This is a genomic window from Photobacterium sp. HL06 (assembly GCF_059552575.1).
Map to the genome: position 1 here is coordinate 3,687,631 of NZ_CM183914.1, position 57,671 is coordinate 3,745,301.

Here is a 57,671-nt window from a genome sequence, read left to right on the forward strand (position 1 = left end):
CAGTTGCCGCACTGCTCCTGTTACTGCTCAGCCTGGGATTATTTACCCTGGTTGAAAAAATATTGATCCGGACGCCATGATGCTGACCTTGAAACAATTAACTCACCGCTACGTTCAACCAGCCTATTCGCGGCAGGCTGAGAGTACCCAGCTGACCTTTGATCTCGAAGTCGAAACCGGTGAAATCGTTGCGCTGATCGGCCCGAGCGGTGCAGGCAAGAGCACCCTGCTTGCCATGGTGGCGGGGTTTCTCGCCCCCGACAGCGGTGAACTCACCATTGCCGGGCAGCCTATCGACCGCCAGCTTCCGTCCGAGAGACCACTCTCACTACTGTTTCAGGATCACAACCTGTTTCCCCACCTGACCGTATTTGAAAACATCGGTCTGGGCCTTCATCCCGGGCTCAAGCTCAGCCGGGAAGACAAGGAGAGTATCGTGGTAGCCGCATCACGGGTCGGGATCCAAAAATACCTCGATCGCCTGCCGGAACAGTTATCCGGTGGCCAGAAACAACGGGTTGCGCTGGCACGTTGCCTGATCAGGAAAAGGCCGCTGCTATTGCTCGACGAGCCGTTTTCAGCCTTGGATCCGGCCCTGCGCAAAGAAATGCTGGAGCTGGTGAAAAGTCTGGCCAAGGAACACCGGACCACCGTACTGATGGTCACCCACAGCCCGGAAGATGCCCTGAAAATAGCCGGTAGGTGTGCCTTCATCTGTGACGGTGAGGTAAAAGTATTTGGTGAAACCAGGCAAATGCTCACCCAGCCAGAAGACGATGCACTGAAGAGATATTTAGGCCGCTAGAAGCGGGAAGCGGAGCGCCCCTGAAGCGGAGCGCCCTCGCTGCTATTAATTAAAGATTCTCTTCCGCAAATTCGGCTAAACGGCTGCGGACCACGCCATTGAGATAAATATTGGCACTACCCTCGAAATTCTTAAAACGCTCAACGATATACGTCAAGCCCGAGGTCACTGGAGATAAATAGCTGGAGTCAATCTGGGCCAGGTTACCGGAACAGACAATCTTGGTGCCCTCCCCGCAACGGGTGATAATGGTCTTGATTTGGGAGGCGGTTAAGTTCTGGCACTCATCCAGTAAAACGAAGGCATTCTGGATTGAGCGGCCGCGCATAAAGTTAATCGATTTGAATTGAATATTGGCTTTGTCGTAGATGTACTTCATCGAGCCATCAGTACACACATCATGTTTATGTAGCGCTTCCATGGTATCGGTTACGGCCGCTAGCCATGGCATCATTTTTTCTTCTTCGGTACCCGGCAGATAACCAATCGACTCGGCAATTTCCGGGGTATTACGGGTAACCAGGATCTTGTCATACATCCCTTTTTCAATCACCTGCTCAAGTGCTGCAGCCATCGCCAGGATCGTTTTACCGCACCCGGCAGGGCCAGTCAGGATCACCAGATCAATGTTTGGATCCATCATTGCATCCAACGCCATGCCCTGATAAACATTTTTGGGGTGGATCCCCCAGGCCTGCCGGTGCATCAGGCGTTCCTGGCCGATATCCTTCAGGGTCACAGTCTCACCGTCAATAGCCTGCACCCGGGCAGCAAAGTCCGTCCCTTCATCAAGCAGGTATTGATTGATGAACGGTGTATCAAATAGTTCTGTCGGTAGTGTATGCAAGGTCGAACGACCATTGCTCTCTGATTGGCATTCGCCAACCCGTTCCCAAAAATCACCAGAGAACTTGTAAAAGCCCTTGGTCAGCAACTTCACATCATCAATTAATTGGTCGGAGCGGTAGTCATCAACAAAATAAACGCCGGCGCCTTTCGCCCGTAACCGCATGTTAATGTCTTTGGTGACCAACACCACTTCCCTTGGCGCGTACTCTGCCTGCAAAAAAAGCACACCGTTAAGGATCCGGTTGTCACCCGCCTTATCGGCGAATGCATGTACGGTCTCGGTGACTTCATAATCGGCAAAAATAGCAATGGTTCCTTGGTTTTCTCCTTGAGTGGAAAATGGGATCCCAGCAGAAATCTGCTCGGGTGTCGCATCATGGAAGATATCTTCCAGGGCGCGAATCGCAATCCGGGCATCCCGCGATACATCACGCTTGCTGTCCTTGATGCGATCCAGCTCTTCAAGCACAGTCATCGGGATAACAACATCGTGCTCTTTAAAGGAATAAATGGCGAGGGGTTCGTGAAGCAGAATATTTGTATCCAGTACAAAAATTTTCCGTTCAACTTCGTCCATAGGTACCTCCTTGGTAACAATCAGACAGCAATAACATTGCTGTCATTCTTTAAGCGTATGCCAAATTAGTGCAGTTACTATTAAAGACCGGAGATAATTAAAGAATTGTGACAATCATGCCTAAAAATACTTTGCCGGATTCAGGTCACTTTCGCCGTGACCTTACTCACAGCATGCAGTAACATTACTCCCTTTTTTTACCGATGCGGATTCTGGCTTACACTTAATCTCAGTGTAGTTCAAAAATGTTAGAGCATCGGATTAACATTCTCCTTAATATCAAATAATTAGAAGGTTTTAACCACTATGCCATTTGCTTTGGGTCAACGTTGGATCAGCGATACTGAAAGTGATCTGGGTTTGGGAACAGTCGTTGCGGCTGACGCCCGTACTGTCACCTTGATGTTCTCAGCCTGTGAAGAGAACCGCCTGTACGCACGAAGTGATGCCCCCGTTACCCGCGTAATGTTTAATGTCGGCGATGTGGTTGAAAGCCATGAAGGCTGGTCACTGAAGGTCGAGCAGGTCGAGGAAACCGGCGGCGTGTTCACTTATGTGGGAACACGTACAGATACCGAAGAAGAAGATGTTCAGCTACGTGAAATTTTCCTCTGCAACCAAATCCGATTCAATAAGCCACAGGATAAATTGTTTGCCGGCCAAATCGACCGGATGGATCGCTTCGCCCTGCGTTACCGTGCGCTTAAAAACCAATACGAGCAGCACAAGAGCCCATTGCGTGGTCTGTGTGGTATGCGTGCCGGACTGATCCCGCACCAGTTATACATCGCCCACGAAGTCGGTCGCCGTTATGCGCCGCGCGTATTGCTGGCCGATGAAGTTGGCCTGGGCAAGACTATCGAAGCCGGTATGATCATCCACCAACAGGTGCTTTCAGGCCGTGCAGAACGCATTCTGATCCTGGTGCCGGAAACACTCCAACACCAGTGGCTGGTAGAAATGATGCGCCGCTTCAACCTGCACTTCTCTATTTTTGACGAGGAGCGCTGTGTCGAAGCCTATGCCGATTCTGCCAACCCGTTTGATACTGCGCAATATGTCCTGTGTTCGTTGGACTTCCTGCGCAAGAGCCGCCGCCGTTTTGAACAGGCCCTCGATGCAGACTGGGATCTGCTGGTTGTCGATGAAGCGCACCACCTAGAGTGGAGCGAGGACAAACCAAGCCGCCAGTACCAGGTGGTTGAAGCCCTGGCAGAGAAAAGTCCTGGCGTGCTGCTGCTAACCGCAACCCCTGAGCAGCTGGGCCACGAGAGCCACTTTGCCCGCCTGCGCTTGCTTGACCCAGACCGTTTCTACGACTACGAAGCCTTTGTTGAAGAAGAACGCCAATATGCACCGGTCGCGGATGCTGTCTCTCGTCTGCTATCAGGCGAGAAACTCGATGAGAGCGCCCAAAACAGCCTGACAGAGCTGCTGCCAGAGCAAGATATCGAGCCAATGCTGCGGATCATTGAGTCTCAGGATATCGATGGCGAACAACAAGAAACGGTACGTCATGAGCTTATCGACAACCTGATGGATCGCCATGGTACCGGCCGAGTGCTGTTCCGTAATACCCGGACTGCAATCAAGGGCTTCCCGCAGCGCCACCTGAATATGTACCCACTACCACTGCCGACCCAGTATCAGACGGCAATGCGCGTAGCCGGGATGATGGGTGGCAAAATGTCAGAAGAGCAGAAAACCATCAAGCTGCTGTATCCGGAAGATATCTACCAAGAATTTGAAGGTGATTCAGCAACTTGGTGGAACTTTGACCCACGGGTAACCTGGTTGCTGGATATGCTAATGGCAAACCGCAATGAGAAGGTACTGGTCATTTGCTCCCGTGCGCAAACCGCACTGACACTGGAGCAGGCGCTGCGCGAGCGTGAAGGGATCCGTGCGACCGTCTTCCATGAAGGCATGTCGATCATTGAACGCGATAAAGCCGCCGCCTACTTTGCCCAGGAAGAAGGTGGCGCTCAAGTATTGTTATGTTCGGAAATTGGCTCTGAAGGCCGCAACTTCCAGTTTGCCAACCAGCTGGTGATGTTTGACCTGCCGAATAACCCGGATCTGCTGGAACAGCGTATCGGCCGCCTGGACCGAATTGGCCAGAAGCGTGATATTGAAATCCATGTACCGCACCTACAAGGTACTTCACAGGCACTGCTGGCCCACTGGTACAACGAAGGCCTGAACGCCTTTGAGGAAACCTGCCCGACAGGTCGCGCCATATACGATGCCTTCAGCAGCGAGCTCATTACCCTGCTGGCCAGTGATAAGCATGATGGTGAAGCACTAGAGCAGCTGATTGAACGCAGTGCCGCTATGCACCGTGAACTGAAAGGCAAGCTGGAACAAGGCCGTGACCGCCTGCTGGAAATCCACTCCAACGGGGGGGATAAGGCACGCGCGCTCGTTGAACAGATTTCCGCAAAAGACGGAGACACCAACCTTGTGACGTTTGCCCTCGGCCTATTCGATACCATCGGCTTGAACCAGGACGACAAGGGTGAAAATGCCATTGTGGTGACGCCATCGGAGCACATGATGGTTGCCAGCTATCCGGGTCTGCCTTATGACGGCTGCACCATCACGTTTGAGCGCGATACGGCACTGTCACGGGAAGATCTGCACTTTATCAGCTGGGAGCACCCAATGATCCAGGGCGGTATCGATCTGCTGCTGTCAGAAGGTGTGGGGACAACGGCGGTATCTCTGCTGAAAAACAAGGCCCTTCCTGCGGGTACCCTGCTGCTTGAGCTGGTGTATGTCGTTGATGCACAGGCACCGAAACAGTCCGGTATTGGCCGCTTCCTGCCACAGACGCCTATTCGTATCTTGCTTGATGCCAAAGGCAACAACCTGTCGGCCAATGTTGAGTTTGAAGGCTTCAACCGCCAGCTTAGCCCAGTAAACCGCCACCTTGCCAGCAAACTGGTCAACTCGGTGCAGAAAGATATCCATGTTCTGATTGAACATGCTGAACAGGCTGTCGGCAAAGAGCTGGAGACTGTTCGCGATGCCGCTCAGGCTGACATGGAAACGACCCTACGTGCTGAGCTGGATCGTCTCCAGGCACTCAAAGCGGTCAACCCGAATATCCGTGATGATGAACTGGAATTGATTGAAAACCAAATCCAAGACCTAACAGGTTATATCGCCAAAGCTCAGGTTCAGCTGGACTCGTTGCGTCTGATTGTTGTCAGCCACGGCTAACTCGCCGGTACCTAGCGACGACTCACGTACATTGTTCCTGCCAAAACACCTGACAGCCACTTGCTGTCAGGTGTTTTTTTATTCACCCAGCCATTCGATGAATGGCCCCTACAGCGAATGTGTTATTCTTGCCCGCTTCAAAATCCTGTCAGCCTGAGTAAATCATGAAACCACTGCCTTTGCTGGACTATAACCCGCCCACCGATCCGTGGTTGGATATTTTACATCTCGACAACGATATTATTGCGCTCAACAAACCATCAGGTTTGCTGTCCAACCCGGGCCGTGATCCAATCCACCATGACAGCGTATACAGCCGGGTACTTAAAGAGCATCCCGAAGCCCACCTTGTCCACCGTTTGGATATGGCCACATCAGGGTTGATCCTGCTTGCTACCAATAAAGACTCTGAGCGCCACCTGCAAAAACAATTTCGGGAGCGCCAGACGGAGAAGGTTTACTATGCCAGGGTATGGGGCCAACTGGAACAAGACAGCGGCACGGTTGATTTGCCGCTAATCTGTGACTGGCCGAACCGCCCGATGCAAAAAGTCTGCTTCGAAGACGGCAAACCCTCTGTCACCCACTATCAGGTGATTGCCCGCGAAGACAACAGTACCCTGGTACGCCTGCGCCCTGTCACTGGCCGGTCTCATCAGCTCAGGGTCCATATGCTGGCACTCGGCCACCCAATACTGGGCGACCGCTTTTATGCCCATGACGAGGCCCGGGAAATCGCACCAAGGCTGCAGCTCCATGCGGCCGAGCTGACCTTTACCCAGCCAACGACAGAGCAACCCATGCATCTGTTCGCCCCATGCGATTTCTACCCCGATGCGCCGAGCAAAACGCTCCCGGATCAAGAAAATTAACCCTCTTGGTTGAGGTCTGCCCCAAAGTTAGTGTTAACTGAATGAACACTAACTTTGGAGCCTCTCTCAAGCATATGGAAACCATCGTCTTTCTCGACCGGGATACCATTCCCGCCCATATCCAACTGCCCCAGCCAAGTTTTGCCCACCAGTGGGACGAATATCCGGCAACCGCTCCTGAGCAGATCATCACCCGCTTGCAACATGCCACCATCGCCATCAGTAACAAGGTTGTTCTCGATGCCAAGGTGCTAAGCCAGCTCCCCCAGCTAAAAATGATCGCGATTGCGGCGACGGGGACCAACAATGTCGATCTCGATTATTGCCACCAGCACGGGATAACCATCAGTAATATTCGCGGCTACGCAACAGATTCCGTTCCTGAGCATGCCGTGGCAATGATGTTTGCCCTGCGGCGCAACCTGATGGGATACCACCGGGATATTGAGGCCGGTGTCTGGCAGCAAAAAAAACAGTTTTGCTTTTTTACCCATCCGATTAGAGATATTAAAGGCTCGACGCTAGGGATCATCGGTAGCGGCAGCTTGGGCCAGGCAGTAGCGAAACTGGCACAAGCATTGGGGATGAGGGTGTTACTTGCCGAGCGCAAAAGCCAACAGCATTGCCGAGACGGCTACACCCCTTTTTCTGAAGTGCTGGCACAGGCGGATATCCTCACCCTGCACAGCCCTTTGACAGCGCAGACAACTAACCTGATAGGCCAGGAAGAGCTGGCAAGCATGAAGCCATCTAGCCTGTTGATCAATACCGGTAGGGGCGGCCTAGTTGACGAACAGGCGCTGGTTGATGCGCTAAAGCACGGTGAGATAGGGGGAGCAGGCGTTGATGTCTTTACCGATGAGCCAGCAGATAACAGCAACCCTCTGATTGCCAATGCCCATCTGCCAAACCTATTGCTAACCCCCCACGTAGCCTGGGGATCCGATTCAGCCATTCAGGCACTTGCCAACCAGCTAATCGACAATATCAATGCATTTGTGGCCGGGACGCCAAGGAATATAGTTTAAGAAGCGGGAAGCGGGAAATTTTCGACATCACCAATTGGTTATCAATGAAAACCCCCGCCTCACGAAGCGCAGCGCCCTCGCTTCTTACACGAAGTGTAAATGCGCTTCCTAGGCGTAGCCTACTTAACCCCCTGTTCCTTACGGATCAGATCATAAGCCGCCTGCAGCTCCTGGGTTTTCTGCTTGGCCAGCTCCATCATTTCGGGCGGCAAGCCCTTGGCAGCCAGCTTATCCGGATGATGCTCATTCATCTGCTTGCGGTATGCTCTTTTCAGCTCCTGTGCCGATGCCGACTCTTGCACCCCCAATAATTCGTAGGCATCTGCCAGCTGATCTTTGGTCGGCGTCTGTCGGAACGCCCCTTGCTGCTGGTATTCTCCCTGCTGGAAACGAAATGCCGCTTCCTGCATATGCAGGCGCTGCTCCAGCTGTCGCTCCGAGAAGCCAAGGCTACGGGCAATCACATACAGAAGCTGACGCTCGCTCGGGTGCAGGCTACCATCGGCAAATGCGGCCTGAATTTGCAGTTCAAGAAAAAACTGCAGCAAATCAGCACGACCGGCACTGCTCATCCGCACTTTCGTCAATGTTTCATCCAGCGGGAAATCTTCTTCTTTACCCTCCCGGAATGCATTTTGTGCCTGGCGGCGGGACTCGCCATGCAAGTTCATGCGATCCATAATTGCGCTGGCCACCCGAATTTCTTCTGCCGTTACCCGTCCTTTAGACTTGGCCATATGACCCATAACTGCAAAGCCAGCATAGAAAAATTCCGCCTGACGTTCGGCACTACTAGCTCGACCAGCACCAAAATTGCCAAACCCGCCACGGTAATAAATATTTGTTCTGGCCTTGTCGAACTTATGCCCCAAAAAGAGGCCTAATAACAAACCGAACGGACCTCCAAGAAGGAAACCAAAAAATGCGCCTAAAATCTTACCCCAAACCTGCATTCTCTACTCTCTGGTAATTTGCTAAATTTAGAAATATTTATACTGGAATTAACCCGACACAATAACGCGAAAAGATGCCGTCGGATAGAATTTGCATTATGATAGCTGTCATTTATCGGGAATGCTTGTAAAAAGCGCCACCAATCTGTTCCTAAAAAGCGCAAAATTGAAAACAGGAAAGTTTAACTAGATGTCATTAACCTCCCGCAGCTTACTGGCCACCATGATAAGCCTTGCGCTTTATGGTCCCGCGATGGCTTATGAGAACCCTACTCCGAGCGAAGATGTCAACGATGAGTCTGCGGCTGTCAATGACACTAATAGCGAGCTTGAGTTGGTTCGGGGTGTCTGTATCGCACCTCAGGATATGCCAGAAGATGCCAACCGCGAACCGATTAAGGTAACCGCCGATCAGGCAGAAGCAAAGACCAACCAAAAAGTGACTTACTCGGGCGATGTCATACTGCAGCAAGGAAACCGCACGGTTGCTGCCGACACTGCAACCTTGCATCAGCCCGAAAATATCGTTACGGCGGAAGGCAACGTCTACTTCCATGACGGGACTCTTGAGGTCTACTCCGATCGTATTCAAAGTAACTTGGACACCGAAGACTCCGAGATGGATAACGCGGTGTATAACATGACCTGCGAAGCCGGTCGTGGGGAAGCAGAGCGGATCACCAAAAATGGTCTCTCCTACTACCGCCTGAAAAATGGTACCTACACCACCTGCCCTCCTGGTGACAAGAGCTGGCTGTTTTCGGCCACCAGTATCGAGCGTGAAAACGACTCGCCTTTTGCTGATTTGTATAATGCCCGTTTTGAAGTGGCAGAAGTGCCGGTGTTTTATATGCCGTACCTGCGTGTTCCTGTCGGCAAAGAGCGCCTGACCGGTTTCTTATACCCATCCGTGAGCTATGGCTCCCGCGATGGTTTCGAACTGGAAACCCCGTTTTACTGGAACATCGCGCCAAATTACGACATGACCATTACCCCGAAATACATGAGTAACCGGGGCCTGCAGCTCAACACCGAGTTTCGCTACCTGACCGAAGCGGGCCGTGGTCACTTGCAGGGCGAGTACCTGGGCGATGATAAAAATGCCTCAGATCAGGGTGCGCGCTGGGGCTTTAACTGGTCTCATAGCGGTACTTATAACAGCCACTGGCTGTTTGATGTCGACTACAGCAAGGTCAGTGATGTGACCTACTTCGAGGATATCGACTCCAGCATCGGCGAACGTGAAGACAACAACCTGCTGCAAACCGGGGAGGTTTCCTACCGTGAACGCTTCTGGGACTCGACCCTGCGTGTACGTGACTTCCAGCCTCTGACCAGCGGGGTGTCTTCCAACTATCGCCTGATGCCACAGCTGGAATTTAACTATTATCGGCCAGACATGGCGTATGGCTTGGATTTCAACCTGAACAGCCATATCAGCCGCTTCGAAAACGATGCTGCAGACAAGCCTTCAGCGGATCGTATTCACCTAGAGCCAACACTAACTCTGCCATATTCAACACCTTGGTGGTCCATCACCTCCGAGGCCAAGCTGATGTATACCTATTACGACCAGGAGTTTGACTCCAGCACCGTCGGACTGGAAAGCTTGGAGGAAACTGCCTCTCGTACAGTCCCGAGCGTGCGTATACACAGTGGCTTATACCTGGAGCGTGATACTTTGCTATGGGGGGAAGACTACACCCAAAGCCTCGAGCCTCAGCTACAGTACCTGTATGTCAAAGATGTCGAACAACAGGATATCTTCAGCAGCTATGATACAACGCTGCTGCAGACGGACTACTACGGCCTGTTCCGCGACAAGCGCTATTCCAGCGTTGACCGGATTGCCGCCGCCAACCAGTTCACCGTCGGGGCAAGCACCCGTTTCTTCGACAGTGATTTTGTCGAGCGCTTCAACCTGTCGTTCGGCCAGATTTTCTATATTAATGACGCTGGCCGTAACCTGGATGAAGACGGCGAATCGAACCCGAACTATTCGGCATCGGCATTTGAATCCGATTTTAATTACGACAATTGGCTATTCTTCCATGGCGGGCTTCAGTATGACGCCAGTGAAAATGAGATGCAGTTTGCCAATGCTGCAATGGAATACCGAGAAGATAACCTGTTTAGCCAACTAAACTACCGTTATGTGTCGAAAAGTTATATCGAGCAGAGCCTGCCTGATAATGATCAGATTGATAACTACACGGAAGAAGGGATCTCACAGCTTGGTTTCTCAACTGGCTTCCCAGTCTACGGTGGCCTGAGCCTACGGGGTGACTACTACCACGATTTGACTGAAAACCAAATGCTGGAAGGCCAAATCACCCTGAACTACCGCTCGGCCTGCTGGATGATCAGCCTTGGCTACAACGAATACCTGAAATCCCGTGGCAACGTCAACACTGACCCGGCAGAGTATGAACAGAACTTCAGTATTTCGTTCAGCCTGCTAGGGCTGACTGGAGGGGCCTCCCCGATTGGTACCGTGTCCGATGGCGGCAATGCGATTGCTTATGGCCGCCCGTTCTACCTCAATAACTAACCCGATACCGTGGCAATTAGCCACGGCGTCATCCGATTTAACGCGCTACGGCGCATGATGGAAAGATGTATGAAAAAGTGGAAGTCTTCTCTTTTAGGCCTGACATTATGGAGCCTGGTTGCAGGCAGCATTGCTGCCCCGCAAGAACTCGATAAGGTCGTCACTATCGTCAATGACAGCGTGATCCTGCAAAGTGATGTCGATGCCATGCTGAAAACAGTACGGATGAATGCGGCCAGTCAAAACCAGCCGCTACCGTCAAACGATATCCTGTCAGAGCAGGTCATGGAAAAGCTGATCATCGAAACCCTTCAGCTCCAACAGGCTGAACAATTCGGGATCCGGATTGATGATACCCGCCTGGATCAGGCTATTAACCAGATCGCTGCCGAGCGCCAGATGTCCGTCGCCCAGCTACAACAGCTCCTGGCAGACAACGGCATCAGCTTTACCATGTTCCGTGAGCAGATGCGTCGCGATATTACCGCTAGTGAAGCGAGAACAATCCAGGTCCGTCGACGTATTAACATCCTGCCCCAGGAAGTCGACACCCTGGCCCAGCAGCTGAATAAGCAAAACCAGCAAGGTGTCAGTTTTAACATCAGCCACATCCAGTTACGGGTCAATGAAAATGCCAGCCCTGTACAGCGCGACGAGGCCATGGCACAAGCGCAACAATTGGTTAATGAGCTAAAAAAAGGGGCTGATTTTGCTAACTTAGCCTACAGCTATTCCAAGGGGCCGAAAGCCCTGCAGGGGGGAGAATGGGGCTGGATGCGCCAGGAAGAAATGCCAACCATCTTTGCCGACCAGATCAAATCCAGTGGCAAAGGCGCGATTATCGGCCCATTCCGTAGTGGAGTCGGTTACCACATCCTGAAAATTAATGATGTGCAGGGGCTGGAAACCATTTCTGTCACCGAAATCAATGCTCGCCATATCCTGGTGAAAACCTCTGTGATCATGAGCGATGACGGCGCCCAACGCCAATTGGATAAAGCACGTAGAGCAATCCTTGCCGGAGAGCAGAGTTTTGCTGATGCGGCGCAGGCTCTTAGTGCGGATCCGGGTTCGGCTGCAAATGGAGGCGAACTAGGCTGGCAGACACCTGATATTTATGTCCCAGAATTTAAGGACAAAGTGGAAACGCTGCCAACCGGAATGATCAGCGAACCGTTCAAAACCGTACACGGCTGGCACATCGTTGAAGTCATTGAACGCCGAGACGTAGATCGTACCGATGCTGCCGTCAAGAATCGCGCTTACCGCATTCTATTCAGCCGTAAGTTTAACGAAGAAGCCCAGGCATGGTTGCAGGAACTGCGTGCTGGTGCCTATATCGAACAGCCGGAAGACGCTAATGACCAAGGTTAAACGTATTGCAATTACTCCCGGTGAGCCAGCAGGGATAGGCCCTGATTTAGTGCTTGCCCTCGCCCAGCATGACTGGCCACACGAACTGGTTGTTTGTGCTAACACCCAGCTTATGGTAGAACGTGCAACCCAGCTAGGATTACCACTGGAAGTCACCGACTATGATCCGGCCCAGCCAGCCCAGCCTCACAAGGCCGGGACCCTGGTTATCGCCAATCATGAGTTAAAGGCACCAGCCAAAGCTGGCGAACTGAATGAGCTTAACGGCCATTATGTGCTCGAGACATTGGCCCGGGCAGCAGATGGCTGTCTAAGCGGCGAGTTTTCAGCGGTGGTAACAGGCCCTGTACATAAAGGGGTCATCAACCGTGCCGGGGTATCATTCAGTGGCCATACCGAATTTTTTGCCCAGAGATCCAATACTGCCCAGGTAGTGATGATGCTGGCAACAGAAGGGTTGCGAGTGGCGCTAGTGACCACTCACATCCCGCTGGCCTATGTTTCCAAGGCGGTCACAGAAGAGCGGCTGCAGCAGGTGATACGGATCCTGCACGCCGATCTGGTCAGTAAATTTGGTATTGAACAACCCAAAATTTATGTTTGCGGGCTCAACCCGCACGCTGGTGAAGATGGCTGTTTGGGTAAGGAGGAGATTGAAGTGATCTCTCCTGCTCTCGAGCAACTTCGCCAGCAGGAAGGTATGAATCTGATTGGCCCGTTGCCGGCAGATACGATTTTCCAGGAAAAATACCTGGCGGATGCAGATACTGTATTGGCCATGTATCACGATCAGGGGCTGCCAGTGCTTAAATTCAAAGGCTTTGGCAAATCAGTCAACATTACGTTAGGCCTGCCCTTTATCAGAACTTCAGTAGATCATGGTACCGCACTGGAACTTGCTGGTACCGGACAGGCGGATACCGGTAGCCTTTGGACAGCGCTATCACACGCCCTTGAATTGGTAGAAAAACAAACATGAGCAGCGATCAGGTCCACCTAGGCCACCGCGCACGTAAGCGCTTTGGTCAGAACTTTTTGAAAGACCCATACATCATTGACGGCATTGTATCGTCAATCAATCCGCTACCAGGTCAAAACTTGGTAGAGATTGGCCCTGGTCTTGGTGCGATCACCGAGCCTGTAGGTAAATTAGTGGATAAATTCTCAGTTATCGAACTCGATAGAGATCTTGCTGAGCGTTTACGCAACCACCCGGATCTAGGCAGTAAGCTGACCATTCATGAAGGCGATGCCATGCGTTTCGACTTCACTCAGCTGATTAAACCAAATAACAAGCTACGTATTTTTGGTAACTTGCCATATAACATTTCAACACCACTGATGTTCCACCTTTTCTCGTTCCATGAACATATTCAAGATATGCACTTCATGTTACAAAAAGAAGTGGTTAACCGCCTGGCTGCAGGTCCGGGTAGTAAAGCTTATGGTCGATTAACCGTAATGGCGCAGTACTACTCACGCGTTATGCCGGTATTAGAAGTGCCACCAGAGTCGTTCGTTCCTGCTCCTAAGGTCGATTCTGCCGTTGTTCGTATTACGCCATATGAAACACTGCCACATCCATGTACTAACCTTAAGTGGTTAGATCGTGTTTGCCGAGAAGGTTTCAACAAACGCCGTAAGACTATCCGCAACTGTTACAAGGCACTAATGACCACTGAGCAACTGGAAGCTCTGGGAATCCATCCTGGCCTGCGACCTGAAAATCTGACTTTAGAGCAGTTTGTTGCTATGGCTAACTGGCTGGATGCCAACCACGACGCAGCAAAATAAGTGGCAATAGCCACAACTCAGGCTATTAAATGTTTGTCAGGGTTCAGCCTGCTCTAGCCCTGACAAGCTGCTAACGAAAGGAAGCAATACATTGACGATGAACGCTATCCCCACAATTAAGTGCAGAGTGGTTACCCACTACATCGAAGACCAATCTGAACCTGAAAACCAGCGCTATGTGTTCTCGTATACTATTACAATCTGCAACTTGGGTAATGGTGAGGCACAGCTACTGAACCGTCACTGGTTGATCACTGACGCCAACGGTAAAAAGCTGGTTATCGACGGTGAAGGCGTCGTTGGTGAGCAGCCCAAAATTGCGGCTAATGATGAATACACGTACACCAGCGGTACCATTATCGAAACCCCGCTCGGGGTGATGCAGGGTCACTATGTCATGATCAATGAACAGGGAGACGAGTTCAAAGCCGAAATTTCCCCATTCCGGTTATCTATTCCCAATATTCTTCACTGAGGCTCCTTATGTCGACTTACCTTGTCGGTGATATTCAAGGCTGCTTTGACGATCTCTGTGATCTGCTTGAGCAAGCCCAATTTGATCCGCATCACGATGAGCTATGGTTAGCAGGCGATCTCGTTGCTCGTGGTCCAAAATCACTAGAAACACTGCGCTTTGTCAAAGAGTTAGGCAATAAGGCAACCACCGTGCTGGGCAACCACGACCTACACCTACTGGCTGTAGCCAGTGGCCTTGCCAAGGTAAAAAGCCGAGATAAAATTCAGCCAATCCTCGATGCTCCCGACCGGGAAGAGCTGCTTGAATGGCTACGTCAACAACCCTTGCTGGCAGAACACCCCCAGCTTCCGTTTGTCATGACACATGCAGGTATTTCCCCTCAATGGGATCTGTCTACAGCCCGCCAACAAGCTAAACACGTCGAAACCTGCCTTCGAAGTGATGACTATCAGTGGCTGCTAAAAAACATGTATGGCAACGGCCCTGATTATTGGAGTCCGGATCTGGTCGGGATAGACCAATACCGCTATACAATCAATGCCTTCACCCGAATGCGTTTTTGCTACCCGGATGGCAGGCTTGATATGGATTGCAAACTGTCGCCTGAACATGCAGAAGCCGGACAGCTCAAGCCGTGGTTTGATCTGCCAAGGCAGCCGCCGCTCGGCAAAAAAGTGATCTTTGGCCACTGGGCAGCTCTGATGGGTCATGAAGATCAGCATGTCATCGGCTTGGACACTGGATGCGTCTGGGGCAATAGCATGACACTGCTACGATGGGAAGATGGGGCTCGCTTCGAGAAGGCGTGCCCGGTTTATGCGTGAAGCGTCGTAAATAGTAAAAAATGAAAAGCGAGAGTCAACCAACTCTCGCTTTTTTCTCGGCGCGCAGCGTAACTCGCTTCAGAGGCGAAGTCTCATACGCCTCTTGCACAAAGTGTAAATACGCTTCCTATGCGAAGCATATCTTAAAGGCGGTCAAGAATAACAAAGCGCATGTTGTGGGCATTTTTGTCATCAGCCTGGTACGTTTCGCTATGAACCTCATTCCAATCAGAGCCCCAGTCAGGGAAGCAGGTATCCCCTTCGACATCGAGTTCAATAAATGTCAGGTACAAGCGATCGGCTTCTGGCAGGCAAGCGGCGTAGATACTGCCACCGCCGATGATCATCAGCTCTTCAACATCTCCAGCAGCTAATTTGGCAGCTTCAATATTGGCAACAACCGTCACGCCCTCAGCGTTAAACCCGGGATTTCTGCTGATCACGATATTCTGGCGACCTGGTAGCGGGCGACCGATAGACTCAAACGTCTTGCGTCCCATCACAATTGGCTTACCCAGCGTGGATTGCTTAAACCAGGCAAAATCTGCAGGCAAGTGCCAAGGCATCGCGTTGTCCTTACCAATCACTCGATCATTGGCCATCGCAGCGATCATACTGATCTTCATCATGTCCCCTTCAAAAACTAAACCACCGGACGGCGACGATAAAACAATAGCCCAGGCATTGCCAGCCCTATTGCCAGCGCAGCAACAATAAATACGGCCTTGATAACATTCTCCAGCAACAGTGCCCACAGCTCGGCACTAAAACCCAGGTGGTTGATTTCTACCAGTGCAATCATTGCCTTAAAGGCAAATACACCGGGAACCATTGGGATCATCGCGGCCACCGTAAACACTTTCGGATGGGCGAGGAAACGGTGTGACCAATGGACACCAATCATCCCCACCAAGGTTGCCGCCCCCAAAGTGGCCCACTCAATCGGTACACCCCAGTGCATCAGGACAAAACGGCTACCGTGGCCCAGCGCACCACCAATCGCACAGTACTTAAGGGCTTTTTGTGGCACATTAAACACCAAGGCAAAGCCAACCGCCGGGATCATGGCAAAAAACATGTCATTGAGCAGTGCCACTAAAAAATCAAGAGTCATCATGATAGCCACCCCCAGACACCAAGCACATTCATTGCCGCGACAATCCCCATACTCGTCGACAAGGTAAGTAAGGTCGCCATCGTCCAGCGGGCTATTCCCATGTTCACATACCCTTTCACCATATCGGATATGGCGTTGATCAGTGGAAAACCGGGTACCAGCATCAAGACAGAAGAGGCCATGGCCAAAAATGGCGCCTCACCAATCTGATATACCTGGCCAAAGCCAGAAATAAGTGTTGTCACAAACGCTGTTACGCCAAAATTAACCAGTGGGTTGAAATGGCAGTGTGCAATTTCCTGTCGTACAAACATCCCGACAGAAGAAGCAAAAAAAGTAAGGAAGAAAACTGGCCAATCGGCACCGGCCAAGCGGCTAAAGGAGGCACATGACAACCCGATCATCACAATAACCAAGAAACGGTTATAACGTAGCGGTTTGATCTTTTCCAAACGCTGATGGACCGCCTCTACCCCCAGCAGCCCTCGCTCGGCCATAATACACACCCGCTGGATCTCGGTGACCACCTGCATATTGATCCCGCGATCCTGACAGCGGCGCGTCGTCGTGATACACCGCCCATGACTCAATGTCGTGATCACCATTGAGCTGGCTGACAATGACACCTCGACACTTTCCACACCCAGCGCCAACCCCAGCCGGCAGGTAACATCCGTCACCAATGTACTTTCAGCTCCATGCTGAAGCAAACGCTGGCCAGCCAATACTGCCAGCCTCGATATTTCCCGTTGCTGTGGCTCTGTTAACGTTCCCTGTAACGGCTCCGCCTCACTTACCATTTCCTTCCCTCTGAATAAGTTCTCAAATACCCAACAGCGCAATTATCAGACAATTAATAATCCACTGCGTTGACTAGACACAAAAAAGCCGCTCTGAAAAGCGGCTTTCTGCTAGGCTGACACAATGACGGTACTTACGGCGTCGATTATGGCTTGTAGATGATCTCTACATCATAATCGTCTTCGTTCCAGTCATCCCAATCATCGTCGTCGTCATCACTGTTTTCGGCTTTCTTCAGCTGCTCTTCGTGATAATCATCCCACTTAAACTCAACTTTTTCAGTCTTCTCTTCTTCCTCAACAATTTGCTCTCTAGGAAGTTGCTCGATGAATTCCATTAAGTCATAAGTCAGCTCTTTGGTACCCATACGGGTTAGGCCAGAGATACAGTAGTAATCCCCCTCCCACGCCAACGCTTCCAAAATCTCTTCGATCTTCGCTTGTGCGTCTTCTTCTGAAAGAAGATCGACTTTGTTGAAGATGATCCAGCGTGGCTTGTTCGCTAACTTGTCGCTGTATTTATCCAGCTCATTTAAGATAGTGAAAGCATTCTCAATCGGATCTGAACCATCGATTGGTAGCAGATCAATCATGTGTAATAGTACGCGACAGCGCTCTAGGTGTTTCAGGAAGCGAATACCCAAGCCAGCGCCATCAGCAGCACCTTCAATCAAGCCTGGGATATCAGCAACAACAAAGCTACGGTCAGAATCGACGCGTACAACACCTAGGCTTGGAACCAAGGTTGTGAACGGGTAATCCGCTACTTTTGGCTTCGCCGCGGATACAGAGCGAATGAACGTTGATTTACCCGCATTCGGTAGGCCCAACATCCCCACATCAGCAAGAAGCAACAGCTCAAGGCGAAGGTGACGGATCTCACCTTTACTACCCATTGTTTTCTGACGAGGAGCTCGGTTTACTGACGATTTAAAGCGCGTGTTACCCAAGCCATGGAAACCGCCCTTGGCTACCATGATCTTCATGCCATGCTGGGTCAGATCGGCAATCACTTCGCCAGTTTCTTCATCAATAGCGCGAGTACCGACAGGAACCGTGAGAACCTTATCTTCGCCTCGTTTACCGGTACAGTTACCACCACGGCCATTTTCGCCACGCACTGCAGCATGGAATCGTTCAAAGCGATAATCGATCAGAGTATTGACGTTTTCATCGGCTAGTAGATAAACATCACCACCATCACCACCGTCACCACCGTCAGGACCACCTTTAGGTATATACTTTTCAGTACGGAAACTAACGGTACCGTTACCACCGTCACCAGCATCAGCTCGAATTACCGCTTCATCTACAAACTTCATTTCTTTCTCCGCGCTATGGCGTTAAAACGTCTCGACCAGGTCACGTCAGCAATTTCCCGGAAGCTATTAACTAATTGTAATTGACCTTGACTATTTATGCTGCCTGATAAACTTATGGCCAATGGCACAAAACATCGCGCCACTTACCACAACCATAGCGCCGACATAGCCCAGAACATTCAGGGCAGCGGCAGCAAAAAACTGTGGCCAGATCAAGCTGGCAAGGTCGACAAATATAATTGTAAACAAGGGAGCCAGGGTGATCACCGCACTCACTTGCGAGGCCTGCCAGCGTGCCATTGCTTCAGCAAAGGCGCCATAGCCGACCAAGGTATTAATACAGCAGAACATCAACATGCCCAGCTGTCTCGAATCCATCAACAGGATCTGCTCTGGAGATGCCAATGGCGTCAGCATCACGGCACAGATCATATAGATCATCAGTAAGATCTGGGGTGAGCTAAAATGCCTTAGCATCACTTTCTGGGCCAGGCCATAGATCACCCATACCAGCGCAGCCAATACTGCGAGCATCACGCCCTGAGTATAACCTGTAAAACTGGTAAACAGTTCAACCAGCCGTTCATTGAAAAACAGCAACAAGCCTAGCATCAGGCACGCTACACCAACAATCTGGTGTACTCCCAGCTTCTCTTTAAACAGCCAAACGCTGGACAGTAATAATATGACCGGTGCCAGCTGGATGATCACCTGTACAACAGGCGGGTTAAGGTATTCCAATGCGCTGTTAAACAGTACAAAGTTACCCGCCAAGCCAAGGCTCGCCAACAACAGGATGCCACATTCGGCCACCCTTAAAGTTCGAGCTCGAGGTAGTTGCTTACGCCAATACAGCCATAACCCTAAACCAATCGAAGCCGTTACAAAGCGATACCAAACAATGGTGAATGGTTCCATCACTTCGACAGCTTGTTTCATTGCTATGGGCAATGCGCCCCAAAATAATGCCGTCATTAACGCCAGCAATATTCCTGCAGTCGGGTTCTGATTCGGCATAAACCCTTCCATAACAAAAAGCCCCGCCAGTAGGCAGGGCTTTAAAATTCATTTCGAGGCTAAATTATTCAGCTTCGATAGAAATGAATTTACGGTTCTTAGGACCTTTAACTTCGAACTTCACTTTACCGTCAGATAGAGCGAATAGAGTGTGGTCTTTACCGCAACCTACGTTGTTACCAGCGTGGAATTTAGTACCACGTTGACGAACGATGATGTTACCTGCAAGTACAGATTCGCCACCGAAACGTTTAACACCTAGGCGTTTGCTTTCTGAATCGCGGCCGTTACGAGTAGAACCGCCAGCTTTTTTGTGTGCCATCTTTAAATTCTCCTGTTATTAAGCGCTGATGCCAGTGATTTTGACTTCAGTGAACCACTGACGGTGGCCCGCTTGCTTACGAGAGTGCTTACGACGACGGAACTTAACGATTTTAACTTTATCGCCACGACCGTGAGTAACAACTTCAGCAGTTACTTTACCGCCAGCTACGAAAGGTGCGCCTACAGTTACTTCTTCGCCGTTAGCTACAAGAAGAACTGAATCAAATTCAACGCTAGCACCAGTTTCTGCGTCTAGTTTTTCTAAGCGTAGGGTCTGGCCTTCGCTTACACGGTGTTGTTTACCACCACTTTGGAAAACAGCGTACATGTCTTACTCCGCTTGTCCGCATAGGCCATTAGCCACTTAATTTTTGGGCTATGGGTATGCGCTTAATCTTGTCATCAATAGGGCGCGAATGTTACGCGAAAACGGGACTTCTGGCAACCCATTAAGCGAAGAAAATTGGTGAAAAGCTAGCCACTAATGAAAGTCCCTGATTTAAACGTAAACGAGGTTATGAAGATAGCGGGGTTTTAGTGTAATATTCGATAATTATTTTTGATACCGATTCACAAAAGTAGCTAAATAATTCAAAGCCTGACAGGCTGTTCAATGTGCAAGGTACGCTACAGCTCATCGTAGCAGTTTTCGGATAAGCATCACGTATAATAAAGCCGATGACCTTTGCATATGCCCTACAGCCAGTGCTTGATGTCAGTTATTTATTGTAAATTGGTACACTTAACATTTCCGCCTGGTGCGGCAAACAATTTTGCTGGATGTACAATGGATTTCAAAGCTATCCAAGCGCTTTCTGCCAATGACATGGCGGAGGTTGACGCGAAGATACTGGCGCAGCTGGATTCAGATGTGGCCTTAATCAATCAACTCGGTTTTTACATTGTCAGTGGTGGCGGGAAACGCCTGCGTCCTATGCTGGCCGTCTTGGCTGCCCGCGCCCTTGGCTATGAAGGTAACAAGCACACGACTGCCGCGGCATTTATCGAGTTTACTCATACCGCAACACTGCTTCACGATGATGTTGTCGATGAATCGGATATGCGCCGTGGCAAGGCAACGGCCAATGCTATGTTTGGTAATGCAGCCAGTGTATTGGTCGGTGATTACATCTACACCCGCTCTTTCCAGATGATGACCAGCCTACGATCCCTGCGGATCCTGGACATCATGAGTGAAGCCGTTAATGTGATCGCCGAAGGTGAAGTGCAGCAGCTGATGAACTGCAATGATCCGGAAACCACCGAAGATAACTATATGCAGGTTATCTACTCAAAAACAGCCCGCTTGTTCGAGGCTGCAACACAGGTAGCAGCTATTCTTGCTGAGGCGCCAGAGCGTGTCGAAGTGGCCCTACAAGACTACGGCCGCTATCTGGGTACGGCTTTCCAGCTAATCGACGATGTATTGGATTACAATGCCGACGGTGAGGAAATGGGTAAAAATGTCGGTGATGATCTTGCCGAAGGCAAGCCCACCCTACCCCTGCTCCATGCCATGCACCATGGTAACGACGAGCAAGCTGCAATGATCCGTGAAGCGATTGAAAAAGGCAACGGCCTTGACAAGCTTGAACCGATCCTGGCCTGTATGCGCGAAGTCGGCTCACTGGAATATACCCAGCTGCGTGCCGAAGAAGAAGCAGAAAAAGCCATTGCCTGTTTATCTGTAGTTCCTGATTCTGATTATAAAGAGGCGCTGGTTGCTCTGGCTCACCTGGCGGTCAAGCGCACCAAGTAACATCTAGTCCTATTGGCTTACCGAACAAGCCTGCCTCGCGCAGGCTTTTTTGATCTTCGCGCAACCAAAGAAGGATCTTCACCTTGTTCTATAGTTAAGGAAGATCCTTGTGATCCTAATGGAGGTCGGTTATGCAAGCCAAAGATCTAAAACCGGGAATGTGGGTGGAATGCCAGCAAGGTGTTGCGGAAGTGATTGTTGTTGATCAGGAACATAATACCGCCATCATCGAGAATATGAGTGATCACAAACGTATCAATATAAACTGCTCTGATATAAAAGAGCAGCCCCAGCTACATACCGGGTGTGACAGCTACTATTAACCTTGTTTTCACCGAAAGAGGTTCTTCCAGACATAAAAAAAGCGGCCAATGGCCGCTTTTTCAATATCAGCAGTACAGCTTACTGTGCTGCAAATTCTTCACCTTTGGTGATATCGCCATGCAGGGTATCCAGCATGCTTTCCAGCGCATCTTGTTCAAACGCACTTAGCTTGCCGTAATCAAGCACTTCTTCTACACCATCTTTGCCTAGAAGAACTGGCTGGGCGAAGAAGCGGGCATGTTTGCCTTCGCCTTCAACGTAAGCACATTCAACAACACTTTCTTCACCCTGAAGCGCACGTACCAGAGCAAGACCAAAACGGCATGCCGCCTGGCCCATAGACAACGTCGCTGAGCCGCCACCGGCTTTCGCTTCTACTACTTCAGTACCGGCATTCTGAATACGCGGCGTCAATGCTTTGATTTCTTCTTCGGTGAACTCAACACCTTCAACCTGTGAAAGCAGAGGAAGAATGGTTACACCAGAGTGGCCACCAATAACCGGTACACGTACCTGGCCTGGATCGATATCTTTTAGCTCTGCCACAAAGGTTTCAGAACGGATCACATCCAGTGTCGTCACACCGAACAGTCTACGCTTGTCATAAACACCAGCTTTTTTCAGTACGTCCGCTGCGATTGCCACTGTCGTGTTTACTGGGTTCGTAATGATACCCACGCAAGCTTTCGGGCATACCACGGCGATTTTTTCTGCCAGTGACTTAACGATGCCCGCATTGACATTGAACAGATCCGCACGGTCCATACCCGGCTTACGTGCAACACCTGCAGAAATCAAAACAACATCAGCACCTTCCAGTGCAGGAGTCGGATCTTCACCACCATAACCTTTAATCGAAACTGGCGTAGGGATATGGCTAAGATCGGCTGCAACACCCGGAGTGACCGGAGCGATGTCGTACAGCGCCAAATCAGAGCCTGCAGGCAGGCGGTTTTTCAGAAGCAGAGCCAGAGCCTGGCCGATACCGCCAGCAGCGCCAATTACAGCAACTTTCATGTTCGTTCTCCTTTACGATAGAAGTATATTTTTTTCAGACCTAATACCAATCAAATGAAATCACAGTTTAGTTATAAGTTAGCTATGATAATGATTTCATTTGATTGGCTTTGATGACGTTATAGCAACAAATAATGAAATACAATCAAACCCAACCAGCTTTGCGACGTCACGCATAGCCAAGAATAAAATGTGCTACATACGTATAACATTTCTCAATGACTGTTGCAGCCACCTACATAATAACAGGGCATATTTGAATAAATAATTATTCATCCAAAGCCACTATAATGGTGACTGATACACCAGTTTCCGTGAACACGGTTTGCTACCTGCCTGAGGGTTATGCAAGAATACGACACCTCGTCCCTGTATATGAAATTTACTTATGCGAAATTCAGATAAACAAGAGCGCTTAGTCAAAGCATTCAAAGCCATTCTAAAAGAAGAAAAATTCAGCTCCCAAGGTGAAATTGTTGACGCCTTGAAAGCTCAGGGGTTCGACAATATCAACCAATCAAAAGTCTCTCGCATGCTAACGAAGTTTGGTGCGGTTCGCACCCGCAATGCGAAGATGGAAATGGTCTACTGCCTGCCCGTAGAGCTTGGTGTACCAACCACCAGCAGCCCACTAAAAGAACTCGTTATGGAGATCGATTTTAACAGTGCGCTGGTAGTTATTCATACTGGTCCTGGCGCTGCTCAAGTTATTGCCCGTCTATTAGATTCGCTAGGTAAAGCTGAAGGGATTTTGGGCGTAGTCGCCGGTGACGATACGATTTTCATTACCCCAACTAACACCATCTCTACCGAAGAATTATACGATTCTGTCTGCGAACTTTTCGACTACAGCAGCTAAAAATATCCCGATCCTCTCTCTCTGTAAATGAGAGAGAGCTCACATTAAGACAAACTTTCGTAAATTGTACATTTTCAATACAAGTGTATGATTGATATAAATAATTATTCCTCTTTATTTATTTCCTCACCATTTTTACCGCGATAAAATCGCAAACAACCATTAACATAATTTCAAATTCCATAGTCTCTTTTGTTATCATCGCTTTGATTTGCTTAAGCAAATATGCCTTTTCCACCGATGGAAAACATTTCCATACTGGAGATAACAACAATTAGGAAGGGACAAACATGGCATTAAGACAACTTGTTAAAATCAGTGCTTTAGCCGCTGTAGTTATGACTAGCGGCATGGCCAGTGCCCAGAACTTCATCACGATTGGTACCGGCTCAGTCACCGGGGTTTACTACCCAACGGGTGGCGCAATCTGTAAGCTCGTTAACAAAGATCGCAAGCAGCATAATGTTCGCTGCTCGGTAGAGTCCACTGGTGGTTCTATCTATAACGTCAATACCATGCGTGCCGGTGAGCTGGACTTTGGTGTTGTTCAGTCAGACTGGCAGTACCACGGCTATAACGGTACCAGCAAGTTCAAAGAGCAAGGTGCCTATAAGAAACTGCGTGCCGTGTTCTCACTTCACACTGAACCGTTCACAATCATTGCCCGTGCCGACTCTGGTATCAACGGCGTTGCCGATCTGAAGGGCAAGCGTGTCAACATTGGTAACCCAGGCTCTGGCGACCGCGCGACCATGGGTGTCGTAATGGATGCAATGGGCTGGACCAATGCCGACTTCAAACTGGCCTCCGAGCTAAAAGGCTCTGAACGCTCCCAGGCACTATGCGATAACAAAATTGATGCATTCGTCTATGTCGTTGGCCATCCAAGCGGTTCAATCAAAGAAGCAACCACATCGTGTGATGCCAAGCTAGTTCCAGCAACTGGTGCTGCTATCGATAAAATCGTTGCTGATAACCCTTACTATGCCAAGAGCACAGTACCGGGTGGTATGTACAAAGGCACCAATGACGATGTAAACAGCTTTGGTGTTGCGGCGACTCTGGTCTCTTCCACCGATGTCTCTGATGACGTTGTTTATGCTCTAGTGAAGGCAGTGTTTGAAAACTTCAACACCTTCAAACGCCTACACCCTGCTTTTGCAAACCTGAACCCAGAAGACATGGTGAAAGACGGCCTGTCAATTCCTCTGCACCCAGGTGCGGTACGCTACTACAAGGAAGTGGGTTACCTGAAGTAACCTTTATTGACTACCTTTATAAGGCACTGGTTGCCACTCATGCGCCGCACAAGCGGCGCATGCTATTTCACCTACCTATAAAAATAATAACATTCTCATTTTTTACCTAGTCCATCGAAGAAGGATTATGCATGACTAAGACAACCGAAGCGTCGACAGATGTGCAGGATATGGTGGCTCAGGCAGACACAGGGGCAAGAAATCCGGTTGGAATGGCCGGACGCATCTTATGGTTCGTTCCGCTCTGTTGGTCACTGTTCCAGCTGTGGTATGCCTCACCATTACCGTTTATTTTTAACTTTGGCGTTTTAAACGATACCGAAGCCCGCTCGATCCATCTGGCGTTTGCTATTTTCCTGGCTTTCACGGCCTATCCGGCATTGAAGCACTCACCAAGAGACCATATCCCAGTTGTTGACTGGCTTCTCGCGCTGGCAGGCAGTTTTTCAGCCGCCTATATCTATCTATTTTATACCGATCTTGCCGGCCGATCAGGTGCACCGACCCAATTTGATATTGTGATTGCCGTTACCGGTATGGTGCTACTACTGGAAGCGACCCGCCGAGCGCTCGGTCCACCACTGATGGTTGTGGCAGCCGTATTTTTGCTGTACACCTTTGGTGGCCCTCACATGCCCGATGTTATCGCCCACAAAGGCGCAAGCCTGAACAAGGCAATGTCGCACATGTGGCTGACAACCGAAGGGGTCTTTGGTATCGCCCTTGGGGTCTCGACCTCTTTCGTCTTCCTGTTTGTGCTATTCGGCGCAATGCTGGAGCGAGCGGGAGCCGGTGCCTACTTCATTAAGGTTGCCTTTTCTTTACTTGGCCACATGCGTGGCGGCCCGGCCAAAGCCGCGGTTGTGGCTTCAGGGTTGTCCGGCTTAGTTTCCGGCTCTTCGATTGCCAACGTGGTAACAACAGGTACCTTCACCATTCCGCTGATGAAAAAAGTCGGCTTTCCCGGCACCAAGGCCGGTGCCGTCGAAGTGGCGGCCTCGACTAACGGCCAGCTGACACCACCAATCATGGGTGCTGCAGCTTTCTTGATGGTGGAGTATGTCGGTATTTCCTATGTTGAAGTAATTAAAGCGGCACTTCTCCCTGCGCTGATCTCTTATATTGCCCTGCTATATATTGTTCACCTTGAGGCCTGCAAAGCAGGCATGACAGGGTTGAAACGCCACTACAAACCGACGTTGGCACAAAGCCTATTGTCATTTAGCGGAACTATCTTAGGCTTAGTGGTACTTAGTGCGGTTGTATATTACGGCATTGGCTGGACCAAGGATGTCTTTGGGGCTGCTGCTACGCCGATGATTGCTGTGATAATCTTGATCTCCTACGTTGCTCTTATAAAGGTTTCAGCCAACTATCAAGACCACTTACTAGAAGATCCGGATGCAGAGCTCACCGAAGTGCCGGATCCGGGTCCTACCATCAAGTCTGGCCTCTACTTCTTGCTACCCATTGTCGTATTGGTTTGGTGTCTAACCGTTGAGCGCTTCTCTCCGGGATTATCCGCCTTCTGGGCCACCGTCTTTATGATCTTTATCTTGCTCACGCAGCGTCCGCTGCTTGCAATGTTCAATAAAGAAAAAACAGTCAGTGAAGCCTCTGCTGAAGGAGTGGTCGATCTACTGGAAAGCCTGGTATCCGGTGCCCGAAATATGATTGGGATCGGTGTTGCTACTGCTGCAGCCGGTATTGTGGTCGGGGTGGTTACCCTTACCGGGATCGGACTGGTCATGACCGACTTTGTCGAGTTTATCTCCGGCGGTAACATTATGCTAATGCTGCTGTTTACCGCAGTGATCAGCTTGGTTCTTGGCATGGGCCTACCAACCACCGCCAACTATATTGTCGTCTCGACTCTGATGGCTCCGGTTATTGTGACCCTAGGTGCGCAGAGTGGCCTGATCATTCCATTGATCGCCGTTCACCTGTTTGTGTTCTACTTTGGTATTCTGGCCGACGATACCCCGCCAGTAGGCCTTGCTGCCTTTGCTGCAGCGGCGATTGCCAAAAGCGATCCTATCCGAACCGGCATCCAAGGGTTTACCTACGATATCCGTACCGCTATTTTGCCGTTTATGTTCATCTTTAATACCCAGCTGCTGATGATGAATATCGATTCCTGGTGGCACCTGTTCTTGACGGTCAGTTCAGCCATCATTGCTATGCTTACCTTCTCGGCAGCTACTCAGGGATGGTGGTTTACCAAAACCAAATGGTGGGAAGTTATTGCCCTGCTACTTATTACCTTCACGTTGTTCCGCCCGGGTTTCTGGTGGGATATGGTCTACCCGGCGAAGCATGAAATGCCAGGTGTCCTGATCGTTGATGCTGCCGACAAGCTGGCTATCGGGCAGCCGCTTGAGCTTCAGGTCAGCGGTGAAAACCTCGAAGGTAAGCAGATCAGCAAACATGTATTGTTGCCATTTGATGAAGATGCTGTCAGTGCCGATGACCGTATTGCATCAACAGGTCTGATGCTGCGCCAGGAAGGCGAAAAAATGCTGGTCGACTTGATTGAATTTGGTAGTCCGGCAGAAGCGGCTGGCATTGACTTTGACTGGGAGATCACCAAAGTCAGCCTACCTGCAGTAAGGCCAATGAAAGAATGGGTATTTGTACCGACCTTGATTTTGCTGGGAGTTTTGGGCTGGAACCAACGCCGACGAGCAAAGCAGCTGTCACGGTCATAAACTCGTATAGGCTTAAACAATACAGGTCTAAACTATAGGGAGAGTTCACTCTCCCTTATAAAATTAATGAGAATAATATGTATAAGCAGATTTTAGTGCCCGTAGATCTCAATGAACATGGTTTTGCAGACAAAGCAGTCGAGCAGGCTGTCTGGCTTGCCAAACAGTCTAATGCCGCCATTCACTTACTGAATGTACTGCCAGGCATTCATATGTCGATGGTGTCGAGCTACTTTCCAAAAGACGCAGCCCGGAAAATGATGCAGGACACCCAGCACCAACTGAAAGAGTTTGCCAATCAACACATTCCGGATGAAGTGGTTCACCACCAACATATTTCAGAAGGAAAGACTTGGACAACCATTCTTGAGCATGCTGAACGCATTGGTGTCGACCTGATCATTTTGCCTAGCCATAAACGCTCTAGGCTCGATAAGGTAATGCTAGGCTCTGTCGCTTCCAAAGTGGTAGAGAACTCGCCAATTAATGTACTGGTGATCAAGCCTCAAGGGCACCTGCAAGACGAGTGATTAGCAACAGCACTCTCTAAATAAAAAAGCCCGCATTGCGGGCTTTTTTATAACATGAAGCGATTTATTATTTACGTTGGTCGTAACCCCAGCGCGGGACAAGCCCCTGCTCGACGCCAAGGTGATCCAGGATCCGCGCCACCATAAAATCAACCAGATCTTCGATGCTCTCAGGCTGATGATAGAAGCCGGGAGCGGCAGGCATAATAGTCACGCCCATCTTTGACAGCTTCAGCATATTTTCCAGGTGCAACGTTGAAAACGGCGTTTCGCGTACTACTAGCAATAGCTGGCCCCGCTCTTTCAGCACCACATCCGCCGCCCGCTCTAGCAGGTTATCAGACATTCCGTGTGCGACAGAGGCCAGCGTGCCTGCCGAACAAGGACAAACCACCATTTGCTTCGGTGCCGCAGAGCCAGAAGCGACGGGCGAGAACCAATCCTCTTTACCACAGACTTCCAGCTTGCTGGCATCGCAATGTAGGTGCTCAACTAATGCTTTTTTCGCGGCTTCCGGGCCCGATGGCAACTTCAGGCCATGTTCAGTGGCCAAAACCACGCGAGCCGCCGATGAGATCAATAAATACACTTGATAGTCTGCAGCCAGTAGGCATTCCAGCAAGCGCAGTCCATAAGGGGCCCCGGAAGCACCAGTCCAAGCAAGGGTTATGCGCTTATCGTGCATCTTGTTCTTCATGATTGCAGCTCTGTCAGCGCAGCTAGTAATTTGTCATGAATACCGCCAAAGCCACCGTTGCTCATCACCAGAATATTATCGCCAGGACGGGCTGAAGCGACAATTTTCGCCACCAGCGCCTCCAAATCGGTATCCGTTGTAGCGGGCTGCGAGCATGCCACGGCAATTTCATCCACTGACCAGGGAATCGTATCAGGCTGGAAAATAAACACCTCATCCGCCGCTTGCAGTGCCGGAGCCAGATCCTGCTTGTGTACACCCAGCTTCATGGTATTGGAGCACGGCTCTAATACTGCCAGAATACGTTCGCGACCAACCTTGGCCCGCAAGCCACCCAACGTCAGCTCAACGGCTGTCGGGTGATGGGCAAAATCATCATATACCTTGATACCATGATGCTCGCCTTTAAGTTCCAGACGACGTTTGGTATTGATAAATGTCGCCAACGATTCACAGGCTAAATCCGCAGTGACGCCGACATGGCGGGCAGCCGCAATCGCCATCATGGCATTGCTGACATTGTGATCGCCGACCAGATCCCAGTTCACGACGCCAGCCAGTTCACCTTCAAGGTACACCTCAAACTGGCTGCCATCCGCAACCAACTTACGAGCCTGCCAGTGTCCACCCTCGCCGGTATACTCCAGCTCACTCCAGCAGCCCATTTCCAAGGTCTGCTGGATATTTTCGACACCTATAGGTGCCAAGATCCGGCCATTACCTGGCACAGTTCTCACTAAATGATGAAACTGGCGTTGTATTGCTTTCAAGTCATCAAAAATATCTGCGTGATCGAACTCTAGGTTGTTCATAACCAGCGTTCGTGGTCGATAATGAACAAACTTAGAACGTTTATCGAAAAAAGCACTATCGTATTCGTCCGCCTCGACGACAAAGAACATACTTTCCCCTAACCGTGCGGAAACACCGAAGTTTCCGAGCACACCACCGACCAGGAAACCGGGCTGGTAGCCGCAATCTTCCAGGATCCATGCCAACATACTGGCTGTCGTGGTCTTGCCATGGGTGCCGGCCACCGCCAGCACCCAGCGATCATGCAACAGGATTTCCTGTAACCACTGCGGACCAGAGGTGTAACGTAGGTTGTTATTCAGGACATATTCCACACAAGGATTTCCGCGGCTCATGGCGTTGCCTACGACCACCAGGTCAGGAGCGGGCTTAAGTTGTGATGGGTCATAACCCTGAATAATTTCAATACCTTGAGATTCAAGCAAGGTACTCATTGGCGGATAAACATTGGCATCACAGCCGGTCACTGTATGGCCCAACTGGCGGGCCAGAATCGCGGCACCGCCCATAAATGTGCCGCAAATTCCTAAAATATGGATATGCATAACTGTCGGCTCACTGGATAAATTCTGTTAATTTCACGCTTATGCGTTACTTCGATACCATAAAAAAGATCTTTATATACAATTCTTTATACGCAATTAAAGCACACGATAACAGGCGATACGCCTCATATAGAGGTACTCAAATTGTCCGTAAGAGACATTGTACCTGACTTAACTGCCCCAATGACAACATGATGCAAGGATTGTATATGTCCGATATTAGAACCCTTGGTGAGTTCATTGTCGAGAAACAGACCGACTTCCCCCATGCCAGTGGTGAGCTTTCCTCACTGTTGGGATCGATAAAGCTTGCGGCTAAAATCGTGAACCGTGAAATCAACAAGGCTGGCCTGGTTGATATCACAGGATCGGTTGGCGGCGAGAATATTCAAGGTGAAGATCAGCAAAAGCTCGACGTCTATGCCAATGATAAATTCAAAGCGGCGCTTGAAGCCCGAGATCAGGTGTGCGGCGTAGCCAGTGAAGAAGAAGACGAAGCCGTTGCCTTCAACAAAGAGCTAAACCTAAACGCGAAGTACGTTGTGTTAATGGATCCACTAGATGGTTCTTCGAACATTGACGTAAACGTTTCCGTCGGTACTATCTTCTCCATTTACCAGCGAGTTTCCCCTGTTGGCACCCCTCCAACCGAGGAAGATTTCCTTCAGCCAGGCCACCGCCAGGTTGCTGCGGGTTATATCATCTATGGTTCTTCAACCATGCTGGTTTACACCACAGGGAACGGTGTCCATGGCTTCACCTATGACCCATCACTAGGTGTTTTCTGCCTATCACACGAAAACATGCGGATCCCGGAAGATGGCCGAATTTATTCGATCAACGAAGGTAACTATATCCGTTTCCCAATGGGGGTGAAGAAGTACATCAAGCACTGTCAGGAAGACGTGCCTGAAGATAACCGTCCTTATACCTCTCGGTATATTGGCTCCTTGGTTGCTGACTTCCACCGCAACCTGCTCAAAGGCGGCATTTACATGTATCCAAGCACAGCCACCCATCCAAGTGGTAAGCTACGCCTACTTTATGAATGCAACCCGATGGCATTTTTGATTGAGCAGGCTGGCGGTCTGGCATCTGATGGCAAGAATCGGATCATGGATCTCAAACCAACAGAACTCCACCAGCGGGTACCATTTTTTGTCGGTTCTACCACCATGGTACGCAATGTAGAAGCTTTCCTCGAAGAGTTTCCTGAACAAAACTAATAACCATTAAAACAGGCTGCCACGGCAGCCTGTTTTATTTTCAGCTGCCTTTGCCCACCAGTCACCCCCCTGATTAAAACGGTCACTAAATAGACAACTTATTAACCAAGTTGGTATTATAATTCTTACATCGTCAACAATTGGTTAACTCACTAAAAGGAAGACATCATGAGCCTTAATCAGGTACCAGCAGGAAAGGACATCCCTGAAGATATCTATGTTGTTATTGAGATCCCGGCCAATGCCGATCCCATAAAATATGAAGTCGACAAAGACACCGGCGCAGTCTTTGTCGACCGTTTTATGTCTACGCCGATGTTCTATCCTTGTAACTATGGCTATGTAAATCATACTTTGTCACTTGATGGCGACCCGGTTGATGTGTTGGTTCCAACCCCACACCCTCTCGTACCTGGTTCAGTGATCCGCTGCCGTCCGGTTGGCGTGCTTAAGATGACGGATGAGTCCGGTGAAGATGCGAAAGTGGTAGCTGTCCCGCATAGCAAACTCACCAAAGAATATGACCATATCCAGGATGTCAACGATTTGCCACAGCTGCTAAAAGCGCAAATCACCCACTTCTTTGAGCGCTATAAAGAACTAGAAGCCGGCAAATGGGTAAAAGTTGATGGCTGGGAAGATGCCGCTGCAGCAAAAGAAGAAATTATGGCGTCTTTTAAGCGAGCACAAGAAAAGTAGCTGTTAGCTATCATCCATAAACTAAACGCTCCTTTGTCGCCACCTGACCAGGAGCGTTTAAAATATTCGATTTTTTATTACAGAGGACAGCGACGCAAAATGCGAAGCAAAATACTTCAACTATTACTGTTTACTCTTCTATTCGCTTCCCCTGTTCAGGCTGAAGTGGTTACGCCTGAACAATTCTGGCAGCGACATCAGCAAGGAAATCCGCTGATCATTGATGTCCGCACCAATGAAGAGTTCATGGCCGGCCACCTGCCAAAGTCGATAAATATCCCCTTTAACGAAATCGACAGGTTGCCTTCAATTGCAAAAGATAAAACCCAGCCTATCTTTCTTTACTGCCGTTCAGGTCGACGTTCGGGGATAGCAGAAGAAGCTATCAAGCAACAAGGGTACCTACATATCTACAATGGCGAAAACTATGAGGCCTTACTAAAAGCAATGCCAAGCCCATAAAATCAGCCGCTTACCATACCTAAAGGCCTCTCCATTGGCACCAGTCACCATTGCTGATCAAAGGAAAACCAGCAATAGAGAGGCAATAAAGATAGATCCAGGCAGCCCCATATTCAGTATCAACCAATTCGCGGGTATACACCTCCGGATATTCTTCCAACAGGTCTAATGCCGCAAATGTCGTGCTATCAACCTCATAGACTTCACCAATCAGTGGGATATGGCTCGAGGGGCTCTGTCTTGCCCCCGGATAATGGCCTAAATCATAGAGCAAGTAGCCCGATGTGAGCTGACAGGCACCAAGTTTGGTTGCCTGCCTTAACAAATAGTGATTTGACTGACCCGCCCTTAGCGTGCCGTAAACAAACAGCCTAATCACCAGCACATACCCTTAGTTAAACTCAAATTGATACAGTAAATCGACAGCACTATCGAGGCCGGATACCGCTTCAACATACAGATCCGTCATCAATCGGTAGCGCACCGTAAACTCTGGTATAGAATTGAAAATCCCGACGCCGTACTTCACCTGCAGGCCAGGCGCAATATAACCACTTATCGTCACCTGGGAATCATCACCGGAGCCGGCAGTATCCAGTGTCAAATCCTGAACCCCAAAGGCTTCCCCCACATTACCGACTAACTGGCCACTCTTGGCCAGTCCCATGCTGATCAATGCCGTCGTCATTGCATCACCGCTACCGCTCGACTCGGTATCAAGATCTTTGCCGCGCAGCAAGTAAGACAACGCATTTTGCTGTGGCATCGCCGGATCAGAGAAGATTTCCACGGTTGGTTCATCTGCCGGACCACTGACTCGGATCCCGGCAATAACGCTATCTTCAATATTATTAGGATCCCGGATGGCTTCAATGGCCAGATAAGGCTGATCAGCTGGACCGTTAAATAATATCTGCCCTTTGCGGATCACCAAATCTTGAGCAAACGAGCGATAGGTACCATCGCGAAGGTTAATTTCACCATACACCAATGGTCCCTTATCCTTCTGCCGTACACTCAGCTCACCAACCAGCTTGGCTTCCAGTCCAAATGCCGACAGCTTAACGTTATTGCCGATATTGACCAAAATATTGGTTTTCACTTCAAACGGTATCACTGGTTCAGCCTCTACAGGCTGTAAATCATCAGTTAACAGTACTTCATCATCAGAGACTGACACAGCAGACTCCGGCAACTGATCGACGGTGATCCGCCCCCACGGAATGGCTACATTTCCAGTAACTTCGGCATATTTTGGCGACGCTTTAATGGTCAAGTCCGGCGAAACCTTCAAAGCAAGTATTGGTGGCATACTGACTTCCAGCTCGCGGCCATTGATCTGAAGCTCTGTTTTCCAATTCGCCAAATCTTGCCAGTCGCCATTGCCTTTCAACAGCAACTTGCCATCAGGAGTAAGGATATCTCCATGCAGTGTCGCGTTGTAGCCATTAAAGGTGGCGGCAATCTCAGCCTTCTCTACATCAAGGGGCACTTTACGTCCAACCGCTTTCACTTTGGTCACCTTCAGCAAACCATTCACAGCAGGGTGCATAACCGGCCCGGCCAGCGCCAGATTAGCATCAACCTGACCATCAAACTGTTCATACCCTTTAACTAACGGCTCCAGGAAACCCAGCTTAAAACGATCTATTTTAAGGTTAGCCTCTAACTGCTGCTCTCCTGTCAGCTGAGTCACCAGCGCACGGCCGGAGATATCTCCATTGTCTTTTACCGCAATCAACCAGTCAGCATTTAAGGCATCTTGCTTCATCTCAGCGTTAACATTCACTTTATCCCACCCAACCGTGAGGGGGGGGCTCTCCGGATCATCCTGCTGGGTTACCGAGCCGGCAGGCAGCCGGATTTGCGCCTTCACATAGGGAGAAGCCTTAGGAGCCCAAGTTGCTTCCATATTGGCACCGACTGCACCTTGCAGGGTAATAGCCTCTGGTATATACGGAGCAACCAGATCAAAACCAAAGTTATTGATAGCGATCTTAGCGTGCCCCGAGGCCCCCGCTTCCAGCGCTTCAGTCAGGCATAGCGAAGCCTTACCCTGTTGCCAGCAGTGGGCAGCAACACTGGCTAGCTGGGTCTTGAAGTTATAACCCAGCTTCGTTGGGCGATTGAGTTGCCATGGGCCTATTTCCGTCTCAAATTGCCCCTGCTGCAACACGCCCTGCCAACCTACTTTTCGGTCTAGCTTACCCGATAGACTGATATCTGCGCTTACCGGCTCTGCATCGACATTGAGTGCTAAGCTGTGTTGGGCCTCAGTCCCCTTGAACACCAGCGCCAGCTCGTCAAGCTTAAACGTCTCAAACGTGCCATCAGCCGCCGCCAGGCGAACATCGGCTTTCAGCGCTGGCATTGGCGTCACCCTTCCTTGCAGCGAAAAACGCTGAAGGCTTGCCTGCTCCTGCCAACCTAGCGCTTCACCCTCCAGTTGAAGATCGATATCTGGCTCAGCCATCTTACCTGTTAGTTTAACGGCACCTTTAATTTGGCCTTGTAAACCCGGTAGTGACTGAGCTAAATCCGGCGCATCGACCTGTGCAGACATCGCCCATTCCTTGCTTAGTGTACCTTTGGCCGTCAGCCCGTTCGGTCCGTGCTTTAGCCTCAGGCGCTCCGTCACTAACTGAATATTCCCCTTACCTGCCTTATCCTTGGCGTCTAGCTGGCCGTCAAGGGTGAATGGCTGTTCCAACACCACACCATCTACTGATAGCTCAGGCAGCTTTACAAACCAACCGCCTTGCTGAGTCAGGCCTCCAGAAGTTCGCAACTTACCGCTGAGATCGCCCTTTGCTTCCGGCCATTCAAGACCGGGTTGAATATGGCTGAAATCCAACTCCCCCTGCCAGTTAACCAATTCTTTCCAGCTGGCCTTGGCATTCCCGGAAATGGTTCCGCCAAGGGTATCAACCACCAGCTTGTCCAGTGTCACCTGGGTAAGATCGCCTTGTCCCGTAAGATTCGCTGCCACAGCAGGCATCGGGGCACCATCAACCTTGGTCTTAGCCTTGAACGTAAAGCCACTCAGGTTGCCTTCCGCTTTCACTGATGTATCGGTGACTTCAAACTCGGCATCTTTATCAATCGGCCACTGTATATGCTGGCTGGATAAATCGAGATCAAAAGGCAGTTTCGGATCCAAAGGAGATAGCTGGCCGGTAAGCAGCGCATCTAACGTGCCCTTGAGGCTGGCATCCAGCGATAGCTGTGCCAGTGTGCCGGTTGCTTGCAACTTAAGCTTGTGGTCTTGGATCGGGGCTATGGCGATATCAAGGTCAGCATCCAACCGTAGCGGGTAATCGCCGGATAATGAAACATCCGCAGTGGCACCCAATTTTGCTTGCGGGACATCCAGAACGACTTTACTCAGCGTAATATCACTGCCCTGTGCCGTTGCCGCAATATCCAGCACATTGACTTGTTGGGGTGTATCACCGTTCAGCGTAAAGTTTTTCACCGTAAAGCGCTGAATGTCAAAGGACAAAGGCAACACAACCTCAGGTAGCACAATCGGCTCAGAACTAGACTCTGCCTCTGTGTTCGCTGGCGCGCTGTCACTTTCAGCAGCAGGGGCTAGTGTTAGCTCGATATCCTGCCAGTCAGTCGGCTTAAGTATCAGATGACTGCCCGCTATTTCAGCCGCCGTTGAAAAGTGCTGCCAGGCGATCTTGTTACCCAAAATATCGAGGTCGATGTTATCAAGCACAACACGATCAACCCGGATCGGTAACGGCATAGCAATTTCTTTCGCAGGTTGAGTATCTATATCTTCCTGTTCAGGTGGCGAAGGCGGTAATTCAGGCATTGCAAAGCGCACGCCAGACAGGCCTAACTCAGTCACGCACACAGCCGGGACCAGCAGGCAACTATCATCGATAACCAACGATAGGTTTTCTGCAGCCAAATCAAGGTGAGGATCGTTGTAACTCACCTGCTCAAGAGAAAAGCCCTTTAGCAAGCTACCAGAACTGTTTTCCACCGATAACGCCGGCAAGGCCTTTTGTGCCCCCCATACCGCAACCTTAACACCAGCCGGGGTATACAATAGCGCCGCGACAGCAATCACCAATATAAATAGCAGGGCCAGCAGCCCCAGCGTAATGCGCTTCAACCAAATCATATTTCAGGCCCCAGTACAAAGTGGATCTGGAACTTGTCTCGGTTCTTATCCAGTCCCCATGCAAAATCAAGACGAATTGGCCCGACAGGCGATGCCCAGCGCACCCCGACACCGACACCACGATGCCAGTCCGGATGATCAATCCAGGCTGAACCGTAGTCATAGAAAGCCGCGCCCCACCAGTCACCGTAAACCCGGTACTGGTATTCCAGCGAGGTGGTCAGCATATACTGACCACCGCGTAGCTTATTACCACTGTCTCTCGGTGCTATCGATTCATAGCTGTATCCTCGCAAGCTATTATCCCCACCGACAAAAAAGCGCATTGAAGGCGGCACATCTTCGATACGATCAGCAATAACGGCACCACCATCGACACGGAATAGACCGCGATGGTCTTTCCCGGCACTACGGATCCAAGCACTCCGCCCCCGAAAGTGGGCAAGCTTGCTATCCGAGCCCAGAGCCGGATCTGATAACTCAATAGAAATTAGCTGCTTGTCACCCCAGGTTGGCATCGCCCCTCCCCGTGACCGGGTTTTGTCATATCTAATCCCCGGGATCACCATGGCTAAGACACCACTTTCATCCGTGCCCTGTTTGTAGTTTTCGTAGAGCCAGCGCAACGAAGCCACCCGCTTCCAGCCGGATTCCAGCCGCCAGTGGCGCTCGACACCTAAGCTATTTTCAATACTGATGGTGTCGTGGTTATCGACATAGCGAATACCACCAACAATCTGGTAGTAGTCATTCAATACATCATCAAGGGGAATTTTATAGACTGCCTCGACTTTAGGCTGCACCTTCGAGAGCTCGGTTTTTACATCAAGGCTATGGCCGGCACTATTGATCCAAGGCTTCCGCCAGTTGAATTTCAGCCGCGTACCGACGTCGGTTGAATAACCAATACCGGTTTCAAGCTGATTTCTAACCTGTGGCTCTAGCGCTACATTAACAGGCACGCTATCGCCTTTTAAGTTAGCCACATCACCGCCAACAAAGATCGATGAAAACCAACCGACATTCGATAGTCGCTGATTGAACTCTCCCAAAGTAGATGCAAGGTAGGGCTCCCCTTCTTCATAAGGGATCAACGACTGCAATCTGTCTTCATCTATCTGGCTGCCCGTAAATAGCGTTTCGCCAAAGTTATAGCGCTTTCCAGCAGCAAACTCGATCGTGATAAACGCTTCATTACGTGTCGGAGCCACCTCTAAAACGCTTTTCTTTAGCTCGGCATCAAAATAGCCTTTTCGCAACGCCAGGCTGCTCAAAGAAGACTTAAACGACTCATATTTTCCGTGATTCAGTGTTTTACCAAATCCAAGTCCGCTTTTTCTAACCAAGGCAAGAAAGTCGGGATCACTCTCGGCCATCCCGGTAATTCGGATATCACTTCTCGCTATTTTGGTCTTTGGCCCGGCATTAACGGTAACGGTCAGCTCGGTGTCTTTACCCTCTTCCTCAACCTGATAAGAGAAAGTGGGTTGATAGCGACCCAGCGCCTTCAAGGCATCTTTGATCTCGCCTTCCAGCTGTTCGCGAAAGCGTAGAGAAATACTGTAATCATCTTCAGGAATTGCAGAGACATAGGCCTCAACATTGTTTTTCAGGCTTCCTTTTAACCCCTTAATGGCCAATGAGGTATCTGCCAGAACAGGTGCAGATACAACAACAGCAATTGCGGTAAGGCTAAACCGCTTAACTTTTTTCTTCATTCTTATTTGGCTTCACTAATGAGCTTTATTATTGTTTATCGATGCGCATCAATAATTTTGACAAAGGGCAGGCCTAACTGCCAACATTTAATCTTCATAAATCAATCTATATTGATTGTCTGGCAGGATTCCTCTACTTTCTTTGTTAAGACTGCGTAAAAGGAAATGACAATGTCAGTAAATAAACAAAATATGATCGCGCCAGAAGCTGCGCTCATTGGCCGGGCAACGCCAATCCTTCCCTCTCTGCCACATGCAGTGAATGGTACACCCATTGATGATAATAAGCCGCAAGGGCTAGAAGAGGTTATCGTTGGTATGGGCTGTTTCTGGGGCGCTGAAAGACTATTCTGGCAACAACCAGGCGTATATAGCACCTCCGTCGGCTATAGTGGCGGATTCACGCCTAACCCGACCTATGAAGAAGTCTGCACAGGTAAAACCGGCCATACCGAAGTAGTACGTATTCTTTTTGACCCAACCCAAATATCGTTACAACAGCTACTTGCCCTGTTTTGGGAAAATCATGACCCAACCCAAGGCATGCAGCAAGGTAATGACATTGGCACTCAATACCGATCCGTCATCTATACGACCTCTCTGGCACAGCTTGAACAGGCACAGCAAAGTAAAGCTCGCTATCAAGATGCCTTGAAAAAGCAGCAAGTATCACACGCAATTACCACCGAGATTGGACCTGCCGGCAACTATTATTTTGCCGAAGAGTACCACCAGCAGTATCTGGCCAAAAACCTTGATGGATATTGCGGGCTAGGCGGAACTGGTGTTTGCCTTACTCCCCAATAACGCTATAGCCAGAGTTCAACTCTGGCTATACAGCCTCTGCCGCCAGTAGCTGGATCTCTTTATTTACCTCAGAAAGTACACTCAGCGCTTTTAAGCTTTGGCTTTTCGGAGGCAACAAACGGCCGCAGTCAAACTCAAAACCACCGATCCCCATGATGAATAAGCGGCCACGAAAATAGCTCTTGACGTAACGCGCAACCTGATTTGGACGATAATGTTTGAAAACTCTAAGCATATATCCCTCGCAGAATTGATATAGCAATAGACCTTGCCATATCGAATATGTTTCAATTTTTCATCTGTGTTTAAAGCAAGTTGCTTGCCAAACTAAACAGAACATCCCTGAAACTTTCATCAAATCAAGTAATCACTGTAGAACAGAATCATCACAGATGCATAAAAAACCGGTCTCACATTTTGTGAAGCTTCCCTTCTTGCCCCAATGAAATGCCCATTATTTAGTGATTGAGATCGACTATTTCCAACTGGTTTTACCAGTTATTTCTGACTGTTCTAAGATAATGAAGCGTCTAACAATAAATGGAATAAATACAATGAATAAGAAGCCAATGATTGCTTTACTTGCTGCATTATTACCAGGCCTTGCAACAGCCCATACCATCCAGGTTGGTGAAACAATTCCAACCGCGACGGTCGCTGACAAAGGTGAGATCACACTCAATGGTGAAGATATCGCCTATCAAAATTGGAGCAGCTCACAGCTGCCAGGTAAAGTGAGGGTAATTCAGGCAATCGCTGGCCGTAGCTCGGCAAAAGAAATGAATGCTGAGCTGATGCAGGCAATCACTGCCGCTGAATTCCCGGCAGATAAATACCAGACAACCACAATCATCAACCAAGACGATGCTATTTGGGGAACGGGCAGTTTTGTGAAGTCATCGGCAGAAGACAGCAAGCGGGAGTTTTCCTGGTCTTCCATGGTTCTTGATGCTGAAGGCAAGATACGTGCAACCTGGGAGCTCCAAGAAGAGAGTTCAGCCATTATTGTCTTGGACAAGGAAAGCCGAGTCTTGTTCGTCAAAGAAGGTAAGCTCAATTCAACAGAAGTCAAACAAGCACTTAGTTTAGTTAATAGTAATTTGTAATTCATTCCTAGTTAATGGGCTAAGTGAACAACAAAGCCATGACCAGCAGCGAAAAGTAATGTTATATTATTACAATACTGATTGGTAATGGCTTCTTTTTCCTATAGTGCTACGTTTCAACTCCCGGTGGATACACCTTTATACAATACTTTGTATTGGCTTAATTTTTGTGATTGGGCCTTTATCGGTATTGCATGAATTTGAAATAGACAGCAGCCATCACCATATTCAGGAATGCTGCATCTGCCACCTGGTACATGATGCGGCAGCCACACCAAAGCTGGACTCCTTACCTGCTCAAGCTCCTGAACAACACGGCCCTGTTGCAATCGTCCTAGCAGGCCATTGCTACCCCTCTTCGCCCCTAGCCAGAGCCCCTCCGATAACCGTCTAAATCGAACACATTGACCTATTAAAACTATTTAGATTGGAGTTACCATGCTTTTTCCTCATCGTCTTTCTGCGTGTGCCCTGCTATTAGGGACACTGACAACGGCCTATTCAGTATCTGCCGAAGATACTTTTCGACAACACGATGCCCATGTACACGGGGTGGTTGAGTTCAACATAGCCCAGGATGGCAAAGAACTGCTTATGGAGATCACCGCGCCTGGGGCTGATATCGTCGGCTTTGAACACGCACCGTCCAACAAACAACAACAGCAAGCTCTAGAACACGCAGTTCAACAACTTAATAATACCAACCAACTATTTGCTTTCTCACCATCAGCAAAATGCCAGCTAAGTGAAGCGTATGTTACAGAAACACTAACAGAGCAAAATACTCATACCGGGCATGATCATGAAGAACAGGACCATGACAGCCACGCAGGCCATGAGCATGAAGAGCATGACCATGACAGCCACGTAGGCCATGAGCATGAAGAGCATGACCATGACAGCCACGCAGGCCATGAGCATGATAGCCATGCAGATCGTGCACATGGTGAATTTTCAGCTCAATATGTCTTCCACTGTAGCGGTATTTCGCAGCTACAATCTCTTGACGTTTACTGGTTCAAAGCGTTTCCGACCACTGAAAAAATTACCATTCAGGCTATTACAGAAGCGAGTCAAAAGGCAGTTCACCTGACTCCGACCAATACACGGTTTAGATTCTAAACATAGCCTTATAGTAAATATTAAGTCGTGATGGGGGGAGCTCTCCCCCTATTTTAGGAAATAAAATGAACGTTATAGAACTGAGCAACCTGACATTCCGCTGGCCAAAGCAAACGCAGAATCTACTCGAGATCCCATCTTTGGCGATCAGAAAAGGTGAAAAAGTCTTTCTAAAAGGGCCTAGCGGAAGTGGCAAATCCAGCTTGTTAAGCTTACTGGCAGGGATCTCACAGCCGACATCAGGCGAGATCAAGCTCCTGCAGCAACCATTCAGCCAACAAAAGCCAACTCAAAGAGACCAATTCAGAGCAAACCACATCGGTTATATTTTCCAGATGTTTAACCTGCTGCCTTACCTCTCTGTGATCGATAATGTCCTGCTGCCTTGCCGTTTTTCCCACCGACGCAAACGTCGATTTTCAGGAGAGATGACACAAGAGGCTAAACGGCTGCTAACCCAGCTCCACTTACCTCAAGAGTGTCTGGAGCGTCCCATCAGTGAACTGAGTATCGGCCAGCAACAGCGGGTTGCTGCAGCAAGAGCGCTAATAGGGCAACCGGAGTTGCTGATTGCAGACGAACCGACCTCGGCATTGGATCATGACAACCGGGAAGCCTTTATCCAACTACTCATGGCCGAATGCGATAAGGCAGAAACAACCTTACTCTTTGTCAGCCATGATGGAACTCTCGAATCGTTATTTGACCGTAGTATTGAACTAAACAATATAAACCAAGCAGCAAAAGGGATCCGTTAATGGGCGCGATAATTCGACTGGCATGGCAGAGCCTGGCCAACCGTAAAACGACGGCATTGCTCACCCTGCTGACGGTGGCCATTTCCGTCACTCTTTTACTTGGTGTAGAAAGAGTCCGCACTCAGGCAAAATCCAGCTTTGCCAATACGATTTCAGGTACCGATTTAATTGTTGGCTCGCGTTCTGGTCAGGTAAACCTATTGCTTTATTCTGTCTTTCGTATTGGTAATGCCACCAATAATATTGACTGGAGAAGTTATCAGGAAATCAGCCAACATCGCTCGGTCAAATGGGCGATTCCGATCTCCCTCGGCGACTCTCATCAAGGTTACCGAGTGATCGGTACCAATGAATCCTATTTCGCCCATTACCAATATGGTAAAAAACAATCCCTCAACTTTGCAACTGGCCGGGAGTTCACGGGGTTATTCGAAACCGTCCTCGGAGCCGAGGTAGCAAAAAAGTTAAACTATAAGCTCGGTGATGAGATCATCATTGCTCACGGTATCAGTGATAAGTCCTTTAACCGCCATGATAACCTGCCTTTCAAAGTTGTCGGTATTCTTGAACCAACAGGTACTCCGGTAGATCGCAGCGTACATGTCTCTTTGGGCGCAATCGAAGCAATCCACATTGGATGGGAGTCAGGAGCAAAGCTCGGTAACACACCGGATGCACATGCACTAGAAAACTATCAGTTTGAGCCCAAGCAGATAACGGCCTTTATGCTTGGCCTAAACTCTAAGATACAAACATTCGCCTTACAACGTTATATCAACACCTATTCAAAAGAGCCTCTCAGTGCCATCATGCCGGGGATCGCTCTCCATGAACTGTGGGGAATGATGTCAATTGCCGAACAGGCTCTGTTGGTTGTATCAGGGTTCGTTGTTATCGCAGGGCTACTAGGTATGCTGACCAGCTTACTGACCAGCTTAAATGAAAGACGCCGCGAAATGGCAATTCTCAGGGCGATGGGAGCAAGGCCAAGCCATATTTTCTTTTTATTAATCAGTGAAGCGACTGTACTAACAGCTATTGGGATCACCCTCGGCATCACGTTACTTTATAGTCTCATGGCTATTGCGCAGCCATTTATCCAACAGCAATTTGGGCTCTATATCGAAATTAGTACACTCACACCTTATGAGCTGCTCTTACTCGGTGTCGTTCAGCTGGCGGGGATCACTGTAGGGATTATTCCTGCGCTACGTGCCTATCAACATTCTCTAGCTGATGGCATGACAATTAAAGTTTAAAGGAGACAAGATGAAAAAGTGGTTAATCGTACTATGTTGCTGGCTACCTTTAATGAGCAATGCCAGTGATGTCTTAACTCTCGACTGGATTGACCTAGTACCAGAGCAGGAAAGACAGCAGTTCAACAAGAACAGTATGCCTATACTCAATCACGATGGTGATGTGGCCAAACAATCTATGATTGGAAAAGTACGTGATGAATTAAATGGGAGTAAAGTTAAAATCCCTGGCTTTGTTATTCCTTTGGAAGGCGATGACAAAGTTGTCACAGAGTTTTTGCTAGTTCCATACTTTGGTGCTTGTATTCACGTGCCTCCTCCACCTCCAAATCAAATCATTTATGTGAAATTTGAAAAAGGAGCCCCAATCCAGCAGTTATGGGATGTCATCTATGTGGTCGGAACCTTGCGAACGCAGTATATCAGCCATGACATGGCCGAAGTCGGTTACTTGTTGGAAGGCATAGCCTTAGAAGAGTACGATGATATGTAACATCGGTACCTCATCTTACCGTTAAAGTTGCTGGCTTATCTTGTTTCCAGATCTAAACATGCATCGCAAGGTAGGCCAGTATCGTCGCGTAACCGAGTACCAGCAGCACATCAGTCAGTCGCTTACCAGACTTATTCATCAGTAGCTCCTTCATTTCCTGTTCCATCAAAATCCAAACACGCAACAAATTTAACCACTCATTAACACAAAAGTCACGCATATTGCCAAATAATACGATCAACTGGTAAAACTATAGCCAGACTTATCAACTCTGAGCCCGCTATGAACAATGCAGATAAGGACACAAAAACAAGCACTAAGGCATCGACCATGCCAACAGTGAAAAAAGAAGAAAATAATAGCTATATAAGAAGTAGCCAAGCTCAAACCAAAGAGCTAGCCAGCCATTATGCTATTAGCCACCTCATCTCAAACGATGCAGATAGAAACCTAGAGGAAAGAACCAAGCATAGGCAATTGCTAGAGGCCCAATACCAGCAAGAAAATCTAGAACGTATATTCAAATTGGCTTATGACAGCTGCAGTGATGAAACTGCTGGAGATCCCGATCCCGATTGGCTCTATCACTTCATCTCTATCGCAAAGCATATCCACAGCGCATCAATGCAAAAACTTTGGAGTCGAGTGCTCAAGCAAGAAATCATCTCCCCAGGATCCACGTCCTTAAAAGCACTAGACGCACTCAAGAAAATGACCCAACGTGAAGCACAAACCTTCCACCGGGCTTGTATGCTAACCTGCCACTTTGGTAACGATCACAGCAAAAAGCTCCTGACGAGCATTAAAGTGCGGCATGGTGTTCTATCACTACTTCGCTCGCCATCAACAGATAAACTTGCTCTGGGTAATTATCAGCTGCCATATTCCCACTTACTGGTTCTGATGGAGCTTGGATTGCTGCTCCGCAGCGAACTTGAGTCGGGAGAGATAAATATGGAGTCTCCCCTCGCATTTGGCTACCAAGGTTCACATTACTTGTTAAGACCAATAAAAAAGGGAGTCGCTTTGACCTACTACCGTTTATCTCCAGTAGGGCAAGAAATAGCTAACCTACTCGGGAAGAAAAACCATGAACCCTATAAAGAAAGCCTACTTGAATTACTCGGAAAGCATTTTATCGTAGAGAAGAATGAAGCTTCTCAAGTTAACTTAGCAACCTAGTTGTAGTCATACTTTCATGTGGCAGTTCATCCACTCCCCAAATCAGCGGATCATTCAACCACAGGGCGAACAAAACCTTCAGATGTAAAAAAGCCCAAGTCTTTCGTCGGGGACGCCTAGTCTTGGGCTTAATATAAGTGGCGGAGCGGCTGGGGTCGCACACGACCGGGACTCGAACGGGGGCGCCCAGCCCCGAGACCAAGCGGCCGAAGGACGCTAGGGAGCGTTAAATGCAAAAAAGCCTCGTCTTTCGACGAGGCTTCTTAATAAGTGGCGGAGCGGACGGGACTCGAACCCGCGACCCCCGGCGTGACAGGCCGGTATTCTAACCAACTGAACTACCGCTCCACTCAATTCTGAGCAACAAATAAAGTCTGATGGTCGCTGCTTTATTTGTTTTTGCTTTCATCTTTTTTTAAAAAGATGAAAACCTATGTTTAAGCCTGGCGATGTCCTACTCTCACATGGGGAGACCCCACACTACCATCGGCGCTATTACGTTTCACTACTGAGTTCGGCATGGGATCAGGTGGGTCCATAATGCTATGGTCGCCAAGCAAATTCTGTTTTATCTACCGCCCAAAGGCGATAAATAGCAATCTGGGAAAGTTAACTAGTTGTTCTCAGCACCATTCAAGTGCTTCGTGGAGTCCATACCTACATGGATGTAGGCAATACTGATAATCGTCTTGGTCCGGCATTCCGGGAACGATTTCAGTGAAAAACCCCTTGGGTGTTGTATGGTTAAGCCTCACGGGCAATTAGTACAGGTTAGCTCAATGCCTCGCAGCACTTACACACCCTGCCTATCTACGTCGTAGTCTCCAACAACCCTTTAGGATACTTATAGTATCAGGGATGACTCATCTCAGGGCTCGCTTCGCGCTTAGATGCTTTCAGCGCTTATCGATTCCGAACTTAGCTACCGGGCAATGCCACTGGCGTGACAACCCGAACACCAGAGGTTCGTCCACTCCGGTCCTCTCGTACTAGGAGCAGCCCCCTTCAATCATCCAACGCCCACGGCAGATAGGGACCGAACTGTCTCACGACGTTCTAAACCCAGCTCGCGTACCACTTTAAATGGCGAACAGCCATACCCTTGGGACCGACTTCAGCCCCAGGATGTGATGAGCCGACATCGAGGTGCCAAACACCGCCGTCGATATGAACTCTTGGGCGGTATCAGCCTGTTATCCCCGGAGTACCTTTTATCCGTTGAGCGATGGCCCTTCCATTCAGAACCACCGGATCACTATGACCTGCTTTCGCACCTGCTCGAATTGTCATTCTCGCAGTCAAGCGGGCTTATGCCATTGCACTAACCTCACGATGTCCGACCGTGATTAGCCCACCTTCGTGCTCCTCCGTTACTCTTTGGGAGGAGACCGCCCCAGTCAAACTACCCACCAGGCACTGTCCGCACCCCCGATAAGGGGGCGACGTTAGAACATCAACACTACAAGGGTGGTATTTCAAGGACGGCTCCACCATATCTAGCGACATGGTTTCAAAGCCTCCCACCTATCCTACACATGTAGGGTCAATGTTCAGTGCCAAGCTGTAGTAAAGGTTCACGGGGTCTTTCCGTCTAGCCGCGGGTACACAGCATCTTCACTGCGATTTCAATTTCACTGAGTCTCGGGTGGAGACAGCGTGGCCATCATTACGCCATTCGTGCAGGTCGGAACTTACCCGACAAGGAATTTCGCTACCTTAGGACCGTTATAGTTACGGCCGCCGTTTACCGGGGCTTCGATCAAGAGCTTCGACCGAAGTCTAACCCCATCAATTAACCTTCCGGCACCGGGCAGGCGTCACACCGTATACGTCATCTTTCGATTTTGCACAGTGCTGTGTTTTTAATAAACAGTTGCAGCCACCTGGTATCTGCGACTCCCAGTAGCTCCATCCGCAAGGGACTTCACCGCCAGGAGCGTACCTTCTCCCGAAGTTACGGTACCATTTTGCCTAGTTCCTTCACCCGAGTTCTCTCAAGCGCCTTGGTATTCTCTACCTGATCACCTGTGTCGGTTTGGGGTACGATTGCTTACAACCTATCGCTTAGAGGCTTTTCCCGGAAGCATGGCATCAATGACTTCACCGCCGTAGCGGCTCGACATCGGGTCTCAGCCTTAAGTATTCCCGGATTTACCTAAGAATACAGCCTACACCCTTGAACCAGGACAACCGTCGCCTGGCCCACCTAGCCTTCTCCGTCCCCCCATCGCAGTTATAAGCAGTACAGGAATATTAACCTGTTTCCCATCGACTACGCCTTTCGGCCTCGCCTTAGGGGTCGACTTACCCTGCCCCGATTAACGTTGGACAGGAACCCTTGATCTTCCGGCGAGGGAGTTTTTCACTCCCTTTATCGTTACTCATGTCAGCATTCGCACTTCTGATACCTCCAGCAAACCTTACGATTCACCTTCAACGGCTTACAGAACGCTCCCCTACCCAATGCAGTAAACTGCATTGCCGCAGCTTCGGTGTATAGCTTAGCCCCGTTAAATCTTCCGCGCAGGCCGACTCGACCAGTGAGCTATTACGCTTTCTTTAAATGATGGCTGCTTCTAAGCCAACATCCTGGCTGTCTGAGCCTTCCCACATCGTTTCCCACTTAGCTATAACTTTGGGACCTTAGCTGGCGGTCTGGGTTGTTTCCCTCTCCACGACGGACGTTAGCACCCGCCGTGTGTCTCCCGGATAGTACTTACTGGTATTCGGAGTTTGCAAAGGGTTGGTAAGTCGGGATGACCCCCTAGCCTTAACAGTGCTCTACCCCCAGTAGTATTCGTCCGAGGCGCTACCTAAATAGCTTTCGGGGAGAACCAGCTATCTCCAGGTTTGATTGGCCTTTCACCCCTAGCCACAAGTCATCCGCTAATTTTTCAACATTAGTCGGTTCGGTCCTCCAGTAAGTGTTACCTCACCTTCAACCTGCCCATGGCTAGATCACCTGGTTTCGGGTCTAATCCTAGCAACTGTACGCCCAGTTAAGACTCGGTTTCCCTACGGCTCCCCTATACGGTTAACCTTGCTACTAAAATTAAGTCGCTGACCCATTATACAAAAGGTACGCAGTCACACCACGAAGGTGCTCCTACTGCTTGTACGTACACGGTTTCAGGTTCTATTTCACTCCCCTCACAGGGGTTCTTTTCGCCTTTCCCTCACGGTACTGGTTCACTATCGGTCAGTCAGGAGTATTTAGCCTTGGAGGATGGTCCCCCCATGTTCAGACAGGATATCACGTGTCCCGTCCTACTCGATTTCACTAAGAGCGCGCTGTCGGCTACGGGGCTATCACCCTTTACTGCTGTGCTTTCCAGCACATTCGCCTAACGCTCAACTAGCTTAAGGGCTAATCCGGTTTCGCTCGCCGCTACTGCCGGAATCTCGGTTGATTTCTATTCCTCGGGGTACTTAGATGTTTCAGTTCCCCCGGTTCGCCTCGCTACGCTATGTATTCACGTAGCGATACTGGCTTATGCCAGTGGGTTTCCCCATTCGGAAATCCCAGTCTCAAGTGGCTTTTACTGCCTAAACTGGGCTTATCGCAAGTTAATACGTCCTTCATCGCCTCTGACTGCCAAGGCATCCACCGTGTACGCTTAGTCACTTAACCATACAACCCCAAGAGGTTTCGTATGGTCAACAACCAAGGTTTGTGTGTCTGATAAGGACACAATTGGTTTTTCGCCGGACTCTACACAAGACACTTGAATGTGTTTGCTTGAGAACTCGTTTCATCTCTCGATGAAACATTTTAATTCAATTGTAAAAATTGAATTTACTAGTCAGCTTTCCAGATTGTTAAAGAACATTGTGTTGACCTTCGAAAAGGTGTCCACTTTTTAAAAGCACTATATACCTCTGTTTTTCAAGAGAAGTACGTTTAAAGAGTGGTGGAGCTATGCGGGATCGAACCGCAGACCTCCTGCGTGCAAGGCAGGCGCTCTCCCAGCTGAGCTATAGCCCCAACGTATTAAAAAGACTGTCACACACTTTCTTTGGGAAGAAAGTGGTGGGTCTGAGTGGACTTGAACCACCGACCTCACCCTTATCAGGGGTGCGCTCTAACCACCTGAGCTACAGACCCAAGTCTTTTCACGTTCTTTTACATTTTAACCAAGCAATCTGTGTGGACACTGCATAAAACAGCAAGTCTTTAGGTAAGGAGGTGATCCAGCCCCAGGTTCCCCTAGGGCTACCTTGTTACGACTTCACCCCAGTCATGAACCACACCGTGGTAAACGCCCTCCCGAAGGTTAAGCTATCTACTTCTGGTGCAGCCCACTCCCATGGTGTGACGGGCGGTGTGTACAAGGCCCGGGAACGTATTCACCGTAGCATTCTGATCTACGATTACTAGCGATTCCGACTTCATGGAGTCGAGTTGCAGACTCCAATCCGGACTACGACGTACTTTGTGGGATTCGCTCACCATCGCTGGTTGGCAGCCCTCTGTATACGCCATTGTAGCACGTGTGTAGCCCTACTCGTAAGGGCCATGATGACTTGACGTCGTCCCCACCTTCCTCCGGTTTATCACCGGCAGTCTCCCTGGAGTTCCCGCCATTACGCGCTGGCAAACAAGGATAGGGGTTGCGCTCGTTGCGGGACTTAACCCAACATTTCACAACACGAGCTGACGACAGCCATGCAGCACCTGTCTCAGAGTTCCCGAAGGCACGAAACCATCTCTGGTAACTTCTCTGGATGTCAAGAGTAGGTAAGGTTCTTCGCGTTGCATCGAATTAAACCACATGCTCCACCGCTTGTGCGGGCCCCCGTCAATTCATTTGAGTTTTAATCTTGCGACCGTACTCCCCAGGCGGTCTACTTAACGCGTTAGCTCCGAAAGCCACGGCTCAAGGCCACAACCTCCAAGTAGACATCGTTTACGGCGTGGACTACCAGGGTATCTAATCCTGTTTGCTCCCCACGCTTTCGCATCTGAGCGTCAGTCTTTGTCCAGGGGGCCGCCTTCGCCACCGGTATTCCTTCAGATCTCTACGCATTTCACCGCTACACCTGAAATTCTACCCCCCTCTACAAGACTCTAGTCTGCCAGTTCAAAATGCTGTTCCGAGGTTGAGCCCCGGGCTTTCACATCTTGCTTAACAGACCGCCTGCATGCGCTTTACGCCCAGTAATTCCGATTAACGCTCGCACCCTCCGTATTACCGCGGCTGCTGGCACGGAGTTAGCCGGTGCTTCTTCTGTCGCTAACGTCAAGGCATGCAGCTATTAACTACACACCCTTCCTCACGACTGAAAGTACTTTACAACCCGAAGGCCTTCTTCATACACGCGGCATGGCTGCATCAGGGTTTCCCCCATTGTGCAATATTCCCCACTGCTGCCTCCCGTAGGAGTCTGGACCGTGTCTCAGTTCCAGTGTGGCTGATCATCCTCTCAGACCAGCTAGGGATCGTCGCCTTGGTGAGCCGTTACCCCACCAACAAGCTAATCCCACCTGGGCTAATCTTAGCGCGAGAGGCCCGAAGGTCCCCCTCTTTGGCCCGTAGGCATTATGCGGTATTAGCTATCGTTTCCAATAGTTATCCCCCACACTAAGGCATATTCCCAGGCATTACTCACCCGTCCGCCGCTCGCCGCCCAACAAATCCCCCGAAGGTTCAATGTTGTCGCTGCCGCTCGACTTGCATGTGTTAGGCCTGCCGCCAGCGTTCAATCTGAGCCATGATCAAACTCTTCAATTAAAGTTTTGTTGTTCCTTTCGGAACGGCTCAATGAATACTGATTGAGTTGCCATTACTAGAAGCTAGTAACGAGAACTCGAATTGACTGTGCCAAATAACCCCTCTCTTATAAAGAGAAAAAGTATTTGTATTGGTCACTCAGTTCATTGATAAATCTTTCGACTTAACTTTTTCACGAGTGCCCACACAGATTGCATGGTCAAATTGTTAAAGAACGTTGACTTTCAATGCCTTGGCGCGTTGCGCTTCAGCAAGTCAGGACGCGTATAATACGCTTCTCTGTTTTTAAGTCAAGATAAAATTTTCATCTTTTTAATCATTCGATTAAAGAGCAAAAACCTTATATTGACTCCGCTCACACCGTGTTCGGTAAGAGCGAAATAAAAGCCCGTTGTTGCCAACGGGCTCTCGTTTTCTGTCATCCACTTTTAAAAAAGTGAAATCAAAATTAGGAGCCTGGCGATGTCCTACTCTCACATGGGGAGACCCCACACTACCATCGGCGCTATTACGTTTCACTACTGAGTTCGGCATGGGATCAGGTGGGTCCATAATGCTATGGTCGCCAAGCAAATTCTGTTTTATTCACCGCCCAAAGGCGATAAATAGCAATCTGGGAAAGTTAACTAGTTGTTCTCAGCACCATTCAAGTGCTTCGTGGAGTCCATACCTACATGGATGTAGGCAATACTGATAATCGTCTTGGTCCGGCATTCCGGGAACGATTTCAGTGAAAAACCCCTTGGGTGTTGTATGGTTAAGCCTCACGGGCAATTAGTACAGGTTAGCTCAATGCCTCGCAGCACTTACACACCCTGCCTATCTACGTCGTAGTCTCCAACAACCCTTTAGGATACTTATAGTATCAGGGATGACTCATCTCAGGGCTCGCTTCGCGCTTAGATGCTTTCAGCGCTTATCGATTCCGAACTTAGCTACCGGGCAATGCCACTGGCGTGACAACCCGAACACCAGAGGTTCGTCCACTCCGGTCCTCTCGTACTAGGAGCAGCCCCCTTCAATCATCCAACGCCCACGGCAGATAGGGACCGAACTGTCTCACGACGTTCTAAACCCAGCTCGCGTACCACTTTAAATGGCGAACAGCCATACCCTTGGGACCGACTTCAGCCCCAGGATGTGATGAGCCGACATCGAGGTGCCAAACACCGCCGTCGATATGAACTCTTGGGCGGTATCAGCCTGTTATCCCCGGAGTACCTTTTATCCGTTGAGCGATGGCCCTTCCATTCAGAACCACCGGATCACTATGACCTGCTTTCGCACCTGCTCGAATTGTCATTCTCGCAGTCAAGCGGGCTTATGCCATTGCACTAACCTCACGATGTCCGACCGTGATTAGCCCACCTTCGTGCTCCTCCGTTACTCTTTGGGAGGAGACCGCCCCAGTCAAACTACCCACCAGGCACTGTCCGCACCCCCGATAAGGGGGCGACGTTAGAACATCAACACTACAAGGGTGGTATTTCAAGGACGGCTCCACCATATCTAGCGACATGGTTTCAAAGCCTCCCACCTATCCTACACATGTAGGGTCAATGTTCAGTGCCAAGCTGTAGTAAAGGTTCACGGGGTCTTTCCGTCTAGCCGCGGGTACACAGCATCTTCACTGCGATTTCAATTTCACTGAGTCTCGGGTGGAGACAGCGTGGCCATCATTACGCCATTCGTGCAGGTCGGAACTTACCCGACAAGGAATTTCGCTACCTTAGGACCGTTATAGTTACGGCCGCCGTTTACCGGGGCTTCGATCAAGAGCTTCGACCGAAGTCTAACCCCATCAATTAACCTTCCGGCACCGGGCAGGCGTCACACCGTATACGTCATCTTTCGATTTTGCACAGTGCTGTGTTTTTAATAAACAGTTGCAGCCACCTGGTATCTGCGACTCCCAGTAGCTCCATCCGCAAGGGACTTCACCGCCAGGAGCGTACCTTCTCCCGAAGTTACGGTACCATTTTGCCTAGTTCCTTCACCCGAGTTCTCTCAAGCGCCTTGGTATTCTCTACCTGATCACCTGTGTCGGTTTGGGGTACGATTGCTTACAACCTATCGCTTAGAGGCTTTTCCCGGAAGCATGGCATCAATGACTTCACCGCCGTAGCGGCTCGACATCGGGTCTCAGCCTTAAGTATTCCCGGATTTACCTAAGAATACAGCCTACACCCTTGAACCAGGACAACCGTCGCCTGGCCCACCTAGCCTTCTCCGTCCCCCCATCGCAGTTATAAGCAGTACAGGAATATTAACCTGTTTCCCATCGACTACGCCTTTCGGCCTCGCCTTAGGGGTCGACTTACCCTGCCCCGATTAACGTTGGACAGGAACCCTTGATCTTCCGGCGAGGGAGTTTTTCACTCCCTTTATCGTTACTCATGTCAGCATTCGCACTTCTGATACCTCCAGCAAACCTTACGATTCACCTTCAACGGCTTACAGAACGCTCCCCTACCCAATGCAGTAAACTGCATTGCCGCAGCTTCGGTGTATAGCTTAGCCCCGTTAAATCTTCCGCGCAGGCCGACTCGACCAGTGAGCTATTACGCTTTCTTTAAATGATGGCTGCTTCTAAGCCAACATCCTGGCTGTCTGAGCCTTCCCACATCGTTTCCCACTTAGCTATAACTTTGGGACCTTAGCTGGCGGTCTGGGTTGTTTCCCTCTCCACGACGGACGTTAGCACCCGCCGTGTGTCTCCCGGATAGTACTTACTGGTATTCGGAGTTTGCAAAGGGTTGGTAAGTCGGGATGACCCCCTAGCCTTAACAGTGCTCTACCCCCAGTAGTATTCGTCCGAGGCGCTACCTAAATAGCTTTCGGGGAGAACCAGCTATCTCCAGGTTTGATTGGCCTTTCACCCCTAGCCACAAGTCATCCGCTAATTTTTCAACATTAGTCGGTTCGGTCCTCCAGTAAGTGTTACCTCACCTTCAACCTGCCCATGGCTAGATCACCTGGTTTCGGGTCTAATCCTAGCAACTGTACGCCCAGTTAAGACTCGGTTTCCCTACGGCTCCCCTATACGGTTAACCTTGCTACTAAAATTAAGTCGCTGACCCATTATACAAAAGGTACGCAGTCACACCACGAAGGTGCTCCTACTGCTTGTACGTACACGGTTTCAGGTTCTATTTCACTCCCCTCACAGGGGTTCTTTTCGCCTTTCCCTCACGGTACTGGTTCACTATCGGTCAGTCAGGAGTATTTAGCCTTGGAGGATGGTCCCCCCATGTTCAGACAGGATATCACGTGTCCCGTCCTACTCGATTTCACTAAGAGCGCGCTGTCGGCTACGGGGCTATCACCCTTTACTGCTGTGCTTTCCAGCACATTCGCCTAACATGCAACTAGCTTAAGGGCTAATCCGGTTTCGCTCGCCGCTACTGCCGGAATCTCGGTTGATTTCTATTCCTCGGGGTACTTAGATGTTTCAGTTCCCCCGGTTCGCCTCGCTACGCTATGTATTCACGTAGCGATACTGGCTTATGCCAGTGGGTTTCCCCATTCGGAAATCCCAGTCTCAAGTGGCTTTTACTGCCTAAACTGGGCTTATCGCAAGTTAATACGTCCTTCATCGCCTCTGACTGCCAAGGCATCCACCGTGTACGCTTAGTCACTTAACCATACAACCCCAAGAGGTTTCGTATGGTCAACAACCAAGGTTTGTGTCTCTCCTTCTCTACATGAAAGAGCAGGGAGACATTGGTTTTTCGCCGGACTCTACACAAGACACTTGAATGTGTTTGCTTGAGAACTCGTTTCATCTCTCGATGAAACATTTTAATTCAACTCATTGAGTTGAATTTACTAGTCAGCTTTCCAGATTGTTAAAGAGCATGTGTTTCGTTATCTACTAAAGACTATCGAACCACTTTCTAATCATTTTCGACCGGGCCGCGTAGGCGACAAAAAGCGGACTCAACAAAGTAATCTTTATTGAATCTGCAAATCCGTGCAGAAAATGCTTAGAGAGTGGTGGGCGATACCGGGCTCGAACCAGTGACCCCCTCCTTGTAAGGGAGGTGCTCTCCCAACTGAGCTAATCGCCCTCCGTAGTTTTACATTTCCGAAGGAGGAAATGGTGGGTCGTGCAGGATTCGAACCTGCGACCAATTGATTAAAAGTCAACTGCTCTACCAACTGAGCTAACGACCCTTGGCGTCCCGTAGGGGAGTCGAACCCCTGTTACCGCCGTGAAAGGGCGGTGTCCTAGGCCTCTAGACGAACGGGACTAAGTGTTTCTATCCAAGTTGTTGGGCAACTTGAATGCTCTCTACATTTCGACCAAGCAATCTGTGTGGACACTGCATAAAACAGTAAGTCTTTAGGTAAGGAGGTGATCCAGCCCCAGGTTCCCCTAGGGCTACCTTGTTACGACTTCACCCCAGTCATGAACCACACCGTGGTAAACGCCCTCCCGAAGGTTAAGCTATCTACTTCTGGTGCAGCCCACTCCCATGGTGTGACGGGCGGTGTGTACAAGGCCCGGGAACGTATTCACCGTAGCATTCTGATCTACGATTACTAGCGATTCCGACTTCATGGAGTCGAGTTGCAGACTCCAATCCGGACTACGACGTACTTTGTGGGATTCGCTCACCATCGCTGGTTGGCAGCCCTCTGTATACGCCATTGTAGCACGTGTGTAGCCCTACTCGTAAGGGCCATGATGACTTGACGTCGTCCCCACCTTCCTCCGGTTTATCACCGGCAGTCTCCCTGGAGTTCCCGCCATTACGCGCTGGCAAACAAGGATAGGGGTTGCGCTCGTTGCGGGACTTAACCCAACATTTCACAACACGAGCTGACGACAGCCATGCAGCACCTGTCTCAGAGTTCCCGAAGGCACGAAACCATCTCTGGTAACTTCTCTGGATGTCAAGAGTAGGTAAGGTTCTTCGCGTTGCATCGAATTAAACCACATGCTCCACCGCTTGTGCGGGCCCCCGTCAATTCATTTGAGTTTTAATCTTGCGACCGTACTCCCCAGGCGGTCTACTTAACGCGTTAGCTCCGAAAGCCACGGCTCAAGGCCACAACCTCCAAGTAGACATCGTTTACGGCGTGGACTACCAGGGTATCTAATCCTGTTTGCTCCCCACGCTTTCGCATCTGAGCGTCAGTCTTTGTCCAGGGGGCCGCCTTCGCCACCGGTATTCCTTCAGATCTCTACGCATTTCACCGCTACACCTGAAATTCTACCCCCCTCTACAAGACTCTAGTCTGCCAGTTCAAAATGCTGTTCCGAGGTTGAGCCCCGGGCTTTCACATCTTGCTTAACAGACCGCCTGCATGCGCTTTACGCCCAGTAATTCCGATTAACGCTCGCACCCTCCGTATTACCGCGGCTGCTGGCACGGAGTTAGCCGGTGCTTCTTCTGTCGCTAACGTCAAGGCATGCAGCTATTAACTACACACCCTTCCTCACGACTGAAAGTACTTTACAACCCGAAGGCCTTCTTCATACACGCGGCATGGCTGCATCAGGGTTTCCCCCATTGTGCAATATTCCCCACTGCTGCCTCCCGTAGGAGTCTGGACCGTGTCTCAGTTCCAGTGTGGCTGATCATCCTCTCAGACCAGCTAGGGATCGTTGCCTTGGTGAGCCGTTACCCCACCAACAAGCTAATCCCACCTGGGCTAATCTTAGCGCGAGAGGCCCGAAGGTCCCCCTCTTTGGCCCGTAGGCATTATGCGGTATTAGCTATCGTTTCCAATAGTTATCCCCCACACTAAGGCATATTCCCAGGCATTACTCACCCGTCCGCCGCTCGCCGCCCAACAGATCCCCCGAAGGGTCAATGTTGTCGCTGCCGCTCGACTTGCATGTGTTAGGCCTGCCGCCAGCGTTCAATCTGAGCCATGATCAAACTCTTCAATTAAAGTTTTTTTGGTCTTTCGACCGGCTCAATGAATACTGATTGAGTTTCCATTACTAGAAGCTAGTAACGAGAACTCGAATTGACTGTGCCGCTTTCTTACTTTCACTTTTTAATAAAAAGTGAAACAAAAAAGCAATCGAACTATTTCTAGCTCTTGGTCACTCAGTTCATTGATAAATCTTTCGACTTAACTTTTTCACGAGTGCCCACACAGATTGCATGGTCAAATTGTTAAAGAACGTTGACTCTCAATGCCTTGGCGCGTTGCGCTTCAGCAAGTCAGGAAGCGTATGATACGCTTCTCTGTTTTTAAGTCAAGATAAAATTTTCATCTTTTTAATCATTCGATTAAAGAGCAAAAACCTTATATTGACTCCGCTCACACCGGGTTCGGTAAGAGCGAAATAAAAGCCCGTTGTTGCCAACGGGCTCTCGTTTTCTGTCATCCACTTTTAAAAAAGTGAAATCAAAATTAGGAGCCTGGCGATGTCCTACTCTCACATGGGGAGACCCCACACTACCATCGGCGCTATTACGTTTCACTACTGAGTTCGGCATGGGATCAGGTGGGTCCATAATGCTATGGTCGCCAAGCAAATTCTGTTTTATCTACCGCCCAAAGGCGATAAATAGCAATCTGGGAAA

The 57,671-nt window shown here is 49.6% G+C and carries 43 protein-coding genes, 6 tRNA genes and 7 rRNA genes (1 of these 56 running past the window's edge); 27 read left to right on the forward strand and 29 right to left on the reverse strand.

The genetic code is table 11. The features are described 5' to 3' along the window. Both thiP and thiQ read left to right on the forward strand, forming a co-directional pair. Nucleotides 1–80: the final stretch of a thiamine/thiamine pyrophosphate ABC transporter permease ThiP gene (gene thiP / locus AC51G0_RS16580; RefSeq protein ID WP_496299863.1), read on the forward strand. Its footprint begins 1,510 nt before the window's first position; only the last 80 of its 1,590 coding nucleotides appear in the window; its start codon lies beyond the left edge, outside the window; its stop codon occupies nt 78–80. Beyond that, nucleotides 80–805 (forward strand): thiamine ABC transporter ATP-binding protein, encoded by a 726-nt coding sequence (gene thiQ / locus AC51G0_RS16585; RefSeq protein WP_496301991.1) that lies wholly within the window; start codon nt 80–82, stop codon nt 803–805. Before thiP ends, thiQ begins: the two co-directional genes overlap by 1 nt. Nucleotides 806–854: 49 nt before the next feature. Here the strand turns inward: thiQ and AC51G0_RS16590 are convergent, their stop codons facing one another. Continuing rightward, complete coding sequence (locus AC51G0_RS16590; RefSeq protein ID WP_496299864.1) at nt 855–2,231, reverse strand: PhoH family protein; 1,377 nt, start codon at nt 2,229–2,231, stop codon at nt 855–857. Nucleotides 2,232–2,537: 306 nt separating this feature from the next. Between AC51G0_RS16590 and rapA the strand changes: the two genes are divergently transcribed. From rapA to AC51G0_RS16605, 3 genes are all read left to right on the forward strand, one after another. Continuing rightward, on the forward strand, nt 2,538–5,456 hold the full coding sequence (rapA, locus tag AC51G0_RS16595; protein WP_496299865.1) for an RNA polymerase-associated protein RapA: 2,919 nt from the start codon (nt 2,538–2,540) through the stop codon (nt 5,454–5,456). A gap of 164 nt (nt 5,457–5,620) precedes the next feature. Continuing rightward, complete coding sequence (gene rluA, locus AC51G0_RS16600) at nt 5,621–6,328, forward strand: bifunctional tRNA pseudouridine(32) synthase/23S rRNA pseudouridine(746) synthase RluA (protein ID WP_496299866.1); 708 nt, start codon at nt 5,621–5,623, stop codon at nt 6,326–6,328. 41 nt (nt 6,329–6,369) lie between these two features. Further along, nucleotides 6,370–7,356, forward strand: a complete 987-nt coding sequence (locus tag AC51G0_RS16605) for a D-2-hydroxyacid dehydrogenase (RefSeq protein ID WP_496299867.1) — start codon at nt 6,370–6,372, stop codon at nt 7,354–7,356. A gap of 119 nt (nt 7,357–7,475) precedes the next feature. Here AC51G0_RS16605 and djlA read toward each other — a convergent pair whose 3' ends face one another. Beyond that, nucleotides 7,476–8,309, reverse strand: a complete 834-nt coding sequence (gene djlA, locus AC51G0_RS16610; protein ID WP_496299868.1) for a co-chaperone DjlA — start codon at nt 8,307–8,309, stop codon at nt 7,476–7,478. A gap of 190 nt (nt 8,310–8,499) precedes the next feature. On the opposite strand from djlA, the gene lptD reads away from it, so the two are divergent. From lptD to AC51G0_RS16640, 6 genes are all read left to right on the forward strand, one after another. Beyond that, nucleotides 8,500–10,860 (forward strand): LPS assembly protein LptD, encoded by a 2,361-nt coding sequence (lptD, locus tag AC51G0_RS16615; RefSeq protein WP_496299869.1) that lies wholly within the window; start codon nt 8,500–8,502, stop codon nt 10,858–10,860. A gap of 69 nt (nt 10,861–10,929) precedes the next feature. Then, nucleotides 10,930–12,234, forward strand: coding sequence for a peptidylprolyl isomerase SurA (gene surA, locus AC51G0_RS16620; protein ID WP_496299870.1), 1,305 nt, complete (start codon nt 10,930–10,932; stop codon nt 12,232–12,234). After that, entirely contained in the window at nt 12,221–13,213 is a 993-nt protein-coding gene (gene pdxA, locus AC51G0_RS16625) for a 4-hydroxythreonine-4-phosphate dehydrogenase PdxA (protein WP_496299871.1), read from the forward strand. The genes surA and pdxA overlap by 14 nt, the downstream gene beginning before the upstream one ends. Next, nucleotides 13,210–14,028 (forward strand): 16S rRNA (adenine(1518)-N(6)/adenine(1519)-N(6))-dimethyltransferase RsmA, encoded by an 819-nt coding sequence (rsmA, locus tag AC51G0_RS16630; RefSeq protein ID WP_496299872.1) that lies wholly within the window; start codon nt 13,210–13,212, stop codon nt 14,026–14,028. Before pdxA ends, rsmA begins: the two co-directional genes overlap by 4 nt. A 97-nt stretch (nt 14,029–14,125) precedes the next feature. Then, nucleotides 14,126–14,503 carry a Co2+/Mg2+ efflux facilitator ApaG/CorD gene (apaG, locus tag AC51G0_RS16635; RefSeq protein WP_496301992.1) on the forward strand — a complete coding sequence of 126 codons (378 nt, stop codon included), beginning with the start codon at nt 14,126–14,128 and terminating at the stop codon, nt 14,501–14,503. An 8-nt stretch (nt 14,504–14,511) separates the two neighbouring features. Beyond that, a complete protein-coding gene (locus AC51G0_RS16640; RefSeq protein WP_496299873.1) occupies nt 14,512–15,330 on the forward strand; it encodes a symmetrical bis(5'-nucleosyl)-tetraphosphatase in 819 nt (272 codons plus the stop codon). A gap of 143 nt (nt 15,331–15,473) precedes the next feature. Here the strand turns inward: AC51G0_RS16640 and folA are convergent, their stop codons facing one another. From folA to rplU, 7 genes are all read right to left on the reverse strand, one after another. After that, on the reverse strand, nt 15,474–15,956 hold the full coding sequence (folA, locus tag AC51G0_RS16645) for a type 3 dihydrofolate reductase (protein ID WP_496301993.1): 483 nt from the start codon (nt 15,954–15,956) through the stop codon (nt 15,474–15,476). A gap of 17 nt (nt 15,957–15,973) precedes the next feature. Beyond that, nucleotides 15,974–16,447: a threonine/serine exporter family protein gene (locus tag AC51G0_RS16650; protein WP_496299874.1), complete on the reverse strand. Its 474-nt coding sequence runs from the start codon at nt 16,445–16,447 to the stop codon at nt 15,974–15,976. Next, entirely contained in the window at nt 16,444–17,247 is an 804-nt protein-coding gene (locus AC51G0_RS16655; RefSeq protein WP_496299875.1) for a threonine/serine exporter family protein, read from the reverse strand. The genes AC51G0_RS16650 and AC51G0_RS16655 overlap by 4 nt, the downstream gene beginning before the upstream one ends. 146 nt (nt 17,248–17,393) lie before the next feature. Further along, a complete protein-coding gene (cgtA, locus tag AC51G0_RS16660) occupies nt 17,394–18,569 on the reverse strand; it encodes an Obg family GTPase CgtA (protein WP_496299876.1) in 1,176 nt (391 codons plus the stop codon). Between the two features lie 90 nt (nt 18,570–18,659). After that, nucleotides 18,660–19,586, reverse strand: coding sequence for a DMT family transporter (locus AC51G0_RS16665; protein WP_496299877.1), 927 nt, complete (start codon nt 19,584–19,586; stop codon nt 18,660–18,662). A 64-nt stretch (nt 19,587–19,650) separates the two neighbouring features. Then, a complete protein-coding gene (gene rpmA / locus AC51G0_RS16670; protein WP_128785460.1) occupies nt 19,651–19,908 on the reverse strand; it encodes a 50S ribosomal protein L27 in 258 nt (85 codons plus the stop codon). A gap of 18 nt (nt 19,909–19,926) precedes the next feature. After that, nucleotides 19,927–20,238 carry a 50S ribosomal protein L21 gene (gene rplU, locus AC51G0_RS16675; protein ID WP_036825723.1) on the reverse strand — a complete coding sequence of 104 codons (312 nt, stop codon included), beginning with the start codon at nt 20,236–20,238 and terminating at the stop codon, nt 19,927–19,929. Between the two features lie 459 nt (nt 20,239–20,697). Here rplU and ispB point away from each other — a divergent pair, with 459 nt between their 5' ends. Then, nucleotides 20,698–21,669, forward strand: coding sequence for an octaprenyl diphosphate synthase (ispB, locus tag AC51G0_RS16680; RefSeq protein ID WP_496299878.1), 972 nt, complete (start codon nt 20,698–20,700; stop codon nt 21,667–21,669). A 131-nt stretch (nt 21,670–21,800) separates the two neighbouring features. After that, nucleotides 21,801–21,992, forward strand: coding sequence for a hypothetical protein (locus AC51G0_RS16685; RefSeq protein ID WP_496299879.1), 192 nt, complete (start codon nt 21,801–21,803; stop codon nt 21,990–21,992). A gap of 79 nt (nt 21,993–22,071) precedes the next feature. Here AC51G0_RS16685 and mdh read toward each other — a convergent pair whose 3' ends face one another. Then, nucleotides 22,072–23,010, reverse strand: coding sequence for a malate dehydrogenase (mdh, locus tag AC51G0_RS16690; RefSeq protein ID WP_496299880.1), 939 nt, complete (start codon nt 23,008–23,010; stop codon nt 22,072–22,074). Nucleotides 23,011–23,398: 388 nt separating this feature from the next. On the opposite strand from mdh, the gene argR reads away from it, so the two are divergent. From argR to AC51G0_RS16710, 4 genes are all read left to right on the forward strand, one after another. Beyond that, complete coding sequence (gene argR, locus AC51G0_RS16695) at nt 23,399–23,869, forward strand: transcriptional regulator ArgR (protein ID WP_496299881.1); 471 nt, start codon at nt 23,399–23,401, stop codon at nt 23,867–23,869. Between the two features lie 290 nt (nt 23,870–24,159). Beyond that, nucleotides 24,160–25,128: a TAXI family TRAP transporter solute-binding subunit gene (locus tag AC51G0_RS16700; RefSeq protein ID WP_496299882.1), complete on the forward strand. Its 969-nt coding sequence runs from the start codon at nt 24,160–24,162 to the stop codon at nt 25,126–25,128. Between the two features lie 131 nt (nt 25,129–25,259). After that, nucleotides 25,260–27,836, forward strand: a complete 2,577-nt coding sequence (locus AC51G0_RS16705; protein WP_496299883.1) for a TRAP transporter permease — start codon at nt 25,260–25,262, stop codon at nt 27,834–27,836. 77 nt (nt 27,837–27,913) lie between these two features. Continuing rightward, the gene (locus AC51G0_RS16710) at nt 27,914–28,366 is read left to right on the forward strand and encodes a universal stress protein (protein WP_496299884.1); all 453 of its coding nucleotides are present in this window, start codon (nt 27,914–27,916) and stop codon (nt 28,364–28,366) included. Between the two features lie 67 nt (nt 28,367–28,433). Here AC51G0_RS16710 and AC51G0_RS16715 read toward each other — a convergent pair whose 3' ends face one another. Both AC51G0_RS16715 and mpl read right to left on the reverse strand, forming a co-directional pair. Further along, nucleotides 28,434–29,051 (reverse strand): flavin prenyltransferase UbiX, encoded by a 618-nt coding sequence (locus AC51G0_RS16715; protein ID WP_496301994.1) that lies wholly within the window; start codon nt 29,049–29,051, stop codon nt 28,434–28,436. Nucleotides 29,052–29,059: 8 nt separating this feature from the next. Next, complete coding sequence (gene mpl / locus AC51G0_RS16720) at nt 29,060–30,421, reverse strand: UDP-N-acetylmuramate:L-alanyl-gamma-D-glutamyl-meso-diaminopimelate ligase (protein WP_496299885.1); 1,362 nt, start codon at nt 30,419–30,421, stop codon at nt 29,060–29,062. Between the two features lie 209 nt (nt 30,422–30,630). Here mpl and fbp point away from each other — a divergent pair, with 209 nt between their 5' ends. From fbp to AC51G0_RS16735, 3 genes are all read left to right on the forward strand, one after another. Beyond that, on the forward strand, nt 30,631–31,647 hold the full coding sequence (gene fbp / locus AC51G0_RS16725) for a class 1 fructose-bisphosphatase (protein WP_496299886.1): 1,017 nt from the start codon (nt 30,631–30,633) through the stop codon (nt 31,645–31,647). A gap of 168 nt (nt 31,648–31,815) precedes the next feature. After that, complete coding sequence (gene ppa / locus AC51G0_RS16730; protein WP_496299887.1) at nt 31,816–32,346, forward strand: inorganic diphosphatase; 531 nt, start codon at nt 31,816–31,818, stop codon at nt 32,344–32,346. A 99-nt stretch (nt 32,347–32,445) separates the two neighbouring features. After that, nucleotides 32,446–32,808, forward strand: a complete 363-nt coding sequence (locus AC51G0_RS16735; protein ID WP_496299888.1) for a rhodanese-like domain-containing protein — start codon at nt 32,446–32,448, stop codon at nt 32,806–32,808. A 19-nt stretch (nt 32,809–32,827) separates the two neighbouring features. Here the strand turns inward: AC51G0_RS16735 and AC51G0_RS16740 are convergent, their stop codons facing one another. From AC51G0_RS16740 to tamA, 3 genes are read right to left on the reverse strand one after another with little or no spacing between them, the layout of a single operon-like run. After that, nucleotides 32,828–33,187, reverse strand: a complete 360-nt coding sequence (locus AC51G0_RS16740; protein ID WP_496299889.1) for a gamma-glutamylcyclotransferase family protein — start codon at nt 33,185–33,187, stop codon at nt 32,828–32,830. A 12-nt stretch (nt 33,188–33,199) separates the two neighbouring features. Next, nucleotides 33,200–36,946 (reverse strand): autotransporter assembly complex protein TamB, encoded by a 3,747-nt coding sequence (gene tamB, locus AC51G0_RS16745; RefSeq protein WP_496299890.1) that lies wholly within the window; start codon nt 36,944–36,946, stop codon nt 33,200–33,202. Beyond that, a complete protein-coding gene (tamA, locus tag AC51G0_RS16750) occupies nt 36,943–38,664 on the reverse strand; it encodes an autotransporter assembly complex protein TamA (RefSeq protein ID WP_496299891.1) in 1,722 nt (573 codons plus the stop codon). The genes tamB and tamA overlap by 4 nt, the downstream gene beginning before the upstream one ends. Before the next feature lie 171 nt (nt 38,665–38,835). On the opposite strand from tamA, the gene msrA reads away from it, so the two are divergent. Continuing rightward, the gene (gene msrA / locus AC51G0_RS16755; protein ID WP_496299892.1) at nt 38,836–39,471 is read left to right on the forward strand and encodes a peptide-methionine (S)-S-oxide reductase MsrA; all 636 of its coding nucleotides are present in this window, start codon (nt 38,836–38,838) and stop codon (nt 39,469–39,471) included. A 25-nt stretch (nt 39,472–39,496) separates the two neighbouring features. Here the strand turns inward: msrA and AC51G0_RS16760 are convergent, their stop codons facing one another. Continuing rightward, a complete protein-coding gene (locus AC51G0_RS16760; protein WP_496299893.1) occupies nt 39,497–39,706 on the reverse strand; it encodes a DUF1107 domain-containing protein in 210 nt (69 codons plus the stop codon). A gap of 319 nt (nt 39,707–40,025) precedes the next feature. Here AC51G0_RS16760 and AC51G0_RS16765 point away from each other — a divergent pair, with 319 nt between their 5' ends. The 6 genes from AC51G0_RS16765 to AC51G0_RS16790 all read left to right on the forward strand — a co-directional run bounded on the left by AC51G0_RS16765 (nt 40,026) and on the right by AC51G0_RS16790 (nt 45,391). Continuing rightward, nucleotides 40,026–40,577 carry a YtfJ family protein gene (locus tag AC51G0_RS16765; RefSeq protein ID WP_496299894.1) on the forward strand — a complete coding sequence of 184 codons (552 nt, stop codon included), beginning with the start codon at nt 40,026–40,028 and terminating at the stop codon, nt 40,575–40,577. 438 nt (nt 40,578–41,015) lie between these two features. Further along, a complete protein-coding gene (gene zrgA / locus AC51G0_RS16770) occupies nt 41,016–41,699 on the forward strand; it encodes a zinc uptake protein ZrgA (protein WP_496299895.1) in 684 nt (227 codons plus the stop codon). A 65-nt stretch (nt 41,700–41,764) separates the two neighbouring features. Then, on the forward strand, nt 41,765–42,457 hold the full coding sequence (locus AC51G0_RS16775; RefSeq protein ID WP_496299896.1) for an ATP-binding cassette domain-containing protein: 693 nt from the start codon (nt 41,765–41,767) through the stop codon (nt 42,455–42,457). After that, on the forward strand, nt 42,457–43,716 hold the full coding sequence (locus tag AC51G0_RS16780) for an ABC transporter permease (protein WP_496299897.1): 1,260 nt from the start codon (nt 42,457–42,459) through the stop codon (nt 43,714–43,716). The genes AC51G0_RS16775 and AC51G0_RS16780 overlap by 1 nt, the downstream gene beginning before the upstream one ends. Before the next feature lie 10 nt (nt 43,717–43,726). Beyond that, a complete protein-coding gene (locus AC51G0_RS16785; protein WP_496299898.1) occupies nt 43,727–44,209 on the forward strand; it encodes a DUF3299 domain-containing protein in 483 nt (160 codons plus the stop codon). Nucleotides 44,210–44,491: 282 nt separating this feature from the next. Beyond that, on the forward strand, nt 44,492–45,391 hold the full coding sequence (locus AC51G0_RS16790) for a TIGR03899 family protein (protein ID WP_496299899.1): 900 nt from the start codon (nt 44,492–44,494) through the stop codon (nt 45,389–45,391). A gap of 271 nt (nt 45,392–45,662) precedes the next feature. Here the strand turns inward: AC51G0_RS16790 and AC51G0_RS16795 are convergent. From AC51G0_RS16795 to rrf (AC51G0_RS16855), 13 genes are all read right to left on the reverse strand, one after another. Then, nucleotides 45,663–45,739, reverse strand: a tRNA-Asp gene (locus tag AC51G0_RS16795). Nucleotides 45,740–45,832: 93 nt separating this feature from the next. Continuing rightward, nucleotides 45,833–45,948, reverse strand: a 5S ribosomal RNA gene (gene rrf, locus AC51G0_RS16800). 183 nt (nt 45,949–46,131) lie between these two features. After that, nucleotides 46,132–49,022, reverse strand: a 23S ribosomal RNA gene (locus AC51G0_RS16805). A gap of 278 nt (nt 49,023–49,300) precedes the next feature. Further along, a tRNA-Ala gene (locus tag AC51G0_RS16810) sits at nt 49,301–49,376 on the reverse strand. A gap of 43 nt (nt 49,377–49,419) precedes the next feature. Continuing rightward, nucleotides 49,420–49,496: transfer RNA gene (locus tag AC51G0_RS16815), tRNA-Ile, on the reverse strand. A gap of 74 nt (nt 49,497–49,570) precedes the next feature. Continuing rightward, nucleotides 49,571–51,123: ribosomal RNA gene (locus tag AC51G0_RS16820) — 16S ribosomal RNA — on the reverse strand. Nucleotides 51,124–51,577: 454 nt separating this feature from the next. Then, a 5S ribosomal RNA gene (gene rrf, locus AC51G0_RS16825) occupies nt 51,578–51,693 on the reverse strand. Nucleotides 51,694–51,876: 183 nt separating this feature from the next. Further along, nucleotides 51,877–54,767: ribosomal RNA gene (locus tag AC51G0_RS16830) — 23S ribosomal RNA — on the reverse strand. A gap of 350 nt (nt 54,768–55,117) precedes the next feature. Further along, nucleotides 55,118–55,193, reverse strand: a tRNA-Val gene (locus AC51G0_RS16835). Between the two features lie 30 nt (nt 55,194–55,223). Then, nucleotides 55,224–55,299 (reverse strand) — tRNA-Lys (locus AC51G0_RS16840). 1 nt (nt 55,300) lies between these two features. Then, nucleotides 55,301–55,376 (reverse strand) — tRNA-Glu (locus AC51G0_RS16845). A 97-nt stretch (nt 55,377–55,473) separates the two neighbouring features. Beyond that, nucleotides 55,474–57,026, reverse strand: a 16S ribosomal RNA gene (locus tag AC51G0_RS16850). Between the two features lie 478 nt (nt 57,027–57,504). Beyond that, nucleotides 57,505–57,620: ribosomal RNA gene (rrf, locus tag AC51G0_RS16855) — 5S ribosomal RNA — on the reverse strand. The 16S, 23S and 5S rRNA genes sit together here with 6 tRNA genes alongside, the layout of an rRNA operon. Nucleotides 57,621–57,671 lie beyond the last annotated feature (51 nt).

Coding starts and splice junctions, on each gene's coding strand:
- rapA (WP_496299865.1), top strand. CDS start 2,538: ATGCCATTTGCTTTGGGTCAACGTTGGATCAGCGATACTGAAAGTGAT.
- msrA (WP_496299892.1), top strand. CDS start 38,836: ATGTCAGTAAATAAACAAAATATGATCGCGCCAGAAGCTGCGCTCATT.
- thiQ (WP_496301991.1), top strand. CDS start 80: ATGCTGACCTTGAAACAATTAACTCACCGCTACGTTCAACCAGCCTAT.
- AC51G0_RS16765 (WP_496299894.1), top strand. CDS start 40,026: ATGAATAAGAAGCCAATGATTGCTTTACTTGCTGCATTATTACCAGGC.
- rluA (WP_496299866.1), top strand. CDS start 5,621: ATGAAACCACTGCCTTTGCTGGACTATAACCCGCCCACCGATCCGTGG.
- AC51G0_RS16735 (WP_496299888.1), top strand. CDS start 32,446: ATGCGAAGCAAAATACTTCAACTATTACTGTTTACTCTTCTATTCGCT.
- AC51G0_RS16640 (WP_496299873.1), top strand. CDS start 14,512: ATGTCGACTTACCTTGTCGGTGATATTCAAGGCTGCTTTGACGATCTC.
- AC51G0_RS16655 (WP_496299875.1), bottom strand. CDS start 17,247: ATGGTAAGTGAGGCGGAGCCGTTACAGGGAACGTTAACAGAGCCACAG.
- AC51G0_RS16705 (WP_496299883.1), top strand. CDS start 25,260: ATGACTAAGACAACCGAAGCGTCGACAGATGTGCAGGATATGGTGGCT.
- surA (WP_496299870.1), top strand. CDS start 10,930: ATGAAAAAGTGGAAGTCTTCTCTTTTAGGCCTGACATTATGGAGCCTG.
- AC51G0_RS16780 (WP_496299897.1), top strand. CDS start 42,457: ATGGGCGCGATAATTCGACTGGCATGGCAGAGCCTGGCCAACCGTAAA.
- mdh (WP_496299880.1), bottom strand. CDS start 23,010: ATGAAAGTTGCTGTAATTGGCGCTGCTGGCGGTATCGGCCAGGCTCTG.
- lptD (WP_496299869.1), top strand. CDS start 8,500: ATGTCATTAACCTCCCGCAGCTTACTGGCCACCATGATAAGCCTTGCG.
- AC51G0_RS16685 (WP_496299879.1), top strand. CDS start 21,801: ATGCAAGCCAAAGATCTAAAACCGGGAATGTGGGTGGAATGCCAGCAA.
- AC51G0_RS16650 (WP_496299874.1), bottom strand. CDS start 16,447: ATGATGACTCTTGATTTTTTAGTGGCACTGCTCAATGACATGTTTTTT.
- tamA (WP_496299891.1), bottom strand. CDS start 38,664: ATGAAGAAAAAAGTTAAGCGGTTTAGCCTTACCGCAATTGCTGTTGTT.
- fbp (WP_496299886.1), top strand. CDS start 30,631: ATGTCCGATATTAGAACCCTTGGTGAGTTCATTGTCGAGAAACAGACC.
- AC51G0_RS16760 (WP_496299893.1), bottom strand. CDS start 39,706: ATGCTTAGAGTTTTCAAACATTATCGTCCAAATCAGGTTGCGCGTTAC.
- AC51G0_RS16785 (WP_496299898.1), top strand. CDS start 43,727: ATGAAAAAGTGGTTAATCGTACTATGTTGCTGGCTACCTTTAATGAGC.
- zrgA (WP_496299895.1), top strand. CDS start 41,016: ATGCTTTTTCCTCATCGTCTTTCTGCGTGTGCCCTGCTATTAGGGACA.
- argR (WP_496299881.1), top strand. CDS start 23,399: ATGCGAAATTCAGATAAACAAGAGCGCTTAGTCAAAGCATTCAAAGCC.
- AC51G0_RS16605 (WP_496299867.1), top strand. CDS start 6,370: ATGAACACTAACTTTGGAGCCTCTCTCAAGCATATGGAAACCATCGTC.
- rsmA (WP_496299872.1), top strand. CDS start 13,210: ATGAGCAGCGATCAGGTCCACCTAGGCCACCGCGCACGTAAGCGCTTT.
- tamB (WP_496299890.1), bottom strand. CDS start 36,946: ATGATTTGGTTGAAGCGCATTACGCTGGGGCTGCTGGCCCTGCTATTT.
- AC51G0_RS16790 (WP_496299899.1), top strand. CDS start 44,492: ATGAACAATGCAGATAAGGACACAAAAACAAGCACTAAGGCATCGACC.
- djlA (WP_496299868.1), bottom strand. CDS start 8,309: ATGCAGGTTTGGGGTAAGATTTTAGGCGCATTTTTTGGTTTCCTTCTT.
- folA (WP_496301993.1), bottom strand. CDS start 15,956: ATGAAGATCAGTATGATCGCTGCGATGGCCAATGATCGAGTGATTGGT.
- AC51G0_RS16715 (WP_496301994.1), bottom strand. CDS start 29,051: ATGCACGATAAGCGCATAACCCTTGCTTGGACTGGTGCTTCCGGGGCC.
- ispB (WP_496299878.1), top strand. CDS start 20,698: ATGGATTTCAAAGCTATCCAAGCGCTTTCTGCCAATGACATGGCGGAG.
- AC51G0_RS16700 (WP_496299882.1), top strand. CDS start 24,160: ATGGCATTAAGACAACTTGTTAAAATCAGTGCTTTAGCCGCTGTAGTT.
- AC51G0_RS16590 (WP_496299864.1), bottom strand. CDS start 2,231: ATGGACGAAGTTGAACGGAAAATTTTTGTACTGGATACAAATATTCTG.
- AC51G0_RS16775 (WP_496299896.1), top strand. CDS start 41,765: ATGAACGTTATAGAACTGAGCAACCTGACATTCCGCTGGCCAAAGCAA.
- pdxA (WP_496299871.1), top strand. CDS start 12,221: ATGACCAAGGTTAAACGTATTGCAATTACTCCCGGTGAGCCAGCAGGG.
- AC51G0_RS16665 (WP_496299877.1), bottom strand. CDS start 19,586: ATGCCGAATCAGAACCCGACTGCAGGAATATTGCTGGCGTTAATGACG.
- cgtA (WP_496299876.1), bottom strand. CDS start 18,569: ATGAAGTTTGTAGATGAAGCGGTAATTCGAGCTGATGCTGGTGACGGT.
- AC51G0_RS16710 (WP_496299884.1), top strand. CDS start 27,914: ATGTATAAGCAGATTTTAGTGCCCGTAGATCTCAATGAACATGGTTTT.
- apaG (WP_496301992.1), top strand. CDS start 14,126: ATGAACGCTATCCCCACAATTAAGTGCAGAGTGGTTACCCACTACATC.
- mpl (WP_496299885.1), bottom strand. CDS start 30,421: ATGCATATCCATATTTTAGGAATTTGCGGCACATTTATGGGCGGTGCC.
- ppa (WP_496299887.1), top strand. CDS start 31,816: ATGAGCCTTAATCAGGTACCAGCAGGAAAGGACATCCCTGAAGATATC.
- rpmA (WP_128785460.1), bottom strand. CDS start 19,908: ATGGCACACAAAAAAGCTGGCGGTTCTACTCGTAACGGCCGCGATTCA.
- rplU (WP_036825723.1), bottom strand. CDS start 20,238: ATGTACGCTGTTTTCCAAAGTGGTGGTAAACAACACCGTGTAAGCGAA.